The organism is Ruegeria sp. CDSA221 (assembly GCF_059611825.1).
In genome coordinates this window covers 283,322-337,706 of record NZ_JBXWPK010000002.1, presented here as the reverse complement: position 1 = coordinate 337,706, position 54,385 = coordinate 283,322, and the positions used below count along the sequence as shown (strand labels likewise).

Genomic DNA, 54,385 nt, shown 5'->3' with positions numbered 1-54,385 from the left:
CGACGAACGCGTCCCAGCAAGAGCCACCAGCCTTACTTGTCGCCGACAAGATTTTCATAACCCCAGAGCGTGTGCTGATCGCAGAAGGCAATGTCGAAGCGTTTCAGGGTGACGTCAAAATGACGGCCAGCCGGATTTTGTACGACCGCGAAAGCGGTGAGCTTACACTGGAAGGACCGATCCGGATTGATCAGGGCAATCGAACGACAGTTCTGGCGGATTCCGCAGAACTCGACCGGGGTTTGCTCAACGGCCTTTTGATCGGCGCCCGAATGGTGTTCGACCAACAGGTGCAAATTGCCTCGGTGCAGGCGACACGTGCTGGCGGCAGATACACCCAGTTCAGCAAAGTCTCGGCGACGTCTTGCCATGTCTGCACGGATGGGCGGCCACCGCTCTGGCAAATCCGTGCCCGCAAGGTGACCCATGATCAGTTGGAACGACAGCTCTATTTCGAAGGTGCGCAATTCCGGGTGCTGGATGTGCCGGTCTTCTATTTCCCTTACCTGCGTCTCCCCGATCCAACGCTGGACCGGGCGACTGGTTTTCTGGTCCCATCGGTCCGCACCACCTCGCAGTTGGGCACAGGCATAAAGGTTCCCTATTTCTTCAAGCTTGGAGATCACAAGGACCTCACGTTGACACCTTACCTTTCCGGTAAGACCAGAACTCTGGGCTATCGCTATCGTCAGGCCTTTAAGAACGGACGGATCAAAATCGAAGGCGCGCATACTCGCGATGACCTTCAACGGGACGAGGCGCGCGGATATTTCTTTACCAACGGCTGGTTTGATCTGCCGGAAGACTATCGCCTGACCTTCAACATTCGAACCACGTCCGACGATTCCTATCTGGCTGATTACGGCCTGCCCGACTTTGACCGTCTGCGCAGCGAAATTGCCCTGGAAAGGATCAAGCGCGATACCGCTTTCCGGACCAGCCTAAACCACTATAAAACCTTGCGAGATAGCGAGGATCAGGATCAGATTCCTTCTCGCATCTTCGACCTGAACTATCGCAAACGCTTCTTCCCGGCAGCTGTCGGAGGAGAGGTGCGGATGGCTTTCATCGGCCATGCCCATGAAAGAACGAGCAATGAGGACGTTATCGGGCGCGATGTTGCCCGAGCGACCTTCGATACCGAATGGCTGCGCAGCTGGATACTGGGCTGGGGGCTGCGTGCAGATGCCCAAGTAGGCGCGTCAATCGATACGTTCAATATCCGCCACGACAGCGCCTATCCCGATCAGGTGACCCGCACGACCCCGCGCGCCGCACTGACGCTGCGCCTGCCAATGACCCGCCGCGAGGCGTCGGGCGCAACCCAGTTGCTGGAACCCATCGCGCAGATCGGGTGGACGCATGTCTCCGACAATGATGTTCCTATCGACGAAAGTACGTTTCAGGAGTTTGACCAGGGTAACCTGTTATCCCTGTCCCGATTCCCTGCCGAGGACAGGCGCGAAGATGGGGTCAGCGGCGTTGTTGGGGTGAATTGGGCGCGTTATGGCTCCAGGGGCTGGCAAGCGCGTGCCACGATCGGTCAGGTCTTTCGTGCGGATGCTGATCCCGACTTTAACCTTACTTCGGGCCTTCAGGGCACATCGTCCGATGTGTTGATCGCCGGACAACTTGAAACGCCCAATGGGTGGTCTCTGGCCGGGCGAGGTTTGGTGAACGGAGATTTCAGCTTTGCCAAGGCCGAGCTGCGTGCTGCATGGCAAAAGGAAACAACGGCTCTCAGCGGAAGCTATGTCTGGCAAGAACCAGATCCCGCAGAAAATGTCGACGATGAGATTTCTGAGATCTGGTTGCGCGGGCGGTACGACATCGATCAGAACTGGCAAACCCGTGCTCAGGCGCGGTATGACCTGAGCGAATCTGAACCGATCAGATATGGGTTGGGTATCACGTACCGGAACGAGTGTGTTCAGGTTAACATGTCGGTCAGCAGGCGCTATACCTCGTCATCAAGTATTGAGCCTTCGACCGAATTCGGCTTTACCGTAGCTCTGACAGGATATTCTGTCGAAGGTGGCGGCAAACAGTACAAGAGAAGATGCAGTTGATAACAGGTTTTTCACGTTTCTTTCGTTCCAGCCATATCGGGCTGGTTGCTCCGGCACTGGTTGCAGTTTCGATTGCCATAGCACCTGTAAAGGCAGTGGCACAGAACCTGTTCTCGCCTGCCATAAAGGTCAATCAAGACATCGTGACCTGGTATGAGCTGGAACAGCGCCTGCAATTCCTCTCGATTCTGGGTGTTCCCGGCGCAACCGAGGAAGACGTGCGCAAAGCTCTGATAGACGACCGCCTGCGCAAACAGGCGATGCGCGACGCTGGAATCGTGGTCGCCCCTGAAGACGTTCAGGTTGGAATTGACCAATTTGCAGCCCGCGGTCAGCTTTCGAGCGACGAATTCCTGCAGCTTCTGGCGGATGCCGGTGTTGCCCGTGAGACGGTTCGGGATTTCATCAAGGATCAGATTTCCTGGCGTGAATTCGTCAGCGCGCGTTTTCTGTCGCAGGCGAGACCATCGGAAGACGAGATCAATCGCGCACTTGGACAATCTGGAAGTGGCGGCCTGCAAGTCCTTCTTTCGGAAATCATTATTCCTGTGAACCAACAAAACCTGCCACAGGTTCAACTGCTGGCCGAAGAGATCGCCTTGATCGAGGGCTATGATTCCTTTTCAACCGCCGCAACACAGTACTCGGCGGCCGGAACTCGCACCAATGGGGGGCGCCTTGACTGGTTGAACTTGACCGATCTGCCCCCGGCGCTGCAGCCGGTCATCATCGGGCTCAAAAATGGTGACGTCACCCAGCCCATTCCGCTGCCCAATGCCGTGGCACTGTTTCAGATGCGCGGTTTGCGTGAGACCGCTGCGAGTACGCCCACCTATTCCGAGATCGACTATGCTGTCTATTACATGCCCGGTGGTCGTAGTGCGGAAACACTGGCCGCAGCCGAAAAGCTGAAAGAAGAAATAGACACTTGCGATGATCTGTACGGTATCGTGCAAAACAAGCCAGCCGAAGTCTTAGAGCGGAATGTCAGCAAACCGTCGGAAATCCCGCGCGATATCGCGTTGGAACTGGCCAAACTGGACCTGAACGAAGTTTCAACAACGCTGACCCGCAACAACGGCCAAACACTGGCTTTTGTGATGTTGTGCACACGTACCCGCAACCTTGGCGAAGAGACAACGCGTGCAGATGTCGCCAATGCTCTGACCCAGCAAAGGCTGCAAACACTTGCAGAAAGCCTGTTGGGGCAAATGCGTGCCGACGCAACTATTGTTGAACAATGAAGCCAATCGCGCTCAGCTGCGGCGATCCGGCCGGAATTGGGCCCGAGATCGCCGCAAAAGCCTGGACCAGCCTTAGAACCACCTGCCCTTTCTTCTATATTGGCGATGCCGCGCATTTGCCGCCGGAGACACCGTCGGTACAGATCAGCGACGCCTCTCAGGCGGTCGAGATCTGTGGCTCTGCCCTGCCCGTACTGCAACTGGACTTTCCAGCCCCCAACCGGTCTGGGCACCCTAATCCAGCCAACGCCAGATCAGTTATCACTGCCATTGAAACCGGCGTAGCGCTGGTTCAGTCCGGTTCTGCATCGGCGCTATGTACCGCGCCGATCCACAAGAAAGCACTTATCGACGGAGCAGGTTTCTCATTCCCCGGCCATACGGAATTTCTGGGCGCCTTGGCTGGGTCCCAACGTGTTGTGATGATGCTGGCCAGCGACCAACTGCGCGTTGTACCAGCAACCATCCACATCCCGCTCTCACGCGTTCCTTGCGAGCTTACGCCCGAGCTTTTGCGGGAAACCATCGAAATCACAGCTCAGGGATTACAATCACAGTTCGGTATTGCCACCCCGCGGATAGCCGTCGCGGGCCTCAACCCGCATGCCGGTGAAGGCGGCAAGATGGGACAAGAAGAACTGGACTGGATTGCGCCGCTGATCGCGGAGCTGCCCCGCAAAGAGTATACCGTAACCGGCCCGCACCCCGCGGATACATTGTTCCACGCCGCAGCGCGCGCGCGCTATGACGCCGCCATCGCCATGTATCACGATCAGGCTCTGATTCCGATCAAGACGCTGGATTTCGATCGCGGTGTGAACGTTACCCTAGGCCTACCATTTATCCGAACCTCACCCGATCACGGGACTGCACTGGACATTGCGGGGCAAGGCCTTGCAAACCCCACCAGCCTGATCGAAGCGCTGAAACTTGCCCAGCAGATGGCACAAAGCTCTTGATCCTTCAGCAGGCTGAAAATATCCCGGCCAGAGGTAAAAATTCTCTGGCACTCTCCTATCAAACCGCGCCACGGTGATCGGATCATGAGCACTATCGACAACCTTCCTCCTCTGCGCGAGGTTATCGCCTCGCATCAACTCTCGGCTCGCAAGTCGCTGGGCCAGAACTTTTTGCTGGATCTGAACCTGACCGCCAAGATCGCGCGGCAGGCCGGAGATCTTGCGGAATGCGATGTTCTGGAAATCGGCCCCGGCCCCGGCGGGCTGACCCGTGGGCTACTTTCAGAAGGTGCGCGCAAGGTTGTTGCAGTTGAAAAAGACACCCGCTGTATCGCTGCCCTGAATGACATTGCCGCCGCCTATCCCGGCAAGCTTGAGGTCATCAACGGTGACGCGCTTGAGATTGATCCGCTTACGCATCTGACCCCTCCGATCCGTGTGGCGGCGAACCTGCCCTACAATGTCGGCACCGAGTTGCTGGTCCGCTGGCTGACCCCGCCGCAATGGCCTCCGTTCTGGCAAAGCCTGACCCTGATGTTTCAGCGCGAAGTGGCTGAACGGATCGTCGCCCAACCCGGCGGAAAAGCCTATGGTCGCTTAGCCATCCTTGCCCAATGGCGGGCCGACGCGCGCATCGCCATGTCACTGCCAGCCGGAGCGTTCACCCCGCCCCCCAAGGTCTCAAGCGCCGTGGTCCACCTGATCGCCCTGTCGCAACCGCGCTATCCGGCTGATCCTGCCACACTGTCCCGCGTGGTCGCCGCCGCTTTTAATCAGCGCCGCAAAATGCTGCGAGCCTCGCTAAAGGGCGTGGCCCCGGATATCGAAGACCGCCTGATCGCCGCCGGAATCAAACCCACCGAACGTGCGGAACAAGTGCCTTTAGAAGCGTTCTGCGCATTGGCCCGCGAAGTCAAAAGATCCTGAAACAAAAAAACCCTGCGGCCTAACAGACCGCAGGGTTTTTCTTTTCTATACTGGCTGATTTACTCTGCCGCTTCAGGCGTATCACCGTTGCCAGAGGGCGCGTCCTCAGTCGCAGCAGGTGCGGCTTTAGGCTTGCGCGCCCGAGGCCGACGGGCCGGTTTTTCTTTTTTCTCGGCCTCTTCAGGGCTTTTGCTTTCAGGCGTTTCTACAAGCCCGGATTCCGGAGCAGCTGCGTCAGCGGCAAACCCCATCACATCAGGTTGAGGTGCCTCAGCGGGGTCCGACTGGCGGACGGTTTCGCGTTCCTGACGCTCGGCACGCTCACGATCTCGTTCAGCCTGGCGTTCGCGATTCTGACGCTCTTGCTCCTCACGGCGTGCATCCATTTCACGCTGAGCTTCGCTAAGCAAACGCAGGTAATGTTCGGCGTGCTGCTGAAAGTTTTCGGCAGCTACACGGTCGTTAGACAACTGAGCATCGCGTGCAAGCTGATTATATTTATCAATAATCTGTTGCGGCGTGCCACGCACTTTGCCCTCTGGGCCCGAACTGTCGAAAACTCGGTTTACGACGTTGCCGCCAGAAGGACGATTGCGGTTATTCTTTGCCCGAGAGCGGGATTTGGAAGATCTCATCTACTTTAGTCAGCCTTGTCGTTCGCTGCCGTTCAGTTCGCGTCTTGCACTGCTCAAGGGCTTAGCTATGACACGATGTCGGCTTTTTTGGGCTTGGCGTCAGGGGCCCGCTGTAACAGCGTCAACCTCTCTGACTACACCTGAGTAAACACGTCCAGAGCGTGCAGACAAGAGGTTTGTCCCAATTTTTGTACCTTTTTTATATCAATCGGCGCATTTCGGCCTCAGAACGTTCCGTCATGAAGGCATTCTGGCGAAAACGACGCGGTCGCGACCATCCAGATCGGGAATGATCCGTACGTCTACCAATCCTGCTGCGTCGAACAAAGATGCGACGCTCTGCCCTTGCTCAGGTCCGATTTCGACAAGTAACCGACCATGAGGCAATAGAAAATCCGGGGCGGCGGCAGCAATCCTGCGGTAGGCCCCCAAGCCGTCACCTTCGTCTGTCAATGCCATCCGCGGCTCATGGTCCCGCACTTCAGGTGCCAGGGTGTCCATTTCCGGAAGGGAAATATAGGGCGGGTTTGAAACAATCAGGTCAAATTTAGCTTCAATGTCTCCAAACCAATCGGATTGCTTAATTTCGATCCGGTTCTGAACATCGTGTTGCACGGCATTTGCACTGGCCTGTAGGCAGGCCGCCTCACTCAGATCCACACCAATACCCGATGCACTGGTGCGTTCGGACAGCAATGTGATCAGGATGCACCCCGATCCAACCCCCAGATCGAGGACATAGTCAAAGGGTTCGCTCAGCGCGGCCTCGATCAGAACCTCTGTTTCCGGGCGTGGATCCAGCACGTCCCGGCTAACTTTGAACCGACGGCCGTAAAACTCACGTTCCCCCAACAGATGAGAAACGGGCACACGAATGACCCGAAGCGAGATCAGTTGCTCGTATCGCTCAGCAATATCCGGTAAAAGCTCTTCGGGTGTAATCAGTGTCACGCGACTTGCTTCGATCCGGGCGGCGTGGGCGAGTAGAACCCGCGCATCCCGCGCCGGATCAGCCACACCAGCCGCACGCAATCTTGCCGTAGCGGCCACCATGGCCTGAGCCGCTGTCTGGCCGCCGGTCATTGCGCCATCTCGGCCAGGAGACGCGCCTGATCATCCGCGGTCAATGCGTCGATTACCTCATCCAGATCGCCCTGCATCACCTGATCCAACTTGTACAGCGTCAGATTGATCCTGTGGTCCGTCATGCGGCCTTGCGGGAAATTATAGGTCCTGATCCGTTCCGACCGGTCGCCAGACCCGACCTGGTTCGCCCGATCTGCCGAGCGTTCGCTGTCAATCCGCTGACGCTCCTGATCATAGAGTCGAGTCTTCAGAACCTGCATCGCGATCTCGCGATTGCGGTGTTGAGATTTCTCGGAGCTGGTCACCACAAGCCCGGTGGGCAAGTGTGTAATCCGCACGGCCGAATCGGTGGTGTTCACGTGCTGCCCACCCGCACCCGAGCTGCGCATCGTGTCGATACGGATATCATTGGCGTCGATCTGAATATCGACATCCTCGGCCTCGGGCAGAACCGCCACCGTCGCCGCCGAGGTATGAATGCGCCCGCCACTTTCGGTCTCCGGCACCCGCTGCACCCGGTGAACGCCAGATTCGTATTTCAAACGGGCAAAGACGTTGTCGCCTTTGATATGGGCAACCACCTCTTTGATGCCGCCTAGATCCGACGCCTGCTCCTCGATAATCTCGAATTTCCAACCGCGCGCTTCGGAATACCGCTGATACATGCGCAGCAGGTCGCCCGCAAAAAGCGCGGCCTCATCACCGCCGGTTCCAGGACGGATTTCCAGCATGGCCGGGCGCGCATCGGCTGCATCCCTAGGCAACAAGGCCAGTTGCAGGGCGTGTTCGGCACCGGGAATTTGGGCCTGCAGGTCGGGGATTTCCTCTTCGGCCAGCTCCCTCATATCGGGATCGGCCAGCATCGCCTCGGCCTCGGCAAGGTCAGTGACCAGCTGGCGCCATGCCATGATCTGATCGACCACGGGCTTGAGGTCCGAATATTCCTTGGCCAGCACAGCAATATCGCCGCCCAAAGCACCATCTGCCATGGCTGCTTCGAGGTATTGGAATCGCTGAGTTATCTGTTCAAGGCGTTCTTCGGGGATCATCCGGGCGGTGTCTCTTAATCCGGGGCTATGGTCAAGGGCTGTCCGTATGCTAAGCTGCCCCGCATGAGACGGTTGGTTCTGGTTCTATCGCTTTTTGCGACGCCCGTGATGGCCGATGTCGTCGGTCCCGGCGGCAAGGTACAGGACTGCTATTGCACTGACAAATCCGGGTCACGCGTTGAATTGGGTGAGATGATCTGCCTGCAGGTCGACGGTCGCATTTTCACTGCACAATGTCAGATGTCACTGAACGTTCCGATGTGGCGCGAGGTACAGGAAGGATGCCTGTCCTCAGGGCTGCATCCGCGCGAGCCAGCCATCAACGCGGTTTCGGTTTACCCCAAAATCTGAGCGACCAAAGCGCAACCTGCCATAGATGCGCAGTGTATCGCCGTTCTGCTGGGCGGTTGTATAATCTGGAAAACCTATCACTTTGGTACGGGTGATATAGGTGACCATCCCGTCATCAACTGACCCGGCCAGAACCTTTGTACGCGGAGCGGACGCAGCGATTTCGTTCAACTGCGCCAACCCGTCCGGCCCCGTTTCAAGTACTCGCACGACGCCACCACGGAGGTCCCTGTTCGCGTCGCCGACGGGGGCATTGTGCCAGATCGCGGGATCAGACGGCGCAAGCCGTATATACGCCCCCACAAGGACAATCAGACCCGCAATCAGCCACAGCGTCATTTTCATCTTTTCCACTCTGTTAGATTGCGGAACCATATGCAGTTCCGCATAGCAAACAAGAGACTGCCGTGATCCCTACCGTGACGTCACGCCTGGCAATATGCACAGCAGTTCAAACAGCAGATTGGCAGCGGTCAGCGCCGTATTGCCAGAGGGATCATACGGCGGAGAAACCTCGACCAGATCACACCCAACCACATTTGTCCCGCCCAGGGCATGGATCAGTTGCAGCGCCTGCGGTGTGGTTAACCCGGCGATCTCGGGCGTGCCGGTTCCGGGGGCGAAAGACGGGTCCAGACTGTCAATGTCATAGGTGATATAGACCGGATGATCCCCGATCTCATTGCGTATCTGCGCGCCCATGACCGTCAGGTTCTGCTGCCAAAGCTCCCATGCGGGGTATTGGCGAAAGCCCCACCCTTTGGCCTCGGTAAAGTCCGATGCCGCATAGCCAGAGCCTCGGATGCCGATCTGAAAGGTTTTTTCCGGCACGATCAGCCCTTCTTCATAGGCACGCCGGAAAACGGTGCCATGGGTTTCCTTTTCGCCAAACATCTCATCATTTACATCCGCATGGGCATCCACATGGACCAGCGCCACAGGCCCGTGTTTCGCGGCTATCGCCCGAAGGATCGGCAAGGTGATCGAGTGATCGCCCCCCATCGCCACAGGTGTCACACCCTGCGCCAGAATCGCGTCATAGCTTTCCTTGATGATCCTCAGACTGTCGGACAGCGAAAAGGTGTTGATTGCCAGATCGCCGATGTCGGCGATTTGCAGGCTGTCGAAGGGGGCCGCAAAGGTGGCCATATTGTAAGGCCGCAGCATCGCACTTTCGCTGCGGATCTGTTTCGGTCCGAACCGTGTCCCCGACCGCCAAGAGGTGCCAATGTCCATCGGTATGCCTATTACGGCCACATCCAATCCGGCCAACGTATCCGCCTGCGGCAGGCGCATAAACGTGTTTGGGCCGGAAAAACGCGCCAGATCGTTACCGCTGATTGGTTGGTTGAATTGTGTCATGCCGTTATGTCTTCCGTCCTGCCCTGCTGCTAACCTGATACCGGAAAGATGGCTAACCAAAGGTTAAGGCTTCAGCTTGTTCCATCCCAGCAGGCAAATGATTTGGGTCGCCACATGTGCGCCTGCAATCGCTGTCGCACCTGAGGTGTCATAGGGCGGCGAAACCTCGACCACGTCCCCGCCTTTGATGTTAATCCCAGCAATGTCGCGCAGGATGATCTGGGCCTGAATCGAACTCAGTCCACCCCAAACCGGCGTTCCCGTGCCAGGCGCAAAGGCCGGGTCCAGACCGTCGATATCGAAGCTCAGGTAAACCGGGTTGTCACCAAGAATACCTTTGATCTTTTGCGCCACGGCGGCGGGACCGGACTCGTACACCTCCCGGGCGTCAATGATGTTGACCCCCAAAGTATCTTCGTTCGTCGTACGGATGCCCACCTGAACGGACCGAGACGGGTCGACGATCCCCGACTTCACCGCCTTGTAGAACATGGTGCCGTGGTCCACCCGATCCATATTGTCATCGGCCCAGGTATCGGTATGCGCATCGAACTGCAGCAGCGACATCGGCCCGTATTTCTCGGCATAGGCCTTGAGGATCGGAAAGCTGATATAATGGTCCCCACCCAGTGCGACCGAGGCCACATCAGCGGCCAGAATGGTCCGGATATGGTCCGTCAGCAAATCGGGAAAGGTCGGAATATTGGCATAATCAAAGGCCAGGTCACCATAATCCGCAATCGCCAACTCGCTCAGGGCTTTGAACGGCCAGCCATAAGGTTCATCCGGGGACTGCAGCGTGCTGGCTTCGCGGATGGCACGCGGGCCCAAGCGTGTACCCGGGCGGTTGGTCACCGCCTGATCAAAGGGCACGCCGGTCACAGCGATATCAATCCCGGTCAGATCCTTGGTATACAAACGACGCAGAAAAGACATCGCACCGCCGAAGGTATTCTCGTGCGAGACCCCCTTCAGTTCAGGATTGGTGAACGCCTCGTCGACGAAATTCTTTGAATCTTCCAGTGCCATGTCTTTCTCCTGTCAGCCCAAAGGCTGGGCCTTTTCGACGATCCGTGCAAAAAAAGACGCCCCAACTGGCGCGATATCGTCGTTGAAGTTGTATTTGGGATGATGCAGCCCGGCCCCCTCGCCCTGCCCCAGAAACAGGTAAGCGCCGGGGCGCGACTGCAGCATGTATGAAAAATCCTCGGCCCCCATCATCGCGTCGACATTGGTCATCACGCGATCTGCACCGGCAACATCACGCGCGATTTCTGCGGCAAAACCAGTCTTGTCGGCGTCATTGATTGTTGCAGGGTAGTTGACCTCATAGTCCAGCCGCGCTTCGACACCATAGGATTGGGCCTGTCCTTGAACGATCTGCTCCATCCGCTCCATCACCATTTTTTGCACGGTTGGATCAAAGGTGCGCACGGTGCCGTTGATATAGGCCGTATCAGGTATCACATTGTTTACTGTACCGGTATGGATTTGAGTGACCGAGACAACCAAACTATCCAATGCATAGTTGTTACGACTGACGATGGTCTGAATCGCCTGGGCGATACCGCAGGCCGCCATCACCGGATCCCGGGTTTCATGCGGCATGGCACCATGGCCACCAAGGCCCTGAATGTGAACTTCGAACGTATCAACAGCAGCCATGATCGGCCCGGGGGTTGTCTGAAAGGATCCTTCGGGAATTCCAGGCGCATTGTGCAATGCATAGATTTGGGAAATGTCGAACCGGTCCATAATCCCCTCTTCGACCATGACGCCCGCGCCACCACCCTCTTCTTCGGCCGGTTGAAAGATCAGCGCCACGCGTCCACGGAAATTCCGCGTTTCCGCCAGATAGCGCGCCGCGCCCAATAGCATTGTGGTGTGCCCGTCATGGCCGCAGGCATGCATGTTTCCGGGCTTGGTTGATTGGTACGCGACCCCTGTTTCCTCGGGGATAGGCAGAGCGTCCATATCAGCGCGCAGACCAATCGTCGGCCCCTCGCCCTGCCCGTTGATGATCGCAACGATCCCTGTGGTGGCGATGCCCTCGTGCAGCTCGTCGACACCAAACTCTCGCAGCCGGTCGGCGACAAAGGCCGCGGTTTCGTGGCATTCGAAAGCAAGCTCGGGGATCGTATGCAGATGCTGGCGCCATGCGGCCATATCGGCAGAGAAATCGGCAATTCGGTTGACGACGGGCATCTGGGGTGGACTCCTGATCGTGACTGCGGAATGGATGCATCTGACACCGGAACGAAAGGGTTCGCAATGGCCGAAAATCCTCTGATCCATGACAGCGATGCTGGCATCGAACGCTTGTTAGAGATCATGCGCCGACTGCGCGACCCTCAAACCGGCTGCCCATGGGATATCGAGCAGGATTTCGGCTCGGTCGCTCCTTACACAATCGAAGAGGCTTATGAGGTCGCTGATGCCATCGAACGTGAGGCTTATGATGAGCTGAAGGGCGAACTTGGGGATCTGCTGTTCCAGTCTGTCTTTCATGCACAAATGGCCGAAGAAGCCGGGCATTTCACCTTTCAGGACGTTGTGCGCACCATGTCGGACAAGATGGTCGCCCGGCACCCGCATGTCTTTGGCGACGAATCCCGCGACAAATCGGCAGAGCAGCAAACACTGGACTGGGAAGCCATCAAAGCAGCCGAACGTGCTGGTAAAGAACAACAAGGCGCGTTGGACGGTGTCGCCGCCAACCTGCCCGCCCTGCTGCGTGCTCTCAAATTGCAGAAACGTGCCGCCCGTGTTGGATTCGACTGGCCCGATGCCAGCCATGTGCTGGCCAAGATTACCGAAGAGGCTGCCGAGCTCGAAGAGGCACGCGACTGCATGGATGCGGATGCGTTAGAGGATGAGTTCGGCGATCTGCTATTCGTTATGGTCAATCTGGGCCGCCATCTTGGGGTCGAGCCCGAGACCGCCCTGCGTCGGACCAACGCCAAGTTCACCCGCCGGTTCGAACAGGTCGAGTCGCGCCTGGCTGCACGGGGGAAAACCCCAACGGAAAGCACGCTGGAAGAGATGGACGCGCTTTGGGACGAGGTGAAGATCGAGGAACATCGGGCCAATGGCAAACTCCCGCCGGCAAAGGCCGAGGCCGGAACGTAAAACCGCTAGACAAGCTCTCGGACACTTGCGAGTGTCCCACCTTCACGACCTCCGGAGACGATCATGCCCGCTCGCAAAATCATTATAGACACCGATCCGGGACAGGACGATGCCGTCGCCATTCTGCTGGCGCTTGCCAGCCCCGACGAAATTGAGGTTTTGGGCATTACCGCAGTCGCTGGCAACGTACCCTTAGAGCTGACAGCCAAAAACGCGCGTATTGTCTGCGAACTGGCTGGCCATACCCAGACCCCCGTCTATGCCGGATGCGACCGCCCGTTAGAGCGCCCCCTGATCACAGCAGAGCATGTCCATGGCAAAACTGGCTTGGATGGGCCGGTTCTGCCGGATCCGCAGATGCCGCTGTCCGAAGGGCATGCCGTCGATTTCATCATCGACACGTTGCGCGCGCATGAACCGGGCTCCGTTACGCTCTGTCCCCTTGGGCCATTGACCAACATCGCCACAGCGTTCCGCAAAGCGCCTGACATCGTGGACCGGGTTCAAGAGATCGTTTTGATGGGAGGGGCATATTTCGAAGTTGGAAACATCACCCCAACCGCCGAATTTAACATTTACGTCGATCCAGAAGCCGCTGATATTGTGTTCAAATCTGGACGCCCCATTGTGGTGATGTCGCTTGATGTCACGCATAAAGCTCTGGTGACCAAGACGCGCAACGATGCCTTCCGTGCAATAGGAAACAAGGCCGGTGTCGCGGTGGCCGAGATGACCGATTTCTTTGAACGGTTCGACAAGAACAAATACGGCTCGGAAGGTGCTCCGCTACACGACCCTTGCGTGACTGCCTATCTTATCAAGCCCGAACTGTTTACTGGGCGGCTGGTGAATGTCGAGGTCGAGACCCAATCAGAGCTGACCCTGGGCATGACAGTTGCCGATTGGTGGGGTGTTACCGACAGAAAACCCAACGCCCTGTTCATCGGAGAAATTGACGCTGGCGGGTTTTTTGATCTGCTCACGGATCGGCTGGCCCGACTATGAGCGCCGCACTTCGCCTTGCCCGCCCCGAGGATCTGGAACGTCTGGTTGGTTTGGTCGCCGCCTTTCACGCCGAAGAAGGCATTACCCAGGATGCCGATCAGACGCGCAATGCGCTTGCCCCTCTTCTCGAGGGAATACCTTTTGGGTGCATCTACCTGATTGGCCCCGGTCGCGCACCCTTGGGCTATGTCATCCTGACCTTTGGGTGGTCGGTTGAATTCGGCGGCATGGATGGATTCGTGGATGAGATCTATATTCGTCCCGCCGTGCGAGGGCGTGGAATTGCCTCTGAAGTCTTGCTGGATTTGCCCAAGGCGTTGGCAAACGCGGGGCTCACAGCTTTGCATCTTGAAGTCGATCGTACAAACGAGACTGCGCAGAAACTGTATCTACGTACAGGTTTCAAGCCTCGTGACCGCTATATGCTGATGAGCAAAACCCTTTGATCCATTTCTGTTTGGCTGAACAACAAGGCCACCCACGAAAGATTGAAAGACCCTACCGGGCCTCACCGCGACGGATGTAAACCGGAGCTTCAAGGTTTGCCACCGGATCGTCAGGGGACACTGCCGTACCGGTGATCGGATATGTTCCAGGCTCTGAGCAAGCAACCAGAAATACAGTGCTGAGTGCAGACGCTACCAGAAGAAGTTTCGAACCATTCATAGTGTTCCCCTTATCTGTTATTTCAATATGATACGAATGCGCACTACAGAACAAAAAGGAAAAAGTTCACACATAAGGATCGCCAGCGCAGGACCCCTATATAAGCCATTAATATATCTAGATAATACTATTCATAACCTCCCAAGTTTCTTCTGACCCAATCATGCTAAAGTGCCGGTTTGAGATTTAGACATGGGCAAAACCTACAATCCAACACAAAAAAGCCCGGCCCATTTCCACAGGCCAGGCAATCAAGATTCAGGCTTACAGGTTTCAGCGCTTGAGGATTGAGGCCCCTGCGTATTCGGCAATCTCACCCAGAGATTCTTCGATACGGATCAGTTGATTATACTTGGCTAACCGATCTGACCGCGCCAGTGATCCGGTTTTGATCTGACCGCAATTCGTGGCCACTGCCAGATCGGCAATCGTGGCATCTTCGGTCTCGCCCGAGCGGTGCGACATCACATTGGTATAGCGTGCGCGATGGGCCATATCGACGGCGCGCAGCGTCTCGGTCAGTGTTCCGATCTGGTTCACCTTGACCAGCATCGAGTTGGCACAACCGCGTTCAATCCCTTCCGCCAGTCGCGTGGGGTTGGTGACGAACAGATCGTCGCCCACCAGTTGCACCTTGTCGCCGATGGCGTCGGTCAGGGCCTTCCAGCCGTTCCAATCATCCTCAGACATACCATCTTCGATTGAGATGATCGGATAGTCGTTGACCAGCGCCGCCAGATAGTCGGCATTTTCTTCCGAGGTCAGGCTCTTGCCCTCACCGGACAGGACGTATTTGCCGTCTTTGTAATACTCGGTCGCGGCGCAATCCAAAGCCAGATGGATTTCCTCACCCGGCTTGTAGCCCGCCTTTTCGATGGATTTCAGAATGAAATCCAGTGCCTCGCGCGTGCTGGCGATGTTGGGGGCAAAGCCGCCCTCGTCGCCGACACCTGTGGCAAGACCTGCCGACGACAGCTCTTTCTTCAGAGTGTGGAACACCTCGGACCCCATGCGCACCGCGTCGCGGATATTCGCGGCCGAGGTCGGCATGATCATAAATTCCTGAATGTCGATCGGGTTATCGGCATGTTCGCCACCGTTGATGATGTTCATCATCGGCACGGGCAGGATACGGGCCGAGGTGCCGCCGACATAACGAAACAGCGGCTGTGTGGTGAAATCCGCTGCCGCCTTGGCCGTTGCCAGCGAAACGCCCAGGATGGCGTTTGCGCCCAGACGGCCTTTGTTCTCGGTGCCGTCCAGTTCGATCATAGTCTGGTCGATCGCCACCTGCTCGGTCGCGTCGAACCCAACCAGTTCTTCGGCGATCTCACCATTTACGGCGGCAACCGCTTCGAGCACGCCCTTGCCCATATAGCGCGATTTGTCACCATCACGCTTTTCGACCGCCTCATAGGCGCCGGTCGAGGCACCCGACGGGACGGCGGCACGGCCCATGGTGCCGTCTTCCAGGATCACGTCCACTTCGACGGTTGGGTTGCCCCGGCTGTCCAGAATTTCGCGTGCATGGATGTCGATGATGGTGCTCATGAGGCCCGTCCCTGTGGCTGCAATCAGTTGCCAGCCTCATATCAGTATAGGGCAAAAAGTAAACCACTCATGTTATCGCTAACACTGATCTGAGAGCCTGTTTGCGCAAACCTGCGACGATCCGTCAGGCCGCAAGAGCCAGTGACCGCGCCAGGCGTCGTTCGCGCAGGAAGGTATAGAGCCCCGACCCCAGGATCAGCGATGCACCGGCAACCGTCATCATATCCGGGCGTTCCCCGAACATCAGCATTCCGGCCGCGATAGAAAACACCAGCCGGGTGTATCGGAACGGGGTCAGGGCCGAGGCATCGCCAATCCGCATTGCACTGACAATCCCGTAATACCCCAGAACACCAAATCCAATCGCGCCCAGGAACGGCCCGAATTGCGCCTGGTTCAGTGCAACGACCGGCTGGCCGGCCATCGAGATCAGCACTAGACCGGCAAGCGTCACCGCTCCGTAAGCCTGCATCGCCACCACGGCTGAGGCCACGCGTGCGTCCAGTCTGCGTGTGATCAGATCGCGGGCGGCAATGGCCACAACGCTGGCCACCACGAACAAGGTTTCCGGCTGGAAACCGTCCAGACCGGGACGGATGATCATAAGGACACCGATGAACCCGACGCCAATCGCGCTCCACCGTCGCCAACCTACCCGCTCACCTAGAAACAGCGCGGCCCCCATGGTCACGACCAAGGGCATGGCCTGAAACACCGCCGCAACCGTCGACAAATCGACCAGAGACAGCGCGGTCACAAACGCCACGGCTCCCAGCCCTTCGCAGAGCGCGCGGATCAGGGGCAAGGTCTGCCACGCGGCGACATCAAAGATGTGCTTGCGTGTGAACAGGGCCATCGCTGCGAAAACCAAACCACAGGCAAGGCCCAGAATGACCATGATCTGTCCTGTTGGTACTGTGACCGACAGGTGTTTGATGAACATATCTTCAAGTGCAAATGCCGCCATTGCGCCGACGACCAGCAAAATGCCGTTCACGTTGTTCATAGTTTTGTCCGTAGAATATTGCGGCGCGTTCAGCCGGTCATGTCCAAGCAAAAGCCGATGCCGGGCGGTCAGGCAAGCAATATCCGCCTGGGAATCATGAATTCCCGTGCGCAGGCCGTTCGTTTTTTGTGATGGATCAGTCGTGGTCTAGCGGAACGCCATACAGTTCCAGCCGGTGCCCTTTCAGCTTGTAGCCCAGCTTAGCTGCAATCTTTTCCTGTAGCGCTTCGATCTCAGGGTCTACAAATTCGATGACTTCACCTGACTGCATGTCGATCAAGTGATCATGATGGTCCCGTTCGGCATCCTCGTACCGCGCGCGACCATCACCGAATTCCAGACGCTCCAAAATCCCGGCCTCTTCGAACAGTTTGACGGTCCGATAGACGGTGGCAATGGAAATACCAGAATCAACCTGCGAGGCGCGCGAATAGAGCTCTTCGACATCGGGATGATCATCGCTTTGTTGCAGCACCTGTGCAATCGTGCGGCGCTGTCCTGTCATACGCAGGCCTTTGGCTTCGCAACGGGCGATGATCGTGTCGGACATAGGAACCCTCGGCATATATTCGGTTCTCTGTATTAAACCGTATGCGTGATCGGCGCTACAGGGGATTTACCGGCTAAGCTACAAGCCGTAGATCGGCCCAGATTGGCAAGTGATCCGAGGCGATGTGCGCGGGTCGCACCGAATGCACGCCATGCAAAACAGCCTCAAGCCCCGCGCCGAGCGCGATCCGATCCAGCGCGCCCAGCGGCTGTGCCGCTGGAAAGCTAGGGAATGGTGGAAGAAAGTGCATATCCGGGGCCAGGTGATCCAGAACCGGCTGTCGGGACCATTCATTGAAATCCCCCGCCCAGACAGTTGGCAAATCCTCAAGATTCGCATCGCACCGTCTGAGGTGGGTGATTTGCTGACGGCGTGAGGCGGGCAAGAGCCCCAGATGCATGCCCATCACCCGAAGCGGACCGATTGGTGTGTCAAACTCGACCCTGACAGCTCCACGCGGTTCCAGCCCCGGCAATTCGTGATGCCCGGTCTGCCGGACACGGATCGCATCACCGCGCCAGATCACTGCATTCCCATGCCACCCCAAGCTGCCAGCCCCACCCAAATCAACGATCTGCCATCCCGCTTCATCCAGCATGAAATGCGGCAGGGCCGCAGGGCGCGGAGGCAATCGTTTGTCGGCCTCTTGCAAGACGACAATATCGGCCTGCAGGCTTTCGATGACCTGAAGAATCCTCTGGGGCTGTCGACGTAGATCCAGTCCGACACATTTCTGAATATTATAGCTGGCGATGCGCAGGATTGCGGTCTGAGACATGGGTTCCTGAAAGTCCGTTTGAGATCGCAGGATTGCGCTGCTCATCGTTGATTGCAAGCCGGCTTCACCAAAGCAAGCGCATGGCGAAACACCGACGTAGCCGACTGCGAATACAGGTGTGAGGAACTCATGTACCGCAGAAAGTCGCCTGAACAACCTCATCCTGTGCCGGTGGCCGTGTCATATCCAAAGCGCCGGGTTGATCCTCATAGGGCCGGGACAGCACATTGTTCAGCCGGTGGAATGGGTCAAAATCCCCCTGCACCGCCGCCTGGATCATCTGTTCGACCCGGTGGTTGCGCGGGATAAAGGCCGGATTTGCCTTGTTAATCACCTCAGCAGGGTTTTTTTCACGAGACAGCCGCGACCGCCAACCGTCTGCCCATTGATCAAAGGCCTGCGGATCGGTGAATTGATCCCGCGCCTGATCGCCGCCCAGCGCCCGGAAGGTATTGGTGAAATCCGCCTGGTTCTGCGCCATGCAATTCAGCAAGTCCGAGATCAACTCAAGATCGCCGTCTTCCTGCGTCACAAGACCGATCTTGGCCCGGAACTTTGTAAGCCAGTGCTGCTGTATCAGGTCGGGCATCGCATGGACGATCTCGGTAGCCTCAGCAACGGCGGCCTCTTTATCCTCGAACTGCTGGATCAGCGCGGTCGCCAGCTGCGCTGCATTCCAAACGGCGATTTCGGGCTGGTTGGAATAGGCATAGCGACCCATGCGGTCGATCGAGCTGTAGACGGTATTGGGATGATAGTTATCCATGAAGGCGCAAGGGCCGTAATCAATGGTTTCGCCTGAGATCGAGCAGTTGTCAGTATTCATCACCCCATGGATGAATCCCACACTCATCCATGCGGCAATCAACTGCGATTGTGCGTCGACAACAGCGCGCAAAAGACCCATCGGGCCGTCGGCCTGCGGGTAATGGCGCTGAATGGCATAATCTGTCAGCTGACGCAGGTTGTCCAACTGCCCGCGCGCGGCAAAGACCTGAAAGCTGCCGACACGCAGGTGGCTTTGCGCGACACGGGTCAGGATTGCACCGGGCATCGGGCCTTCGCGAAAAATGGCCTCGCCGGTTTCAACGGCGGCCAGCGCTCGCGTGGTCGGGATGCCCAGCGCGTGCATCGCCTCGGACACCACATACTCGCGCAGCACCGGACCCAGCCATGCACGTCCGTCACCCTGTCGGGAAAACGGCGTCGGGCCTGATCCCTTCAACTGGATATCCCGTCGAACGCCATCCGTCCCAACTGTCTCGCCCAGCAAAACCGCGCGCCCGTCCCCAAGCTGGGGGTTATAATTTCCGAACTGATGCCCTGAATAGAGCTGTGCAATCGGTTCTGCCCCCTCTGGCAGGGCGTTGCCGGAAAAGGCCTCGGCCATTTCATGCACCTCGCCGGGCGTGATTCTCAGAATCTGCGCAAGATCGGAGTTGAAAGCAATCAAGCGAGGCGCACGAACCGGCACCGGCGCTTGCCGCGCATAAAAGCTGTTTGGCAAACGGGCGTAACTGTTGTCGAAGGGGATCATCAGAGTCATGTTCCAAACATATTCCTGATCGGGACGAATACCATAGCGGATCGTCCAATCCCGTGCATAATCGCCCTGAAACGACCGAGGCCCCATGACCGCACAAGAGATCATTCAACATCTGAATCTGCAACGCCACCCCGAAGGCGGCTGGTTCCGTGAAACCTGGCGCGCTGATAACCACGGCCGCGCCACCGGGACCTGTATCTATTTTCTGCTGGCCCAGGGCGAGGCCAGCCATTGGCACCGCGTCGATGCGACCGAGATCTGGCTGTATCACGCGGGGGCGCCCTTGGTGCTGTCGCTCAGCGCAACCGAAACTGGCCCGGCGACCGACCACATGCTGACCCCGGACCTGTCGCAAGGCGCACCACAACTGATCGTGCCCAAGGATCACTGGCAGGCCGCGCGCAGCACGGGGGCCTACACGCTGGTCTCTTGCATCGTGTCCCCGGGGTTTGAGTTTGACGGGTTCGAGCTCGCCGCTCCAGGGTTCGACATCCCCCGAGGCTGACCGATGGATCACCGCGCCCTCATCGCATCACTCCCGGCCGAGGCCAAAGACCGGCTGCAGATGCGGTCTGACGCGGCGGGTCTGAGGCACTTGGTGCTGTATCTATTGGTGCTGAGCGCAACGAGTACAGGCATCGCCGTGCAAATCCCGCTCTGGCCGCTGCTTATCCCGCCGCAAGGCGTGCTGCTGGTGTTTCTGTTCACCCTCAGCCATGAATGCACCCACAAAACGCCGTTTAGGACCGGCTGGATGAATGACGCGGTTGGGCATCTTGTCTCAATCCCAATCGCCCTGCCCTTTACCTGGTTTCGATACTATCACCTTGCACATCACAAATGGACCAACCACCCGGACAAAGATCCAGAGTTGGGTGGCAAACCGCGACCCGACAGCTGGCCCAGCCTGATGATCTATCTGAGTGGTTGGCCTTACTGGTCTGGGATGACGAGCGTTCTGATCAGTAACGCAATGGGCCGGATCGAGGCGCCCTATTTGCCGCATCGCCAACATAAGGCCATGCGGATTGAGGCCCGTGTCCTGCTGGCCATTTACGCGCTTGCAGGGGCAAGCCTGCTGGTGTCTCCTTTGGTGGTCAGCTTATGGCTGTTGCCGGTCTTGGTGGCACAGCCCGTTCTTCGGCTGTACCTGCTTGCGGAACACGGCCTCTGCCCGCCGGTGGCGAATATGCTTGAAAACTCGCGCACTACGTTCACCAACCGATTGGTCCGATTTCTGGCCTGGAACATGCCCTATCACGCAGAACACCACGCCTTTCCAAACGTGCCGTTTCACCAGCTGCCAACGCTGCATGACTGGACCAAAGCACATCTGAAATCGACTTCTGAGGGGTATTCAGAATTTACGTCAGACTACGTTCGCTCGATGGAACGCTGACCATCCCGCCCCCGACCAGCGCCTTGACCCCTGTGGTGCCGGGGCAAGAGGTCGGCAGCCCGCGCGCGACACGGACAGCAAGATAGGCAAAGGCCTGTGCTTCCAGCATATCTCCATCCAGACCAACCGCTTCGACCGGCTCCACCGGACAATCCAGCGAAACGCGCAGCATCTCCATCAGGACCGGGTTATGCCGTCCCCCTCCTGTCACCAACACACGCGACGGCGGTTCCGGGCAATGCTCGATCCCTTGCGCAACTCCGGCGGCGCACATGCCGGTAAGCGTGGCAACCGCATCAGCGTCAGAGAGTTCCTGCACCAGGCGGATCATCTCGGCAAAGTCGTTCCGGTCCAGTGATTTTGGCGGCATCCTGTTAAAGAAGGGCTCTGCCAGAAACAACTCAAGCGCCCCGGTCTCGACCCTGCCACCACGTGCGACCGCGCCGTCGCGATCCATGGGCAGACCCAGACGTTCCTGCATCAGATCATCAACCGGTGCGTTGGCCGGACCGGTGTCAAAAGCCAAGAGCGCACCTGGTATTTCAGGGCCATCAAACCTGGGATCTACATAGGTCAGGTTCCCGACCCCGCCCAGGTTCAGAAAACAAAGCGGTTGGTTGGCCTCAATCCACTTGGCACAGGCAAAGTGGTAAAAGGGCGCAAGCGGAGCGCCCTCGCCCCCCATCGCCACATCATCGCTGCGGAAATCCCAAACGACGGGGACACCCAAGGCCTGCGTCAGGCCATCGCCGTCACCCACCTGCAACGTACCGCGCCCGCTTGGTTCATGCGCTAGGGTCTGACCGTGAAATCCGATCAGGTCAATCTCATCGAAGTCGGCCAGTATTTCGGCATGGGCAAGCGTGACCAATTCCGCCGCGGTATCCACATCATGGCCATGCCACTGCCCCAATGCAGCACGAAGCGTTTTCCGCTCTGCATCTGAATAGGCGCGGTATCCGGTGGGCCCAAAGCCAAGAATTCTGTAACCGTCCGTTTTGATCACCGCCGCGTCCACGCCATCCAGCGAGGTCCCCGACATTGCACCCAATGCAGTCAATACGCCTGATTTGCTAATTGCCCGACCCACGCCAGCCCTCTTTCGCCTGTTCGCGCCCGTTCTGTCGTCGCGTTGCCCACAACCTGCACGTTAACGCAAACCCAAGGCAAGCCAGATCACATAAGCCGCGTGTTTTTCTTGGATAAGGTGCCTTTTCCTTGTCATCCCCACCGCCTATACACTGCCCCGCAACATTAACCCAAAGGGCACGATATGACCTACCACCCCAAATCGGATTTCATCGCCACGATGATCGAGCGCGGCTTTCTGGCTGACTGCACCGATTATCAGGGCCTTGACGAGGCGCTGATCAGCGGGTGTCAGTCGGCGTATATCGGGTTTGATGCAACGGCAAAGTCCCTGCATGTGGGCAGCCTGATCCAGATCATGATGCTTCGCTGGTTCCAGAAAACAGGTCATAAGCCGATCACCCTGATGGGCGGCGGCACCACGAAGGTGGGCGATCCGTCCTTCCGGTCAGATGAGCGCCCCCTGCTGGGCCCGGACCAGATCAACGCCAATATCGCAGGCATCAGAAAGGTGTTTGCCGCCTATATCGACTATGATAGCGGCGCAGAAAACGCAGCACTGATGCTGAACAACGAAGAGTGGCTGGACGACCTAAATTACCTCGACTTCCTGCGCGATATCGGGCGGCATTTCTCGGTCAACCGGATGTTGGCCTTTGAATCGGTGAAATCCCGGCTGGACCGCGAGCAATCGCTATCCTTCCTCGAATTCAATTACATGATCCTGCAGGCCTATGACTTCCTTGAACTGAACCGTCGCTATGGCTGTGTCCTACAGCTTGGCGGTAGCGATCAGTGGGGCAATATCGTCAACGGTATCGACCTGACCCGTCGCGTGTTGGATAACGAGATTTATGGCCTGACCTCACCCCTGCTGACCACCAGCGATGGCAAGAAGATGGGCAAATCGCAAGACGGTGCGGTCTGGCTGAATGCCGAGATGCGCTCACCCTATGAGTTCTGGCAGTTTTGGCGCAACACAACCGACGCGGATGTTGGGCGGTTCCTTAAGCTGTACACCGAACTGCCTGTGGATGAGTGTGACCGCCTTGGCGCATTGCAGGGGTCCGAGATCAACGAGGCCAAGATCCGCCTGGCAAACGAGGTCACCTCCTTGCTGCACGGGACCGAGGCTGCGGCAAATGCCGAGGCCACCGCCCGCGAAGTGTTCGAAAAAGGTGGCGTCGGGGACGATCTGCCGACCCTGACGGTCGGCGCAGCGGACTTGCCGATATCCATCGTGCAACTGATCGTACAGTCTGGCCTGGCGAAATCTGGCAAAGAGGCCAAGCGCTTGATTGCAGAAAACGGCGCCAAACTGGACGACGCTTCTTTAACAGACGCGGGATTGATGATCGACGCAGGCGCCTTGTCCTCGCCCATCAAACTAAGCGCCGGCAAGAAACGGCACGCGCTGGTTCAGTTGGGTTAACTAAGACCTCTGAAAGAAAAACGGCCACCTAATTGGGTGGCCGTTTCTGTTTCGGTACGGACATATCTGCCAAGTGTGGGCTTATCCCTTGCCCCCTTTGCCGCCGCCATGTCCATGACCGCCGCCACCATTACCGTGGCCGCCGCCATTCCCGTGGCCGCCGCCGCCGTTACCGTGGCCTCCGCCGTGGCCGTTGTTACCTCCACCGTTTCCGGTGCCGGGGCCAGAGCCGCCGTTATTGCCCCCACCATTGCCGGGGTTTCCAGCGTTTCCATTGCCGTTGCCAGGGCCGTTACCGCCCTTACCGGGGCCGTTCCCGCCTTTACCTGGACCATTGCCCCCTTTGCCGGGGCCATTGCCATTTCCAGGTTTGCCGGGGCCATCGCCACCACCATTGCCGGGATCATCACCTGGGTTGTCGTCACCGTGATCATCCCCGCCACCGTTGCCGGGATCATCGCCAGGGTTGTCGCCACCCGGATCATCTCCGCCGCCGTTACCGGGACCGTTACCGCCTGACCCTCCGGACCCGGTTCCACCGCCGCCAACCGGCGTGAGCTGTGAACTTGGGTCCGAGCTGCGGTCTTCACCCGCATTTGCCGCGCTTACGATCGATGCTGTCGGAAAGTCGGTCAACAAGGCAGCCAACCCCGGGCATTGCGCGGATGTGTTTTGCAATGTGGTTTCGAAATCCGCACGTTTCTGCAAGCGCTCTAGAAAGCTGGGGGTTACCTGCGTGCACTCACACATGGTCGCATAATCGCCGCTGTTTGCAGCATCCCGCGCCGTTTTCCAGTTGCAGACCTCTGGTGAAGCGGCCGCACTTCCAGCCGCCATAATCCCCAGAAACGGAGCGGCAACCAAAGCGGAAAGCCCTGATTTGGTTCCAATTCGCATAGTTTGTCCTCCTCAAATGCGCCACCCAGACGCTCAATTGCGTTCAGTGTCGATTTGAGATTTCAACATTAAGAACGCCTGAAGCTGACCTGAGAAAGCCTTGAGGAAAGGCCGCCTGCCCGACGCCCCCCTATGGACACTGTCCCCTGGCTGATATTAAATGAACGTATGTTCATATCTTTTGGAAGGAGATCCAGATGCACCTGTCGACCACCGCAGCCATTGTCACCGGAGGCGCCTCGGGGCTGGGTGAGGCAACGGCCCGCTTTTTTGCAGAAAACAATGCACAGGTAACCATTCTGGATCGCGATGCCGAGCGGGGTCACCAGATCGCGGCGGAAATAGGCGGGCATTTCGCCCAGACGGATGTGACCGATGAAACATCCGTGGCCGCAGCCATCGCCCATGCCCGCGAGAAGATGGGAGCGATCAACGCAGCAGTGAATTGCGCCGGGATCGCGGTTGGCATTAAAACCGTAGGCAGGGATGGCCCGCATCCGCTTGATGCATTTCAGCGCACGATCGACATCAACCTTGTGGGTACATTCAACGTTTCACGCCTTGCAGCCGCGGAAATGGCAAAGAACGACCCGGAACCGGATGGCGCGCGCGGTGTCATCATCAATACAGCCTCAATCGCGGCCTTTGATGGGCAAAAGGGTCAGGCTGCCTATGCGGCTTCGAAAGGTGGTGTGGTAGGTATGACCCTGCCCATGGCACGGGATCTGGCCTCGTCCGGAATCCGCGTGATGACCATCGCACCCGGAATCTTTATGACTCCGATGCTGGCCGGTCTGCCCGAAGAGGTGCAGCAACAACTAGCCTCTGACGTTCCCAACCCTGTGCGCCTTGGCGACCCCCGCGAATACGGACGACTGGCCGGGTTCATCGTCGAAATGGGTTATCTGAACGGCGAGGTCATCCGTATCGACGGCGCGCTGCGAATGCGCTGAGCGTGACTGATCACCTACCGATGAAAACGGCTCGCTCAAATGAAATGTGGTCGGATAGCCGGCCACAGCGCGAAAGCTGATCTAGGCGCCCTCGGCCTTTTCCTCGAGGATCAGCCACTCTTCCTCGGCTGCGGCCAGCTTTTCCTGCCGCTCGACCAAAGCCTCGGTCGCTTTCTGAAATTTAACAGGTTCACGGCTGAAAAGCTCAGGGTCGGACATCAGCTCTTCAAGCTTTCCGATTTCCGCCTCAAGCCGCTCAATCTCGGCAGGCAATTTCTCAAGACGGTGTTTCTCTGAAAATGATAGCCCCAGTTTCGGCTGCGCCTCTTGCTTTACCTTTGACTTGGAAGCTTTTGTTTTTACTTCTTTCTTATCAGACACCTCGCCGCGCTGAGCGAGATAGTCCGACCACCCCCCGGCATAGACGGTTGCACGGCCGTTACCCTCCATCGCGATGGTCGTTGCGGCCACACGGTCCAAGAAATCGCGGTCGTGGCTGACCAGCAAAACGGTACCGTCATAATCGTCCAGCAGTTCCTGCAACAGATCCAGTGTTTCCACATCCAGATCGTTGGTCGGTTCGTCCAATACCAGCAGGTTCGACTGTTTGGCCATCAGCTTTGCCAGCAGCAAACGGGCTTTTTCCCCACCTGACAGTGACTTAACGGCTGCTCTGGCCTGCCCCTCGTCAAACAGAAACTCCTTGAGGTAGCCGACCACATGCTTGGGTTGGCCACCCACCATCACCTGATCAGCCTTGCCGGAAACACGCATCTCGGGGTCGCCAGTCAGGCTGTCCCAAAGGCTCATTTCGGGGTCGAGCTGCGCGCGGGCCTGGTCGAATACTGCAATCTCAAGATTGGTGCCCAGCGTGACCGAACCCTCATCCGGGTTCTCTTGTCCCAACAGCATTTTCAGCAATGTTGTCTTGCCGACGCCGTTTGGGCCAACAAAGGCCACGCGGTCGCCCCGCTGTACCAACAGGTCAAAGTTGCGCACGATCTGATGATCACCAAAAGACTTGGATAGGCCTTTGGCTTCAAACACTTTTCGCCCTGATTTTGGTCCAGCCTCAAGGGTCATCGCGGCCGATCCCTGACGTTTGATCTGTGCGGCTTTTTCGGACCGAAGATCCTGCAGGGCTCGGACCCGACCCTGGTTGCGCTTGCGACGGGCGCTGATGCCCTCGACGGCCCATCGCGCCTCGGACTTGATCAGACGGTTCAGCTTATGACGTTGCTGGTCCTCTTCCTCCCAGATCTTGTCGCGCCAAGCCTCGAATGCCGTAAACCCCTGCTCCTGCCGTCGGACCGCCCCACGATCGATCCACAGCGTCGCGCGGGTCAAGGCGCGCAGAAAGGCACGGTCGTGTGAGATCAGCACATAGGCCGTCCGTGTCGATCCTAGCTCACGCTCGAGCCAGGCGATGGCTTCGATATCAAGATGGTTGGTCGGCTCGTCCAGCAGCATCAAATCAGGGGCTTCGGCCATCAGCTTTGCCAGCGCAGCCCGGCGACGCTCACCACCCGAAGCCGTATCAACAGCGCGCGCCGGGTCGAATTTCAGCCCTTCGCCTGCGCGTTCGACTTTGTAAAGCTCACCCGGCTCTAACCCGCTGGAGGCATAGTCGCCCAGCGTAGAAAACCCTTCCATTCCAGGGTCTTGCTCCATGTAACCGACTGACTTACCCGGGGGAATTACAATCTCGCCCTTGTCCGGTTCTACCAAACCGGCCATCACCTTCATCAAGGTTGACTTGCCGGATCCGTTCCGCCCAACCAAAGCGACGCGGTCGCCCGGTTGAACCACCAGATCAAGATCTGAAAAAACCGGATCGCCCCCGAAAGTCAGGGAAATGCCGGACATCTGCAATAAAGGAATTCTTGCCATGCCCGCCAGCTACCCCCGCAGCGTCGAGCCGTCAACGGCGATTACCCGGCAACGGCCCGCAGCAAACGTTTACGTGCGGGCGGAATGGCGCAGATTTCGAGGCCGGTAAAGACATGCAAAGTGTTCATGTGACGGTCAACGACTGCGTGGTCACTGACCCAGCCGCCCATCATCAGGTAAGTGCGCAGCAAAGGGGGCATGCGCATCATGGCTTTTTTGGCATCCGGGCGCCGACGCAATCTCGCGGCGAACCGGAACACATCTGGGGCCTTGACCCGTGGCAACCAGCGTTTCGGGGCCAGATGGCGATGTTTCAACATCGCAAAAGCATCAAGATATTCCGCCGTTTCTGTACCCGCAAACGATGAGCAGCCAAACAGCATCTCAACATTATTCTGATCGACAAATGCAGTCATCGCCCCCCAGGCAACACGCAGAATGTCTGGGTCGTTTCGACCAGGATGCACGCAAAAGCGCCCCATCTCGACCATACGCCCCTTAAACCCTTCAAGTGCCGAGAGGTCATAGAACTGGGCGGAATAGCTTTGGCCAATCTCGGCCCCGCGCTCCATCATCAACATGCGAAAGCAGCACACGAGTTTACCGTTGGCACGCATATCCTCGACCAGAATATGCGTACAACGGCTGTCGAACTCATCCTGATCCACCTGATCAGTCCCGAAAGCCAGTGTTCGAAGACACTGCGCCGCCGCAACATCCTGCGGTGTTTGCGCCTGACGCGCACGGTACCGGCCCTTGCCGAGCAATAGTGCCATGGTCGCATCCTCCTGGGTTGCTGACCTGTTTCGTCTTGCAGGGTCAATAACACAGGATTTGTGACCGCCCTGTGAAGTTGACAAGACGTGACTATGAATTAGTTGGTCGCGCCAGGAATGTTTGCCGGGTTGAAGTTGCCGATATTGCCAAGCAGCTGCCGCAGGAACCCACGGTTCTGAACTGAGGATTCGGTAATACGACGATCCAACGTCACGACGGTTCCATCCTCAAGGCCAAAGCGTTCAATATTGCGCACAACACCCCGGTCATCGAAGCTGATCGCCACAAGCTCGCGCGAGACGATTTTCGGTCGTTTCGGACCATAATGACGAACGCGTGATGTCACATAATAAAAGCCGGAATCGCGAACAACGCCTGAAGTACTGGGCGCGCCAACGGATTCGAGTACGCTTTCACGTGTATCGACACCCACCTGAATTTCGGCCAGGTCCTCGGCTGTGGGGACATATCCGTGTTTCTTGAAGACCGGAGCACACGCACCAGCAGCGGTCAGACAGGCCGCAAATACGAGCGTTCTGGACGCTGGTTTCAACCTGCTCATAACTTTCAACATTCACACCCTCTTGCCTTGGGACCGTGCGGCCCCTATCCGATTACATCAAACCGCCACCCCGGTTCAACACACGAAAGGGCCACGTATGAGCAACCAGACATCTTTACGGGTCGCCGACCTGCCTCAGAACGCACCGACGCCCTTTGAAATTCGCCCTGACGCGCAGGAGTTGGATGTCTTAAAGAACGAGTTGAGCCTGCTTGGGCTGCGTAAGCTGAGTTTTGTCGGCGAGGTGCGTGCGCATGGAAAGCGTGATTGGGCGCTTTCAGGAAAACTGGGGGCAACCGTGATTCAACCCTGTGTCGTGACGCTGACACCGGTTACCACGCGGATCGACATTCCGGTGACCCGGATGTTTCTGTCAGATTGGACAAACCCTGACGAGGAAGAGTTCGAAATCCCGGAGGGTGACGAATCTGAACCGCTAGGGACCGAAATCGCTCTGACCGAGATCATGTCCGAAGCGCTGGCGCTTGCCCTGCCCCAGTATCCCCGGAAAGAAGGTGCCGAATTGGAACAGGCGGGCTTTACCGAACCCGGCAAACAGGCAATAACGGATGAAGATGTCAAACCCTTTGCGGGCTTGGCCGGGCTGCGCGATGCACTGAAAAAAGACGAGTGACACGGGCCTGAAATCCTGTCATAGCAGGCGCTCAGAAAAATCGCTTGAACATGCTGAGAATCGCAGTATTTTCGCGCGCTCATCGGAATTTGGGTTGGACATCGCGGGGCCCGTCCCCTAAACGCGCGTCAAACCACGAGAAAAACGAAGAATGAAACCTGGCCCGCAGCGAATCTGCCGGCCCTTAGTAGACAAAGGTTGAGACCATGGCTGTCCAACAGAACAAAGTTTCCAAGTCGCGTCGCAACAACCGCCGCGCGCACGACGCTCTGGTTGCTGCAAACCCGAACGAATGCGCCAACTGTGGTGAGCTGAAGCGCCCGCACCACGTCTGCGCGTCCTGCGGCCACTATGATGACCGCGAAGTCGTCGCTCAGGCCGACGAAATCGACCTGGACGAAGACGCGGCCTAAGCCCTAAAAGCGCAGGCCAAGCATGACAGAACAGCCCACGCACGCCGGACGGATTACCATCTCGGTTGACGCAATGGGCGGAGATTCGGGGCCCGCTGCTGTTGTGGCGGGGATCGCCAAATCGGCGGATAAGAACCCCGATATCGCGTTCATCTTGCACGGGCCTGAGGCCATGTTGCGCAAACTTGTCGCAAAACGGCGTGTCCTGAACGGGCGCGTCGTTTTTCGTGATTGTCCCGATGTGGTCACGATGGAGGACAAGCCCAGCCAGGTCGTCCGACACGGCAAGCAAACCTCGATGTGGTCCACACTGGAGTCGGTACGTCAGGGTGAAGCCCATGGCGCGGTCTCTTGTGGCAACACCGGCGCATTGATGGCCCTGTCGATGATGCGTCTACGTAAGCTGCCGGGGGTAAACCGCCCGGCAATCGCTATTTTGTGGCCCTCGCGCAATCCGCAGGGTTTCAATGTAATGCTGGACGTAGGCGCCGATGTGCGCGCGGACGCCAAGGACCTGCTGCAATATGCTTTGATGGGTGCCTCTTATGCCCGAAACGGCATGGCGTTGGAACGTCCCCGGATCGGCCTTTTGAATGTGGGCACCGAGGAACATAAAGGGCGCGCCGAGCTAAAAGAAGCGCATGGCATGATCTCGGATTTTGCGGATCAGGCCAGCTTTGACTTTGTGGGTTTTGTCGAAGGCAGCGACATCCCGGGAGACAAAGCCGATGTCATTATAACAGACGGGTTTACAGGCAACGTCGCCATCAAGACCGGAGAAGGCACAGCCAGCCTGATCGGAGATCTTCTGCGCGAGGCGTTCAAATATTCTCCGCTCTCACGACTGGCCTCGATCCTTGCAATCACATCTTTGCAGCGGTTGAAGAAACGAATTGATCCTCGGCGCGTGAATGGTGGGGTTTTCCTTGGCCTGAACGGAACCGTCGTCAAATCACATGGTGGTGCAGACTCGACCGGCGTGTCAGCCGCTGTAAAGCTGGCCTTTACCTTGGCCGAGTCCGGCTTCGCCGAAAAATTGGCAGCACGGGTTGCATCGACAGCCGAGCTTGCACAAGATGCCGCAGACACGCCGTCGAAGGCCGGTGAATAACAAAAAAGGCAGTACCCCAGCATGGCAGGCCGTTCAATTATAGTTGGTGTCGGGCACTATTTGCCAGAGCGCATCGTCCCGAATTCCGAGTTCGAAGAAACGCTCGATACGTCTGATGAGTGGATACGGACACGTTCCGGGATCGAACGCCGGCATTTTGCAGCGGAAGACGAAACCACTTCGATTATGGCCACAAAGGCTGCCAGTGCCGCACTGGCCGATGCGGGTCTGGAGGCAGATGATATTGATGCGATTATTCTTGCAACATCGACCGCTGACCTGACGTTTCCCTCTGCCGCAACAATGGTTCAATCGCAGCTTGGCATGACCAAAGGCTTCGCCTTTGACGTACAGGCGGTTTGCGCCGGATTTGTCTATGCCATGACCAATGCCAATGCGCTGATCGTATCAGGCCAGGCCAAACGCGTACTGGTCATCGGCGCCGAGACGTTCTCTCGTATCATGGACTGGACCGACCGGTCGACCTGCGTTTTGTTCGGCGACGGCGCCGGAGCGATAATCCTTGAACAGCATGAGGGCGCGGGAACCTCGGACGATCGGGGCATACTGGCAACCGACCTGAACTCGGACGGGCGCTATAAGGACCTGCTCTATGTGGATGGAGGCGTCTCGACCCAGTCCACAGGCTATCTGCGGATGAAAGGAAACCAGCTGTTTCGGCAGGCAGTTGAACGTCTGACCTCTACCGCAGAAACCTGCCTAGAGAAGGCTGGGCTAAGTCACAAAGATGTGGATTGGATCGTACCGCATCAGGCAAACATTAGAATCATCCAGGGCACAGCCAAGAAATTGGGCGTTCCTATGGAACACGTTGTCGTTACCCTGCAAGACCACGGAAATACCTCGGCTGCATCGATTCCCCTGGCAATGTCTGTTGCGAAACAGCGTGGGCAGTTCAAACAGGGTGATCTGCTGGTCACAGAGGCAATCGGAGGTGGATTGGCCTGGGGCTCAGTCCTCTTGCGGTGGTAACAAGCGCAATTCAGCTTACACACTCGCCCGCAATTCATTGATATTGACAGCGAATTTGCCCTGACCCTATGCTCTGATAGCAACAGGGGAATTGGCATGAGCGACAAAACACTGACCCGAATGGATCTGAGCGAGGCCGTATTTCGTGAAGTTGGCCTTTCACGCAATGAAAGCGCGCAACTGGTCGAGAGCGTTCTGAACCATATGTCCGACGCATTGGTGCGCGGTGAACAGGTGAAGATCTCGTCTTTTGGAACTTTCAGTGTTCGGGACAAGACAGCTCGTATCGGCCGCAATCCCAAGACAGGCGAAGAGGTTCCAATTCAGCCTCGCCGTGTTCTCACCTTCCGCCCGTCGCATCTGATGAAAGATCGCGTCGCCGCAGGGAACCGCAAATAAGATCAGGACGGCACGAATATGAGCAAGTCCCCAGACGCCTTTCGCACCATCAGTGAAGTTGCGGACTGGTTGGGTGTGCAGCCGCATGTTCTGCGATTCTGGGAAAGCCGCTTCAATCAGGTGAAACCGGTAAAACGGGCGGGCGGGCGCAGATATTACCGCCCCAACGACATGCGCCTGCTGGGCGGCATCAAGAAGCTTTTGCATGAGGATGGGATCACCATCAAAGGCGTACAGCGCATCTTGCGTGAACAGGGCGTGGCGCATGTTTCTTCAGTGTCCCAGGGCTTGGATGAAATGGCGAATCTAGAACCCGCACCCGATGCAAATGTCGTTGTGCCATTCACGGCCAAGCCAGCCCCTCCGCAAGAGCAGATACATCTGGATCTTGGCGACGCTCAAAAACCCGAACTGCAACCTGCTCCCAATTCGCCAAATGCGGAACCTCAGACGCAAACCCAGCCGTCTTATCCCGACGCCTCGCCATTGCTGGGCGGAATCGCGACATTGGCCTGGACTCGAAACTCATTCGATGACCAGTTGCTCAGCCAAATAGCGCCCATCGCGCAAGAGCTGCGCAGCGTGTTGAACCGAATAGAAAACCGATCGGCGGGATAAGAAAAAAGGCGATGATTTCCTCTTGCCCCCGCCGGGAAAGTCTTTATGAACACCTCAACGTCGGGCTATGGCGCAGCCTGGTAGCGCGTCCGTCTGGGGGACGGAAGGTCGCAGGTTCGAGTCCTGCTAGCCCGACCAAATCACACCGACGTTTATGGCACACAGGCCAGATCCCGCTCTGGCATCAGGGGGGATCGGAATGACCGGCGTATGCCCGAACCAGCAGATAGAGGCGATGATCGCTCGCGGTGAGATTACCGCAAGCCCAGAGGTCATCCCCGCCCAGATTCAACCCGCCAGCCTTGATTTGCGTTTAGGTACAGTTGCTTACCGGGTACGTGCCTCGTTTCTGGCAGGCGAAGGTCGCACCGTAGCCGAACGTTTGTCGGAGTTTGAGATGCACCGCATCGATATCTCTGAAGGTGCTGTGCTGGAAAAGGGCTGTGTCTATCTAGTGCCGTTGATGGAAGCGCTGGCCCTGCCCCAGGGGCTGAGCGCGGCCGCCAATGCAAAAAGCTCGACCGGGCGGCTGGACCTTCTGACGCGCACGATCACCGATGGCGGGACCGAGTTTGACCGGGTGCCTGCAGGCTACACCGGCCCCTTGTATGCCGAGATCTGCCCCCGCTCATTCTCGGTTCTGGTGCGTCCGGGAATGCGGCTGAACCAGATCAGGTTCCGGGAGGGACAGGCCGTGCTGAGCGATACCGATCTAAGCGCCCTGCACGCCGAATCCCCGCTGGTCGATGGCCCCGCTGTCATTCAGGACGGGCTTGGGTTCTCGGTGGACCTGCGGCTGCCCGACACTGATTTGGTCGGCTACCGCGCCAAACCTCATACCGGTGTCATTGATCTGGACCGGATCGGCGAATACGACCCGCAAGAATATTGGGAAGAAGTGCGTACCACTGATGGGCGCATCATCCTCGACCCAGGTGCGTTCTACATTCTGGTCAGCCGCGAGGCAGTGCATATCCCGCCGATGTATGCGGCTGAAATGGCCCCCTATCTGGCGATGGTCGGGGAATTCCGGGTGCATTATGCCGGATTCTTCGACCCCGGCTTTGGCCATGCGGCCGCAGGTGGCGAAGGATCACGCGGCGTGTTGGAAGTCCGCTGTCACGAGGCCCCATTTGTGCTGGAACACGGACAAGTCGTCGGACGGTTGGTGTATGAGCGGATGTCAGAGATGCCCACGCAGCTTTACGGGGCGGGCATCGCCTCGAATTACCAGGGACAGGGGCTGAAACTGTCCAAGCATTTCAAAACGGTAACCTGATCAGAACCGGATAAACCGGCGCATCTGATTGGCCACGCGTTGGGCTTGACGCATGTTCTGACGTTGGCGGTTTCCGTCCGCCTGCAACTGATCAGAGGCACCTGAGCTCTCGTGCGGCGGCTGCTCTTGCCCCGACTTCTGGCCCACGCGGCTGGCTATGTCGAACCCCTTGTCCACCCCTTTGATGACAAGCCGCCGCATGACCTGTCGCACGATCATGTCAATGATACGATTGGCATTCATTGCTCAACTCCGATTTCCAGGCTTCTAAATAGTCGATTTGTGCGGCAACAAAAGGGCCACGTGATCACTCTTCCTCGAACAGTTCGGTTTGATCTTCGTCTTCCTGCCCCTCTCCCAGTGGGATCGTTCCCGGAGGCGGTCTGTTCTCCAGCAAACCGGCAGCGCGCAATTCTTTCAACCCCGGCAAATCGCGGGCGTTCTCCAGCCCAAAGTGATCCAGAAACTGCGGAGTCACCACGAAAGTCACCGGACGGCCCGGCGTCATGCGACGACGACCCAGTCTGATCCACTCCATCTCCAACAGTTGGTCGATGGTCCCGCGCGAGACCGATACGCCGCGAATTTCTTCGATCTCGGCACGTGTACAGGGTTGGTGATATGCCACAATCGCCAGCGTTTCGATCGCGGCCCGGCTGAGCTTGCGGGTTTCAACCGTTTCTTTTTGCATCAGAAAACCCAAGTCTGGGGCAGTGCGAATGGCCCAGGATTCACCAACCTGAACCACACGAACACCACGCCCTTCATAGCGTTTCTTAAGCATTTCCACCGCCTGTGACGCGTCGCTGCCATGGGGCATTCGCACTTCAAGATCGGCAATCGTCACCGGCTCGGCACTGGCGAATAACACGGCCTCAACCATGCGTTCTTGCTCGGCCATAGGCGGGGCTTCGAACAGGGTGCCGGTACCTTCTTCCTGAGGCGCGTCAGTCACGGGATTGGGTCCTCTTGCGTAGTTGTATCGGAGCAAAAGTTTCGCTCTGCTGTATTTCCATATGCCCTTCTTTCACCAACTCAAGTGAGGCCGCAAAAGTAGCCGCCGTCGCGGACCGCCTGCGCACCGGGTCGGCATCCCAGCCCTCGGGCAGATAGGTCTCCATATCCGTCCAGGCCCCGGCAAAGCCGATCAGCGGGCGCATACGTTCCAGCGCCTGTTCCATCGTGAATACGGCGTCACGGTCCATGACAAAGGGGCGGAATTCATCACGGGTGCGAATGCGGGCATAGCCCTGCATCAGGTCCAGCAGCGTGGCGGAATAGGTCACGGTGCGGATGCGCGTAACATCCTCGCCCTGCCCACGTTTGAAGAAATCGCGCCCCAGCTGATCGCGCCCCATCAATCGGGCGGCAGCATCGCGCATGGCCTGAAGCCGCTCTAGCTGAAACGCCAGATGCGCGGCCAGTTCTTCGCCCGAGGGGCCTTCGTCATTCGGATCCGGAGGCAGCAGCAAGCGCGATTTCAGAAAGGCCAGCCATGCCGCCATCACCAGATAGTCGGCGGCCAATTCGATCCGCAGCGCCCGCGCCTTTTCCACGAAGGACAGATATTGCTGCGCCAGCGCCAGAACCGAGATTTTGCGCAGATCAACCTTTTGCGTGCGCGACAGCATCAGCAGCACATCGAGCGGGCCTTCGAACCCGTCGACATCTACGATCAATGCCTCTGCCGCAAGGCGATCCGCGACCGAGACGGGGTCTTCGCTAAAAAGATTATCCGACATACACCTGCCCGCCCATTAGGCGAGAAAGTTCGGCTTCGGCGGCTTGGATGTCAAGTTCCTGCGGGGCTTTGCGCATCGCCAACGCCCGTTCAGCGCGTTTCTGTGCCTGTTCGGACATCTTTTCGGCGGTGCTCAGCACCTTAGCACGGGCATCAAAAGAGCCGTTGCAGTACAAAACCACATCGCACCCTGCAGTTAGCGCCTGATTGGCAATCTCTTCTGGATTTCCGCTCAGGGCCTTCATCGAGATATCGTCCGTCATGATCAGCCCGCCAAACCCGATCGTTTTGCGGATCAGGCTGATCATGGTCCGAGAAATCGTAGCAGGTTGAGGGTCAATCCGGTCATAGACCAGATGCGCCGTCATCCCCATGGGCAGATCGTTCAAATCCCGAAACGGGCCGAAATCTGCTTCGGTCAGCTCCTCTTGCGTCAGATCGACATGGGGCAGGTCATGATGGCTGTCCAGCGTGGACAAACCATGACCCGGCATGTGTTTGAGCACCGGCAATACACCGCCATCCAAATGCCCCTCGGCAGCCGCACGACCGATCCGAGAAACCATTTTGGGATCAGATCCATAGCAGCGGTTTTTAAGGAACGGATGCGTCTCGTTCCGGGCCAGATCCACCATGGGGGCGCAGTTGCTGTCGATCCCAAGCTCGAACAGTTCATTCGCAATCAGGCGATAGCGCAGATACATGGCACGTTCGGCCTGCTCTCCGCTCTGGGCCACGTGATCCAACGGCGGCATCCATTCCCGTGCCAGCGGTGTGCGCAGACGTTGCACACGTCCACCCTCTTGATCAACAGTGATCGGGCAGTTACGCCCCACAGCCTCGCGGAAATCGTCGCATAGGGCGCGCACCTGATCCGCAGACTCGATATTACGGGCAAACAGAATGAACCCGAATGGGTTCATCTCTCGGAACAGTTTTTTCTCGTCAGACGTCAGGCGCAGACCTTCAGCGTCCGTAATGACTGCGCCGAAATTCACCGCGCGGCAACCGGAATGCAATCAGCGCCTTCGGCCTGCAAAGCGGCACAGAATTGGCGCGAGTCGCTCAGATCGTCAAACCCCAGAACCCGAAGACGATAGAAAGTCCGCCCACCGCTTGAGGTTTTCTGTATAACGCGCTGTTTTCCAATCATATAATCCCCGAATCGTCCATTCATGCGATCCCATTCCGAGCGCGCGACGTCCGAATTTTCATAGGCGCCAAGCTGGGCCATACGGGTGCCCTTGGTCAGAGTTTCAGGATCCACATCCAAGCCGACCGCAGCTTTGACCGCCGCGTTGATCGCGTTTTCGGTAGTGCTGTTTGACGTAATTGCGCTGCGCACACCGCCAGCGGGGCGCAGGACCGGGCGCAGCGACCGGCGCACACCAGGCAAAGCCGCCAGTTCTGGGTCCGGTTGCGATGCAGCCAGATCAGCCGGATCAATAGCAGGCTCTTCCTCGGGGATGGTCAAAGAGGCCAACTGAAAACTTTGCTCGCCAACCTGATCGGAATTTTCCGCCTCTCCCGCCAGTTCAGCAACCAGTGTATCAACCGCGCCCTGGCGCATCTGTGTGGCCGTCCGGTCAGAGACGTTTTCATCGACCACATGTACGGCAGGTGTCGGTTGCAACGGTGCCACCGGAGTATCTTCATCTGTCAGGGAAACCGGGCGCGGTGCAAGGATCAGCCGATCAGCAGGCGGCGCTGCTGTGCCCACTGCCGCAACCGTGTTCACGGCCAAACCCTGATGATCCGCAGGGGTGCCACCCGGGCTATCCGGCTGAATACGCATTGGTCCATCTAAGGCCCGAACAACCGGCACGCCACTCACATCGCGCATTACCAAATTGTAACCCCAAACACCGATGCCAGCGACCAGCGCCAATGATGCAACAGCACCCAGAGCACTAACAATACGACCCAAACCTGCGGGATGGGGCGTTTCGTCATATCCGTGCAAGTCATTAGGGAGGTCATACCCATCCTGAGGATGAGCTTGATTCGTATAATGCATCTGCTCGGGGCGCATTTGCCCCGGGTAATCGTAACTTGCCATGTCCGCCTCACCGCCCGTTTAGCGCCGAAAATAAGGCGCGCGGGTCATTTCTTGCCTACCTCGTACCGGCGGTTCGGACGGTGTTGTTCACCGCATCTCCTGCGCCGGAGTAACGCCAAGAATACCCAAGCCTGCTGAAATCACAACAGAAACAGACCGGGCCAGTGCGATTTTTGACTGGCTTGTGGCAACATCGCCATCCTGAATAAACCGCAGCTGGGTTTCATCGTTTCCCTTGTTCCAAAGCGCGTGGAAATCCCCTGCAAGTTCATACAGATAGAAGGCAACCCGGTGCGGCTCATTGGTGCGCGCGGCGATCTCAACCAGACGCGGCCATTCGGCCAGCTTCTTGGCAACAGTCAGCTCAGAGGCATGGTCGATCTTACCCAGATCGGCGCTTTTAAGCGCTGGGTCCTGCGCGTCGATCCCGGCCTCAGCTGCACGGCGCAGAACACTCATCACGCGGGCATGGGCATATTGGACGTAGAAAACGGGGTTCTCGCGGCTTTGTTCCAACACCTTGTCAAAGTCAAAATCCAGGGCAGCGTCATTCTTGCGGGTCAGCATCACGAAGCGGGTCACATCCGGGCCAACCTGATCGACCACATCACGCAATGTGACGAAGTTCCCTGCCCGCTTGGACATCTTGAACGGCTCGCCGTTCTTCCACAGTTTCACCAACTGGGTTAGCTTGATATCCAGCGGTACCTTGCCATCGGACAGAGCGGATACTGCGGCCTTCATCCGTTTGACATAGCCACCGTGGTCAGCGCCGAACACATCGATCAACGCGTCAAACCCACGGGTCACTTTGTCATAGTGATAGGCGATATCCGGGGCAAAATAGGTCCAGCTCCCGTCCGATTTCTTGACCGGGCGATCCACGTCGTCGCCATGCTCGGTCGATTTGAACAGGGTCTGCTCACGTGGTTCCCAATCTTCGGGCTTTTTGCCCTTGGGCGGTTCCAGCACGCCCTCATAGATCAGGCCCTTGTCGGTCAGGGATTGCAACGCAGCTTCAATCCGACCCGTGCCATAGAGCGACTTTTCCGAGAAGAACACATCCATCTCAACGCCCAGCGCCTTCAGGTCGGCACGGATCAGGTCCATCATCGCTTCTGTCGAAAACTCGCGCAGATCCTCCAGCCAGTCGCTTTCCGGCTTGTCGATCAGGCTGTCACCGTATTTCTCTTTCAACGCCTCGCCAATCGGGATCAGATAGTCGCCAGGATACAGGCCTTCGGCAATCTCGGGGCTCAGCCCGTTTGCCTCGCGGTACCGTTCGTAAGCCGAGCGTGCCAGCACATCGACCTGCGCACCGCCATCGTTGATATAGTATTCACGGGTCACGATATGGCCGGAATAGGCCAGCAAGCTTGCCAGCGCATCGCCAAACACCGCGCCCCGCGTATGACCCACATGCAAGGGGCCGGTCGGGTTGGCCGAGACGTATTCCACGTTCACCTTCTGCCCATGCCCCATGGTCGAGCGGCCATAATCCGTGCCCTGTTGCAGCACCGCAGCCAGAACACCCTGCCAGACTGATGGCGCCAACCGCAGGTTCAAGAACCCCGGCCCGGCAACCTCTGCACTTGTGATCCGATCATCCTCTGCCAGCTTTCCAGCCAGCGCATCGGCAATGTCGCGCGGCTTCATCTTGGCGGGCTTTGCCAGCACCATCGCCGCATTCGTTGCCATATCGCCATGCGCCGCATCACGTGGAGGCTCGACCGCCACGTTGTCAAAGCTCAACCCTTCGGGCAGCACGCCTTCGGACTGCATCTGTGCCAACGCGTCCAGCACAAGGCTGCGGATCTCGGAAAACAGGTTCATTTCGAATGTCCTTTTGCTTGCCCGGCGGTTTACCACGCAACACCGCAAGGTCAATGGAGGCATTCAATTTGCGCTTGGATAAAGACCCCTCCCCGCTAAGGTCTGTCAGATACACCTAAACGGAGAATCCCATGCGTTTTGCCCTGCCCCTTGGTCTGATCTTGTCGACCGCCCTTCCGGCTTTTGCTGAAATGCCTGCCCCGCAAGGCCATGTGCTGGTCACCCTTGGCGGCGCGGTTCGGGAAACCAACCTGCCCGCGCGCGGCGAGAATGACGGCGGCTTGCTGGGATATCTGGAGGTCACCCATGACGGGGCAGCTGGCTTTGACGCGGCATTGCTGGATAGTTTGGATCAGGTCGAGATCACAATTCCCTACGGCACAGAGGCCAACCAACGCGACATTACCTTTAGCGGCCCGCTTCTGTCTGATGTGATGGTCATGGCTGGTGCCGAAGGTAAAACGGCCAAACCAATGGCAATGGATGGGTACCAGGCAGAAATTCCCTGGCAAAGCATTTCGACCTATCAGCCCATCCTTGCGACCCACGCCGACGGCGCCCCCATGGGGATCGGAGGATATGGCCCAACGATGATCGTTTTCCCGCCAACCGACGAAGCTGAGGCAGCACAGGATCAGACGGGCCAACAAGTCTGGGCTTTGGCCTATATCGGGGTCGAGTGATCCGCCGGTATCGGGTGGCCAGTCAGTCTGGCATGATCCTGTAGCGCAAACCTGTCGGTCATCCCGGCAATATAGTCCGATACGATCCGGGCTAAGGCAGTCTCATCCTCAGCCTCTTCAATGTCCGCGTGCCAGCGCGCGGGCATCTGCTTCGGATCGCCAAGGTAGATTGGAAACAAATCCTCGACCACTTTGCTGACCTCGGCGCGCACCGTCATCACCGACGGCGCCCTGTACATCCGCGAAAACAGGAAAGCGCGAATTTCCTTCAGTTGCGCCCAAAGGCTTGTTGAGAACTGAATGACCGGATAGCCAAGATGCCGGATCTCTTCGACGCTCTGGGCACCGGACCCTGCGATCAGAGCCCGAGACGTGTCGATCACGTCCGACACCATAACCCCAAACACCCGCCGCAATGCCTCATGCCGACGGCGATAGGGGTCGAGGCCCGGGTACTTGCGATCCACCTCCGCATAACAGTCGCCCACGATCGGCAGTCGCTGAATGTCCTCGTCGCTGAACAACTCCGCCCTCAGCCCGTCCAACAGGTCATGATTGTTATAGGCGATGTCGTCAGACAAGGCCGCCACCTGCGCCTCTGCGCTTGCGTGCGTGTACAGTTCAAGATCAAACGCCGCATTGCACTCCGCCAGCGCCCAGGGCAGTGCCCCTTCCACCGGGCCGTTGTGTTTCGCAATACCTTCAAGGGTTTCCCACGTAAGGTTGCACCCATCGAACTCGGCATAATGACGCTCAAGCCGGGTCACGATCCGAATGGCCTGCGCGTTATGATCGAACCCACCATACGGCTGCATGATCTCATGCAAAGCATCCTCGCCAGTATGTCCGAACGGCGTGTGGCCAAGATCATGGGCCAGGGCAACCGCTTCAGTCAGTTCTGGATTCAAACCCAAGGCCCCGGCAATCGTCCGCGCCACTTGCGCCACCTCGATCGAATGGGTCAAACGGGTCCGATAGCTATCCCCTTCGTGCTCAACAAAAACTTGGGTCTTGTGCTTGAGCCGCCGAAAGGCGCTGGCATGAATGATCCGGTCCCGGTCGCGCTGAAAGCATGACCGGAAACTGCTCTCTTCCTCTGGCACCAACCGCCCTCTTGCGCGGTCGGGATCCGAGGCAAAACCTGCTCTGTCCAACGGTCTTGTCCTTGTCGCCTGTCCTTGGGCTTTCTATATGGTAGAGTGGTTAAGAAATAAACCTTTGGAGTTTGGCATGAATCTGCCCCCGACAGTTACAGAACGCGCCTTTGACCGCCTTGCCGAGATCGGCGCGGCCGATCAGGGTCAAGCCCTGCGTGTCGCTGTCGAAGGCGGCGGGTGTTCGGGCTTTCAGTACGAAATTGCATTGGACAAACCCAAAGACGACGATTTGGTTCTTGAGGGTAAGGGGCAGAAAGTCATTGTCGACGCAATCTCACTGCCGTTTCTTGAAAATGCGGTGATTGATTTCACGCAAGAACTGATCGGCGCACGCTTTGTTATCGAAAACCCAAACGCCACCTCCTCCTGCGGCTGCGGCACTTCGTTTTCAATGTGATCACCCGTGGGGGTTTCACCCCCACACCCCCAAGGTATTTCTAGCCAGATGAAGCAGGGATCCGCTCTCCGATTTCTAGACCGGAGAGCTTCACCTGGCGCGGTCATCGGCGCCTCCGCCTGTACCGCCAGCTGATTTTCGGAGATTCTGGTTAACGGTCCGTTTCTTCATCTGGCCAAAAATACCTCGGAGCGCGAGGCAGCGCCTCGCAAACCTGTTCTCCGCCTTGCCGTTGGGCCCGTTCTGGGCGATAGGTTGCCAAGGACTGTCGGAGGGTCGCGCATGAAAATCGCCACATTCAACATCAACGGCATCAAGGCGCGGGCCGAAGCATTGCCGCGTTGGCTGGATGATGCCCAGCCCGATGTTGTGCTGCTGCAAGAGATCAAGTCTGTCGACGATAACTTCCCCAGAGAGATCTTTGAGGCGCGCGGGTACAACGTGGAAACGCACGGTCAGAAAAGCTTTAACGGCGTTGCCATTCTGTCAAAGCTACCGCTCGAGGACGTCTCGCGGGGTTTGCCCGGTGATGATGAGGATGAACAGGCCCGCTGGATCGAGGCCACGGTCGTCGGCAAACAGGCGCTGCGTATCTGCGGGCTTTATCTGCCGAACGGCAACCCCGCCCCAGGGCCGAAATATGAGTATAAACTCGCCTGGATGGAACGGCTCTATCATCGCGCCCGCGATCTGATGAACGGTGAAGAGCCCGCGCTGATGGCAGGTGATTACAACATCATTCCCCAGGCCGAAGACGCAGCGCGTCCCGATGCCTGGCGCGAGGATGCATTGTTTCGCCCTGAAAGCCGGGCCGCATTTCGGAAAATTCTGAATCTCGGCTTCACCGAGGCCTTTCGCGCTGGCACGCAAGGTCCGGAACATTATTCATTCTGGGATTATCAAGCGGGTGCGTGGAACCGAAATGACGGGATTCGTATTGATCATTTCCTTCTGACCCCTCAGGCCGCTGACCTGTTGCGCGATTGCAAAATCGATTCCGAAATTCGGGGGCACGAAAAACCGTCAGATCATGTTCCGGTTTGGATAGATCTAGATCTGTAATCGGCTAAGCCGTGGCATCGAACTCATAGATCCAATCATATTTTCGGCCCAACCGCGATCCAACTGCCATCAACGCCAGTTGCGCCCCGACACGCATAGGGCCACGTAGATGGAAGTTGCGCGCGTTGGCTCCAGCGGCAGCGACCACCCGAGTTGCCCGCTGGCGACGGGTCGCTTCATAGGAGGCCAGTGCTTGCGAAACGCCGGATTGTTCTTCGAAAGACCGCCCCAGAGCCCAGGCATCTTCTAGTGCAAGGCAAGCACCTTGGGCCATGAAAGGCAGCGTCGGATGAGCTGCGTCGCCCAAAAGCGCCACACGCCCATTCTGCCAGCATTCAGCAACAGGGCGCAGGAACAATGCCCAGATATTCGGGTCCTGAACCTCTTGCAAAATCTCTTTGACCAAGCCGCCAAAACCTGCAAATCGCGCCTTCAGCTCTTCGGGGTCACCGCGCAGACGCCAGCCTTCTTCCTGCCAGTCAGACCTCTCTTCGATTGCCACGATGTTCATCAGGGTCTGATCGCGCAAAGGATACGTCACTACATGCCGTCCCGGCCCCATGGTTAGCACAGCGCAAGGGTTCTTGTTGCGTCGGTCCCATGGAATCGTCGCGCGCCAGGCAACCTGATGTGTGAATTTCGGTGTTTCCCTGCTAGTCAGGTCAGCACGAATTGCACTTTGGCCGCCGTCCGCGGCGACTGCACAATCAACCCGAAATCTCGCCCCCGTATCGAGGATAATTTCGGCCTCGGACGGGTGCTTTCGCACCCGTTCCACACGCGCACCAAGGTGAAACTCTACCCCTTTTTGAACCGCCGCTTTGTAGAGAAGATCAAGCAGGTCAGCGCGATGGTAATAATAGGTAGGCCCGGCAGAGGGTGGCACGATTTTGCAGACCAGCCGCCCTGCCCGGTAATCACGAAGGACCGTTCCATGGGACAAAAGCCCAGCCTCGGGCGTGTCCGCAACAACCTTCAGCGCACGCAGCACAGCCATCCCGTTGGCGCTGATCTGAAGGCCCGCGCCAACCTCGGTCAATTCTGGTGCCTGCTCAAACACGGTCACCACGGCGCCGCGCTGTCGCAGGGTCAAAGCAGCCGCGAGGCCGCCAATGCCACCTCCGACTATGCCGAATTTCGATCCGCTGATGTTCATGTCACCGGCTTAACGCAAAAACGCCGGAGCAAAAGGCCCCGGCGTCTATGTTATCAGATTTTCCCAGCGATCAATCGTCGCGGTGGACCTTTTCGCGACGCTCATGCCGTTCCTGCGCCTCAAGCGTCATGGTCGCGATTGGGCGCGCATCCAAACGTTTCAGCGAAATCGGATCACCGGTCATCTCGCAATAGCCGTACTCGCCTTCATCAATCCGGCGCATGGCAGAATCGATCTTGGCAACCAGCTTGCGCTGACGATCGCGGGTGCGCAGTTCCAGCGCGCGATCGGTTTCTTCGCTTGCGCGGTCAGCGACATCCGGAATGTTACGGGTATTGTCCTGCAGCCCTTCGATCGTATCGCGGCTGCCAGCCATTAGTTCGTTTTTCCAATCCAGCAGCTTGCGACGAAAATACTCTAGCTGCCTGTCATTCATAAATGGTTCGTCTTCAGCTGGACGGTAATCTTCAGGCAGAAAAACTTCCTGCTTCATTTTTGCTCCCTCGGTGTGGCCTGCAACGCCGGTCACTCTCTCATTACCTGACATGCGGCAATCCCCTTCTGCGGAGCGTTTATCTGACAGCGCAGTAATTGTCACTATGCAAACGTCGCCCCGGCGCCGCGCCATTGCGCTTGATCTAAATACGTCCAACCAAACAACAAAACCTTGTTTTTCTGTGAAAATTAACTGACCATTTCAGGGCAACTCCAAAAAGACGGCACCGGATGTTAGCGCACGAATCAACCAAAAGCATTGTAGTTACTCGGCAATTTCCCTTCATGCGACGCAGCGACCTAGCTTGTCAAAATTTCTGCTGCGCGGTAACCCCAAGGGCGCATTTCGCGCGACACTTGATGAGGGGCCAATGACCGCACGTTTCCAAGGAACAGCCGAATACGTCGCCACAGACGATCTGACCATTGCGGTAAATGCCGCCGTGACGCTGGAACGTCCCTTGCTGGTCAAAGGTGAGCCGGGAACTGGCAAGACCGAGTTGGCCAAGCAGGTGGCCGGAGCGTTGGGGCTGCGGATGATCGAGTGGAACGTGAAATCCACCACCCGCGCGCAGCAGGGACTGTATGAATACGATGCCGTCAGTCGTCTGCGCGACAGCCAGTTGGGTGAAGAGCGCGTGCACGACGTGTCGAACTATATCCGCAAGGGTAAATTGTGGCAGGCCTTTGAAACCGATGAAAAGGTCGTGTTGTTGATCGACGAGATCGACAAGGCCGATATCGAGTTTCCGAACGATCTGCTGCAAGAGCTCGATAAGATGGAGTTTCACGTCTACGAGACCAGCGAAACGATCCGCGCCAAGAACCGTCCGATCGTCATCATCACATCGAACAATGAAAAGGAACTGCCCGACGCCTTCCTGCGCCGGTGTTTCTTTCACTATATCCGGTTCCCTGATGAGGCCACGATGCGCCGCATCGTCGAGGTCCATCATCCCGGCATCAAAGATGCGCTTTTGACAACGGCTCTGACCCAGTTCTATGAGATTCGCGAAACTCAGGGCCTGAAGAAAAAGCCATCAACCTCAGAGGTGCTGGACTGGCTCAAGCTGCTGCTGGCCGAGGACCTGACCGCCGAAGACCTCAAGCGCGATGGCGCCAATGCCCTGCCCAAACTGCACGGTGCGCTGCTTAAGAATGAACAGGACGTGCACCTGTTCGAACGCCTGGCATTCATGGCCCGCAACAAACGCTGAGCCGGTAAACCCTCGGTGATCGCCGCTTGCCTTAGCAAGTCTCGGATGCAAGCATTGGTCTCAGGTTGCCCGGCTTGTCCGGGCAATTTACCATCAGACCCAACGGGACTCAGCAATGCCAGAAACAGTAACAATTCGAGCCTTGCATCCGACTGATCGCGAGGACTGGGCGGATATGTGGCGGGACTATCTGGCGTTTTATGAAACGACGGTTCCGGATTCCGTCTATGACAGCACTTTCTCGCGACTGCTGGGCGATGATCCGAACGATTTTTCTTGTTTCGTCGCGCAGGCCGACGGAGGGCTTGTGGGTTTGACCCACTTTCTGTTCCACCGCCATGCCTGGAAGGAAGAAAGCGTGTGCTACTTGCAGGACCTATTCGCCCGCCCCGAGGCGCGCGGCATGGGGGTCGGTCGCGCTTTGATTCAGGCCGTTTACGAAGAAGCGGACCGGCAAGGTGCTCCGTCTGTCTATTGGCTGACTCAGGATTTCAACCATACCGCGCGAAAGCTCTATGACAGGATCGGCAAACAGACACCTTTCATCAAGTATCAGCGCCCATGACGCGATGGGTCGCAATCTTGATCAGTTTTGTCCTGACCGCATGTGCCACGATTGAGCCTGCCGAAAGCCCACCCGAGATTGTGGACGTCGAACCACCCCTGCCCCCTGCCAAGTCCTTTACGCGTGCATATCCCTCGCCTCCGGCGCGGTCGAATGAGAACATGGCAGCGGATTTCATCTCTCTGCATTTCGCACTGGAAGGGGGTACGGAACTGCCTGTTTTTACGCGGTTCGAAACCCCGATCACGGTGCGGTTGACCGGGGCTGCGACGCCCTCGCTTCAAAAGGATCTGGGCCGCCTGCTGACCCGTCTGCGCACCGAGGCCGGGATAGACATCAAACAGATCAAGGACGGTCAGGCCAACATCACGATCGCGGCGGTCAGTCAAAAAGAGATTCAGGCCATCCTGCCTCAGGCTGCATGTTTCGTGGTACCCAATGCCTCAAGCCTTGAGGAGTACCGCCGGGATCGGTTCAAACAGAAAAGCAGCTGGACCAAACTGAGCAGCCGTCAGCGACTGGGCATCTTCATTCCCGCCGATGCAAGTCCGCAGGAAAAACGTGACTGCCTGCACGAAGAGATCGCACAGGCGCTTGGCCCGCTGAATGACCTGTATCGCCTTCCTGACTCGGTATTCAACGATGACAATATCCACACGGTCCTGACCGGGTTCGACATGTTGATCCTGAAGGCCGCATATTCATCCCAACTGCACAGCGGTATGACACGTGAACAGGTCGAAACGGCCATACCCGAAATTCTCTCGCGTCTGAATCCGCGCGGTGATGCGGTGCCGGTACAGCCCATGTCGGAAACTCCACGAGCCTGGATTTCAGCAATTCAGAAATCCTTGCAATCCAATCGCAGCCAGCAATCGCGCATGAGGCAGGCCCGCAAGGCAGCCCGAATTGGCAAGGAACAAGGTTGGACCGATCACCGGCGCGCTTACCCTCATTACCTGATGGGCCGAATGGAACAGTTCGATGATCCGCATGAAGCATTGCGCCAATATGATATTGCCCTGCAGTTTCTGCGCGCTACACCGGGCACCGAATTGCATCAATCCTACATCACGACCCAACTGGGCGCCTTTGCGCTTTCGCAGGGCAATGGGCCAGAGTTCCTGCCCGAAATCGACGACGCTATTAACGTGATGACACGGGCCGAGAACGCCTCGCAGCTTGCAACGTTGTTGTTGCTGAAAGCCGAGGTCCTGAATGAAATAGGCCGTTCCGCAGAGGCACGTTCCGTCAGGCTGGACAGTCTGAGATGGGCACGATACGGCTTTGGCTCGGATGTAGTGGCCCGGTCGCTTATGCAGGACGTCGCAGAAGGACCAGTCAATTAACGGGGGCGATTAACGCATGATAGTGGTTCTGGGACTGGCGGTGCTGGGTGCGCTCCTTGGGGCGCTGACCGCGCGCAAACGCAACGGCAGCGGCGCCGATATCGCGCAATATGCAGCCGGATATGGAATCGCCTTTGCGCTGGTCGGGCTTATCCTGTCCTTGGTTCTGGTTCGCTTTGTGGTGTAGCCCATGTTTGTTCCCTTTTTCGAAAACCTTCGCAAAGCCGGTATCCCCGTATCCCTGCGGGAATATCTGACCTTTCTGGAGGGTATGAAAAAGGGGCTGGCAACCTATGATGTCGAGGCGTTCTATTACCTCGCCCGCGTGTCGATGGTGAAGGACGAACGCAATATCGACAAGTTCGACCGCGCTTTTGCCGCCAGCTTTGAAGGGCTGGAACAGATCGGGTTCGAACAGGTCCTCGAAGCTGTCGACATCCCTGCCGAATGGCTGGCGAAGATGGCGGAAAAGCACCTCAGCGAAGAGGAAAAAGCCGAGATCGAGTCCCTTGGCGGGTTTGACAAGCTGATGGAGACGCTGAAAGAGCGGCTCAAGGATCAACAAGGCCGCCATCAAGGTGGCAACAAGTGGATCGGTACGGCTGGAACGTCGCCCTTCGGAGCCTACGGGTACAACCCGGAAGGTGTGCGGATCGGCCAGAAGGAAAGCCGCCATCAGCGTGCGGTCAAGGTTTGGGACAAGCGCGAATTCAAGAACCTGGACGACACGGTCGAGCTGGGCACGCGCAACATCAAGGTCGCGCTAAAGCGACTGCGCCGCTGGGCCCGCGAGGGTGCGGCGGAAGAGCTTGATCTGGACGGCACCATCCGCGCAACAGCTGAGCATGGATATCTAGACGTCAAAACCCGGCCCGAACGGCACAATGCCGTCAAGGTTCTGTTGTTTCTGGACGTCGGAGGCTCAATGGACCCACATATCAAAGTGGTGGAAGAGCTGTTCTCGGCCGCAAGAACCGAATTCAAGCATCTGGAATATTACTACTTCCACAACTGCCTGTACGAAGGTGTCTGGCGTGACAACATCCGCCGCTGGGACCAGCAGACGCCGACCCATGAGGTGTTGCGCACCTATGGTCCCGATTACAAATGCATCTTCGTCGGTGACGCCTCGATGAGCCCTTATGAGGTCGCCTATCCCGGCGGTGCCAATGAACATTGGAACCAGGAGGCTGGCCAGATCTGGCTGCAGCGGGCACGCGACCAATGGGCATCGAACCTGTGGATTAACCCAGTGCCTGAGAAGTATTGGGAATATACCCACTCAATCGAAATGATCCGCGAGATTTTTCAGGATCGGATGGTGCCGATGACTCTGGCCGGGCTGGAAAAAGGAATGCGCGAGCTGACGCGATAACGCCAGCCCGCGGATCAGGTTCTGCCAAGGCCGGGATTACCCGGCGATGGCCTGAATGCCCAGAAACAGAACACCCGACAACACAGCCGCCGCGGGCACGGTAATAATCCAGGCTGCTATGATCGTCATAAAGTGCGAGCGGCGCACCAGCTTGCGCCGGCGGCGTTCTTCCGGTGCCAGAACCGTCCGCTCAGGCACTGTAATGCGGGCTTTACGCAGCCGTCTTTCAGCATCCCATTCCCGGAAGAAGCCGACACCAAAGACGGCACCCACTGCAATATGGGTCGAGCTTACGGGAAGACCCAGCCAACTGGCCACGATAACGGTGATGGCTGCGGACAGCGCAACGCAATAGGCACGCATCGGGTTAAGTTTGGTTATTTGGCTGCCAACCATTCGGATCAGTTTTGGCCCAAACAGGAACAGGCCAAACGAAATGCCAAAGGCGCCGATGATCATGACCCAATAGGGAATACTGATCGCCTGGGTGAAATCACCCGAGGCAGAGGCTTGCACGATGGCTGCCAAAGGCCCAACGGCATTGGCCACATCATTGGCCCCATGTGCAAAGCTCAGCAATGCGGCGGATACGATCAGAGGGATGCCGAACAATACTTTGAGGGATTTATTGCGGTTCTCCAGACCTTCGGATTGACGCCGAATAACCGGAATCATCACGGCCCAGACCAGCCCACCACAGGCGGCCCCGATCAACAAAGCCGTGCCGAGGTCGATCTTGACGATCTTCTTGAGCCCCTTCAGCGCCAGATAGCTGGCAAAAGCCGCCGCCATGATACCAACCAGCATCGGCACCCATTTCCGGGCCGCTGCGATCTTGTCGTCCTGATAGATAATCCGGGACTTGATGAACCAGAGAAATCCTGCGGCGACCAGACCGCCAAGCATAGGCGAGATAACCCAGCTGGCCGCGATCTTGCTCATCGTCCCCCAGCTCACTGCGCCAAAACCGGCTGCGGCGATCCCCGCCCCCATGACGCCTCCGACAACCGAGTGGGTCGTGGACACAGGCGCTCCGACCCAGGTCGCCAGGTTGACCCAAAGCGCTGAAGACAACAAAGCCGCCATCATCGCCCAGATGAATACAGTCTGCGTTCCCATGCTTTCAGGAGCGATAATGCCCTTGGCGATCGTGGAAACAACGTCACCTCCAGCGATCAGCGCGCCGGCACTTTCGAATATGGCAGCAATCGCGATGGCGCCCCCCATGGTCAACGCATTGGCCCCGACCGCCGGTCCCATATTGTTGGCAACATCATTGGCCCCGATATTCAGCGCCATATAAGCCCCAAACATTGCCGCAAGCACTACGATCAGCGTGTTGTTGCCTTGTCCGAACAGGAAGGCTGCCACAAGACCTGCGACAACGATAAAAGAAAGCGCGATGCCAGACCCGACAAATGGGCGACCCACCTGGGAGGTTGCCACTTCTAGCCGAGAAAAGCGTCTAAGGTCGCGGTCAAGCGTTTCCAGGTGACGGGCTTCGTGGTCATTGTTGGACATTGTGTATTCTCCGACGAGTTCCCGTGCGGATAAGGCGGCAGGCGGCGTTTTTCAACAGTTAGAATCCGAAAGAACCCAGTTTCCACTGCGTCATGGCAGCTAGGAGACCTTTCAGGCCCACGGAAACGCTGATGCCTTGCCCTTGTGTCTGCTTATCCCCATATCAGAACCATGCTCCGAATTACTCCGATTCTTCTGGCGGTTCTGTATGCCGTGGTGATGTACCGGATCTCGGTCTGGCGCACCCATCGCGAGCTTGACCTGAAATCGACCGAACTGGCCGATCCCGCCCTCAAGCGTATGACTGACCGGCTGGCGGCGGCGCTGGGGATCGAGAGGGTTCCGGTCTATATATATGAAATCGACCCGGTGAACGGGCTTGCGGCTCCGGATGGACGAATATTCATCACACGCGGGTTTTATCGCAAGTTCCTCAATGGCGAGGTTTCCGCCGAAGAGATGGCGAGCGTCATCGCACATGAACTGGGGCATGTGGCCTTGGGTCATGCACGGCGACGGATGATTGATTTTTCTGGACAGAATGCGTTGCGGACAGCCTTGATGCTGCTTCTGAGCCGGTTCGTCCCATTCATCGGTGCGATGATTGCAAACGCGCTGACTGCGCTTTTGGCGTCGCGCCTGTCACGTGGGGATGAATATGAAGCAGATGAATATGCCGCCGCCCTGCTAACCAAAGCCGGGATCGGCATCGGCCCGCAAAAGTCTCTGTTTCACAAGCTTGAGGATTTGACGCAGCAACGTGCAGGCGTTGTACCCGCCTGGTTGATGAGCCATCCCAAAACGGATGAGCGGATTGCGGCGCTGGAAGTGCTTGAGCAGCGTTGGGCGCGTGGCTGAGGCTCGGCGGCGAGAGGCCAGCCTCTCGCGCTCTCCGAGGTAATTTTAGCCAGATGAAGCAGGGATCCCACTTAGCTGGCGAGCGCTTTGCCCAGACGCGGCAGGCGGGCTTTTTTCATCAATCCACGCAAAGTCCATGTATCGCCTGACAGACGGTTTGCTTCGGCCAGTACCTGCTGTGCAAGCTGGTCCAGCCCTTGCGGGTCGTTATACCAGAAACCATACAGCAGACTGTCAGGGTCACGCCGCTCAAGCCCTTCTTCTGCAAGAATATTTCTGGGGAAATCCTTGGCGTTGACCGTGACGATGATATCCGCTGACGCGGCTACTGCAGTGGCCAAAACGTGGATATCTGCCGCGTCCGGCAGCCAGAGCCGAGCCTGCAGACCATCATTGGCTGGGCGTTCTGCCTTGGGCCATTTGACCTGCGTCAGGGCAATCTCGGCACGGGCCTGCGCCTCGCCCTCGGGGCCCAGCTTGCGTGCGGCGCGGGCCCATTCCTCGAGGATGCGCGCCGACCATATAGGGGTGAAATGACCTAGTCGGGCGGTGCCCAACAGCATCTCACGCATCACCGTTGGATAGATGACGCAGGTATCGAGTACAGCCTTCATAATCGGTAGAACACGGCCTTGAGGTAACCGCTTTCAGCCAGCTGCGGCAGTTGCGGGTGATCGGGCCCGGCAAAGCCCGTATGGATCAGTTGGGCTGAGCGCCCGGCGCGCCCGATACCACGGGATGAGGCGTCGCGGAAGCGGCCCAGATCAGCAGCGTGCGAGCAAGAGCATAAGCCCAGATATCCGCCCGGCTTGACCAATGTGGCGGCCAATCGCGCAATGCGTTCATAGGCCCGCAGCCCTGCATCCAGCGCCTGCCTTGATGGTGCAAAGGCGGGAGGATCACAGATAACGACGTCAAATTTAGCGCCTTCGTCGTTCAACTGAGCCAACACATCAAAGGCATCGCCTTGGCGCGTGTCGAATTGATCGGCAAAGCCAGAAGCCTCGGCCCCTTTTGCGGCCAACTCCAATGCCGCGGCCGACCCATCGACCGACAGCGCCTGTCCGGCGCCACCCGCCAGCATTGCCAACCCGAAGCCTCCGACATGGCTGAAGACATCCAGTACCTGTGCCTTGGGTTGAACCAGCTGCGCAGCAAAGGCGTGATTGGGGCGTTGGTCATAGAACAGGCCGGTTTTCTGACCGCCCGCCAAATCCGCCATATAGGTTGCACCGTTCATCAACACGGGCAAAGGCGCATCTGGGACAGTGCCGCGCAAGGTCAGGTTGACATCATCCAACCCTTCCAGCCCGCGTGTCCGGCCCGAGGCGTTTTTCAGCACGGTCGTCACGCCGGTCACAGCGACCAGCGCGTCGGTCAACATGTCGAGATACGCCTCGGCCCAGGCGGCGTTTGGCTGGATCACACAGGCCTCACCGAACCGGTCGATGATGACACCCGGAAAGCCATCCGCCTCGGCATGGATCAGGCGGTAAAAGGGCGAGTCAAACAGGCGTTCGCGCATATCAAGCGCGCGGCGCAGACGGGTTTCGAACCAATCAGCCGTCAGCTCGGCGTCAGGATCGCGGTCCAGAACACGGCACATGATTTTCGATTCAGGATTGACCGCCACCAACGCGATCGGCGCGCGATTTTCATCCTCGAGCAAGGCCAGCGCGCCAGCAGGGATTTTGCGCGTGCGACGGTCGGTGACAATGTCATTGGCATAGACCCACGGGAAGCCATGGCGCAGGCCGCGCGCATTGGCTTTGGGTTTCAGGCGGATACGGGGACGGACTGCAGTTTGGGTCATGGCGACCTCATAGTCGCGAACACGCCGAGGGGAAAGCCCTAGCGGTTGCGAGACCGCCAACCACCGCGCCGTTTCGGCGCCTGAGTAGATTGCAACCCTTCGGTCAGCACCTGTGTCATTGGGTGATCGACCTCATCTTTGGCATAGATGGCGTGCAGGTCAGACAGGGCTTGCCTCTGATCACGCCCCTCCGGAAGGCTTAACGCCCAGTCCAGAAAGATACTGCGACATTCGGGCAATGTGATGCCATCGATGCGATAGGCCTCGCGGATCAGGCCTTTGTGATCGTTCGGATCGTCATTGCGCGGCATCTTTATCCTCCTGAATCACGCGGCCGATAATTTCGGCGGCGATATCGTAGCTTTCCTGCAACGCGGCCTGCAACTGTTCTACCTGCTCATACCCGGTGGCCCGACACAGGAAGGCGGAACCCCCCTCTCCGATTTTATCGGCCTCGATAACCTTACCTGACAACAGCCGAGCTGCGCATTGCACTGACCAGCATAGATCGTAGCAATCCTTCAACGTTTGCGCCTGAGCGACATCCAAAAGCGCGGCTGCGACTGCACCGTCCAACCCGGCATGTACTTCGCGCTTTGCAACACCGGACAGTAAAGCGCCTGTTTCGGCCATCAGCTCTATGTCCATCATGCGCCCGGCCCCATTCTTGGCATCCCAAATACCGGCAGGGGTTTTCGCGGCTGCCAGACGCGCACGCATTTCGGCAACTTCGCGCAAAACCTGC

60 protein-coding genes and 1 tRNA gene (2 of these 61 cut by a window edge) are annotated in these 54,385 nt (G+C 57.8%); 29 read left to right on the top strand and 32 right to left on the bottom strand.

Features of this window, described 5'->3' with window-relative positions; genetic code table 11:
* From AC2FJ5_RS04075 to rsmA, 4 genes are all read left to right on the top strand, one after another.
* Nucleotides 1-2,069: the 3' portion of an LPS-assembly protein LptD gene (locus AC2FJ5_RS04075; protein WP_496792537.1), read on the top strand. It extends 94 nt beyond the left edge of the window; only the last 2,069 of its 2,163 coding nucleotides appear in the window; its start codon lies off the left edge, out of view; its stop codon occupies nt 2,067-2,069.
* Complete coding sequence (locus AC2FJ5_RS04070) at nt 2,060-3,313, top strand: peptidylprolyl isomerase (protein ID WP_496792535.1); 1,254 nt, start codon at nt 2,060-2,062, stop codon at nt 3,311-3,313. The genes AC2FJ5_RS04075 and AC2FJ5_RS04070 overlap by 10 nt, the downstream gene beginning before the upstream one ends.
* Entirely contained in the window at nt 3,310-4,272 is a 963-nt protein-coding gene (pdxA, locus tag AC2FJ5_RS04065; RefSeq protein WP_496792534.1) for a 4-hydroxythreonine-4-phosphate dehydrogenase PdxA, read from the top strand. Before AC2FJ5_RS04070 ends, pdxA begins: the two co-directional genes overlap by 4 nt.
* Before the next feature lie 84 nt (nt 4,273-4,356).
* Nucleotides 4,357-5,199, top strand: coding sequence for a 16S rRNA (adenine(1518)-N(6)/adenine(1519)-N(6))-dimethyltransferase RsmA (gene rsmA, locus AC2FJ5_RS04060; protein ID WP_496792533.1), 843 nt, complete (start codon nt 4,357-4,359; stop codon nt 5,197-5,199).
* A gap of 59 nt (nt 5,200-5,258) precedes the next feature.
* Here the strand turns inward: rsmA and AC2FJ5_RS04055 are convergent, their stop codons facing one another.
* The 3 genes from AC2FJ5_RS04055 to prfA all read right to left on the bottom strand — a co-directional run bounded on the left by AC2FJ5_RS04055 (nt 5,259) and on the right by prfA (nt 7,969).
* Entirely contained in the window at nt 5,259-5,834 is a 576-nt protein-coding gene (locus tag AC2FJ5_RS04055) for a DUF4167 domain-containing protein (protein ID WP_496691122.1), read from the bottom strand.
* A 237-nt stretch (nt 5,835-6,071) separates the two neighbouring features.
* A complete protein-coding gene (gene prmC / locus AC2FJ5_RS04050) occupies nt 6,072-6,917 on the bottom strand; it encodes a peptide chain release factor N(5)-glutamine methyltransferase (RefSeq protein ID WP_496792532.1) in 846 nt (281 codons plus the stop codon).
* Nucleotides 6,914-7,969 carry a peptide chain release factor 1 gene (gene prfA / locus AC2FJ5_RS04045; RefSeq protein ID WP_281971980.1) on the bottom strand — a complete coding sequence of 352 codons (1,056 nt, stop codon included), beginning with the start codon at nt 7,967-7,969 and terminating at the stop codon, nt 6,914-6,916. Before prfA ends, prmC begins: the two co-directional genes overlap by 4 nt.
* Nucleotides 7,970-8,032: 63 nt before the next feature.
* Between prfA and AC2FJ5_RS04040 the strand changes: the two genes are divergently transcribed.
* Nucleotides 8,033-8,320: a hypothetical protein gene (locus tag AC2FJ5_RS04040; RefSeq protein ID WP_142633397.1), complete on the top strand. Its 288-nt coding sequence runs from the start codon at nt 8,033-8,035 to the stop codon at nt 8,318-8,320.
* Here AC2FJ5_RS04040 and AC2FJ5_RS04035 read toward each other — a convergent pair.
* The 4 genes from AC2FJ5_RS04035 to AC2FJ5_RS04020 form a co-directional block, all read right to left on the bottom strand.
* On the bottom strand, nt 8,261-8,665 hold the full coding sequence (locus AC2FJ5_RS04035) for a DUF1499 domain-containing protein (RefSeq protein WP_496792641.1): 405 nt from the start codon (nt 8,663-8,665) through the stop codon (nt 8,261-8,263). The genes AC2FJ5_RS04040 and AC2FJ5_RS04035 overlap by 60 nt on opposite strands.
* A gap of 69 nt (nt 8,666-8,734) precedes the next feature.
* Complete coding sequence (gene speB, locus AC2FJ5_RS04030; RefSeq protein ID WP_496688319.1) at nt 8,735-9,682, bottom strand: agmatinase; 948 nt, start codon at nt 9,680-9,682, stop codon at nt 8,735-8,737.
* Nucleotides 9,683-9,745: 63 nt separating this feature from the next.
* Nucleotides 9,746-10,711: an agmatinase gene (speB, locus tag AC2FJ5_RS04025; protein WP_496792530.1), complete on the bottom strand. Its 966-nt coding sequence runs from the start codon at nt 10,709-10,711 to the stop codon at nt 9,746-9,748.
* Between the two features lie 12 nt (nt 10,712-10,723).
* Nucleotides 10,724-11,887 (bottom strand): M20 aminoacylase family protein, encoded by a 1,164-nt coding sequence (locus AC2FJ5_RS04020; RefSeq protein WP_496792529.1) that lies wholly within the window; start codon nt 11,885-11,887, stop codon nt 10,724-10,726.
* 66 nt (nt 11,888-11,953) lie between these two features.
* On the opposite strand from AC2FJ5_RS04020, the gene mazG reads away from it, so the two are divergent.
* The 3 genes from mazG to AC2FJ5_RS04005 all read left to right on the top strand — a co-directional run bounded on the left by mazG (nt 11,954) and on the right by AC2FJ5_RS04005 (nt 14,262).
* A complete protein-coding gene (gene mazG / locus AC2FJ5_RS04015) occupies nt 11,954-12,811 on the top strand; it encodes a nucleoside triphosphate pyrophosphohydrolase (protein ID WP_496792527.1) in 858 nt (285 codons plus the stop codon).
* A 63-nt stretch (nt 12,812-12,874) separates the two neighbouring features.
* A complete protein-coding gene (locus tag AC2FJ5_RS04010; RefSeq protein WP_496792526.1) occupies nt 12,875-13,816 on the top strand; it encodes a nucleoside hydrolase in 942 nt (313 codons plus the stop codon).
* Nucleotides 13,813-14,262: a GNAT family N-acetyltransferase gene (locus AC2FJ5_RS04005; protein WP_496691118.1), complete on the top strand. Its 450-nt coding sequence runs from the start codon at nt 13,813-13,815 to the stop codon at nt 14,260-14,262. Before AC2FJ5_RS04010 ends, AC2FJ5_RS04005 begins: the two co-directional genes overlap by 4 nt.
* A gap of 52 nt (nt 14,263-14,314) precedes the next feature.
* Here AC2FJ5_RS04005 and AC2FJ5_RS04000 read toward each other — a convergent pair whose 3' ends face one another.
* The 6 genes from AC2FJ5_RS04000 to AC2FJ5_RS03975 form a co-directional block, all read right to left on the bottom strand.
* Complete coding sequence (locus AC2FJ5_RS04000) at nt 14,315-14,482, bottom strand: hypothetical protein (protein ID WP_185956604.1); 168 nt, start codon at nt 14,480-14,482, stop codon at nt 14,315-14,317.
* 273 nt (nt 14,483-14,755) lie between these two features.
* Nucleotides 14,756-16,033, bottom strand: a complete 1,278-nt coding sequence (gene eno, locus AC2FJ5_RS03995) for a phosphopyruvate hydratase (RefSeq protein ID WP_496749618.1) — start codon at nt 16,031-16,033, stop codon at nt 14,756-14,758.
* A 124-nt stretch (nt 16,034-16,157) separates the two neighbouring features.
* Complete coding sequence (locus AC2FJ5_RS03990) at nt 16,158-17,039, bottom strand: DMT family transporter (protein ID WP_496792525.1); 882 nt, start codon at nt 17,037-17,039, stop codon at nt 16,158-16,160.
* A 136-nt stretch (nt 17,040-17,175) separates the two neighbouring features.
* The gene (locus AC2FJ5_RS03985; protein WP_142633379.1) at nt 17,176-17,589 is read right to left on the bottom strand and encodes a Fur family transcriptional regulator; all 414 of its coding nucleotides are present in this window, start codon (nt 17,587-17,589) and stop codon (nt 17,176-17,178) included.
* Nucleotides 17,590-17,662: 73 nt separating this feature from the next.
* The gene (locus AC2FJ5_RS03980; RefSeq protein ID WP_142635102.1) at nt 17,663-18,367 is read right to left on the bottom strand and encodes an endonuclease/exonuclease/phosphatase family protein; all 705 of its coding nucleotides are present in this window, start codon (nt 18,365-18,367) and stop codon (nt 17,663-17,665) included.
* A 127-nt stretch (nt 18,368-18,494) separates the two neighbouring features.
* The gene (locus tag AC2FJ5_RS03975; RefSeq protein WP_496792640.1) at nt 18,495-19,913 is read right to left on the bottom strand and encodes a protein adenylyltransferase SelO; all 1,419 of its coding nucleotides are present in this window, start codon (nt 19,911-19,913) and stop codon (nt 18,495-18,497) included.
* A gap of 85 nt (nt 19,914-19,998) precedes the next feature.
* On the opposite strand from AC2FJ5_RS03975, the gene AC2FJ5_RS03970 reads away from it, so the two are divergent.
* Both AC2FJ5_RS03970 and AC2FJ5_RS03965 read left to right on the top strand, forming a co-directional pair.
* Nucleotides 19,999-20,418 (top strand): cupin domain-containing protein, encoded by a 420-nt coding sequence (locus AC2FJ5_RS03970; RefSeq protein ID WP_281971975.1) that lies wholly within the window; start codon nt 19,999-20,001, stop codon nt 20,416-20,418.
* Nucleotides 20,419-20,421: 3 nt separating this feature from the next.
* Nucleotides 20,422-21,312 carry a fatty acid desaturase gene (locus AC2FJ5_RS03965; RefSeq protein WP_496792523.1) on the top strand — a complete coding sequence of 297 codons (891 nt, stop codon included), beginning with the start codon at nt 20,422-20,424 and terminating at the stop codon, nt 21,310-21,312.
* Here AC2FJ5_RS03965 and AC2FJ5_RS03960 read toward each other — a convergent pair.
* Nucleotides 21,278-22,402, bottom strand: a complete 1,125-nt coding sequence (locus AC2FJ5_RS03960) for an anhydro-N-acetylmuramic acid kinase (protein WP_496708535.1) — start codon at nt 22,400-22,402, stop codon at nt 21,278-21,280. The two genes, AC2FJ5_RS03965 and AC2FJ5_RS03960, sit on opposite strands and share 35 nt — an antisense overlap.
* Nucleotides 22,403-22,585: 183 nt before the next feature.
* Between AC2FJ5_RS03960 and tyrS the strand changes: the two genes are divergently transcribed.
* Nucleotides 22,586-23,833 carry a tyrosine--tRNA ligase gene (tyrS, locus tag AC2FJ5_RS03955; RefSeq protein ID WP_496792522.1) on the top strand — a complete coding sequence of 416 codons (1,248 nt, stop codon included), beginning with the start codon at nt 22,586-22,588 and terminating at the stop codon, nt 23,831-23,833.
* Nucleotides 23,834-23,914: 81 nt separating this feature from the next.
* On the opposite strand, the gene AC2FJ5_RS03950 is transcribed toward tyrS, so the two are convergent.
* Entirely contained in the window at nt 23,915-24,730 is an 816-nt protein-coding gene (locus AC2FJ5_RS03950) for a hypothetical protein (protein ID WP_496792520.1), read from the bottom strand.
* Nucleotides 24,731-24,927: 197 nt separating this feature from the next.
* Here AC2FJ5_RS03950 and AC2FJ5_RS03945 point away from each other — a divergent pair, with 197 nt between their 5' ends.
* The gene (locus AC2FJ5_RS03945) at nt 24,928-25,683 is read left to right on the top strand and encodes a 3-hydroxyacyl-CoA dehydrogenase (RefSeq protein ID WP_496792519.1); all 756 of its coding nucleotides are present in this window, start codon (nt 24,928-24,930) and stop codon (nt 25,681-25,683) included.
* Nucleotides 25,684-25,764: 81 nt separating this feature from the next.
* On the opposite strand, the gene AC2FJ5_RS03940 is transcribed toward AC2FJ5_RS03945, so the two are convergent.
* From AC2FJ5_RS03940 to AC2FJ5_RS03930, 3 genes are all read right to left on the bottom strand, one after another.
* Nucleotides 25,765-27,573 (bottom strand): ABC-F family ATP-binding cassette domain-containing protein, encoded by a 1,809-nt coding sequence (locus AC2FJ5_RS03940; RefSeq protein WP_496792518.1) that lies wholly within the window; start codon nt 27,571-27,573, stop codon nt 25,765-25,767.
* Between the two features lie 41 nt (nt 27,574-27,614).
* A complete protein-coding gene (locus AC2FJ5_RS03935) occupies nt 27,615-28,349 on the bottom strand; it encodes a GNAT family N-acetyltransferase (RefSeq protein ID WP_282021894.1) in 735 nt (244 codons plus the stop codon).
* A 98-nt stretch (nt 28,350-28,447) separates the two neighbouring features.
* A complete protein-coding gene (locus tag AC2FJ5_RS03930) occupies nt 28,448-28,924 on the bottom strand; it encodes an outer membrane protein assembly factor BamE (protein WP_271947471.1) in 477 nt (158 codons plus the stop codon).
* 85 nt (nt 28,925-29,009) lie between these two features.
* On the opposite strand from AC2FJ5_RS03930, the gene AC2FJ5_RS03925 reads away from it, so the two are divergent.
* The 8 genes from AC2FJ5_RS03925 to AC2FJ5_RS03890 all read left to right on the top strand — a co-directional run bounded on the left by AC2FJ5_RS03925 (nt 29,010) and on the right by AC2FJ5_RS03890 (nt 34,359).
* Nucleotides 29,010-29,546, top strand: coding sequence for a YceD family protein (locus tag AC2FJ5_RS03925; protein WP_496792516.1), 537 nt, complete (start codon nt 29,010-29,012; stop codon nt 29,544-29,546).
* A gap of 206 nt (nt 29,547-29,752) precedes the next feature.
* Complete coding sequence (gene rpmF / locus AC2FJ5_RS03920; RefSeq protein WP_037316137.1) at nt 29,753-29,959, top strand: 50S ribosomal protein L32; 207 nt, start codon at nt 29,753-29,755, stop codon at nt 29,957-29,959.
* A 22-nt stretch (nt 29,960-29,981) separates the two neighbouring features.
* Nucleotides 29,982-31,070, top strand: coding sequence for a phosphate acyltransferase PlsX (gene plsX, locus AC2FJ5_RS03915; RefSeq protein WP_142633356.1), 1,089 nt, complete (start codon nt 29,982-29,984; stop codon nt 31,068-31,070).
* Nucleotides 31,071-31,091: 21 nt separating this feature from the next.
* Nucleotides 31,092-32,063 carry a beta-ketoacyl-ACP synthase III gene (locus tag AC2FJ5_RS03910; protein WP_271947477.1) on the top strand — a complete coding sequence of 324 codons (972 nt, stop codon included), beginning with the start codon at nt 31,092-31,094 and terminating at the stop codon, nt 32,061-32,063.
* 96 nt (nt 32,064-32,159) lie between these two features.
* The gene (ihfA, locus tag AC2FJ5_RS03905; protein WP_037316145.1) at nt 32,160-32,462 is read left to right on the top strand and encodes an integration host factor subunit alpha; all 303 of its coding nucleotides are present in this window, start codon (nt 32,160-32,162) and stop codon (nt 32,460-32,462) included.
* Between the two features lie 18 nt (nt 32,463-32,480).
* On the top strand, nt 32,481-33,080 hold the full coding sequence (locus AC2FJ5_RS03900; RefSeq protein ID WP_281971965.1) for a MerR family transcriptional regulator: 600 nt from the start codon (nt 32,481-32,483) through the stop codon (nt 33,078-33,080).
* A 61-nt stretch (nt 33,081-33,141) separates the two neighbouring features.
* Nucleotides 33,142-33,218: transfer RNA gene (locus AC2FJ5_RS03895), tRNA-Pro, on the top strand.
* 61 nt (nt 33,219-33,279) lie between these two features.
* On the top strand, nt 33,280-34,359 hold the full coding sequence (locus AC2FJ5_RS03890; protein ID WP_496792515.1) for a 2'-deoxycytidine 5'-triphosphate deaminase: 1,080 nt from the start codon (nt 33,280-33,282) through the stop codon (nt 34,357-34,359).
* On the opposite strand, the gene AC2FJ5_RS03885 is transcribed toward AC2FJ5_RS03890, so the two are convergent.
* From AC2FJ5_RS03885 to argS, 6 genes are all read right to left on the bottom strand, one after another.
* Entirely contained in the window at nt 34,360-34,602 is a 243-nt protein-coding gene (locus tag AC2FJ5_RS03885; protein WP_496700497.1) for a hypothetical protein, read from the bottom strand. It lies immediately after the preceding gene.
* A 64-nt stretch (nt 34,603-34,666) separates the two neighbouring features.
* Entirely contained in the window at nt 34,667-35,314 is a 648-nt protein-coding gene (gene scpB / locus AC2FJ5_RS03880; protein WP_281994496.1) for an SMC-Scp complex subunit ScpB, read from the bottom strand.
* The gene (locus AC2FJ5_RS03875; RefSeq protein ID WP_142633343.1) at nt 35,307-36,101 is read right to left on the bottom strand and encodes a segregation and condensation protein A; all 795 of its coding nucleotides are present in this window, start codon (nt 36,099-36,101) and stop codon (nt 35,307-35,309) included. Before AC2FJ5_RS03875 ends, scpB begins: the two co-directional genes overlap by 8 nt.
* Nucleotides 36,091-37,098 (bottom strand): beta-N-acetylhexosaminidase, encoded by a 1,008-nt coding sequence (gene nagZ, locus AC2FJ5_RS03870; protein WP_496792513.1) that lies wholly within the window; start codon nt 37,096-37,098, stop codon nt 36,091-36,093. Before nagZ ends, AC2FJ5_RS03875 begins: the two co-directional genes overlap by 11 nt.
* Complete coding sequence (locus AC2FJ5_RS03865) at nt 37,095-38,159, bottom strand: SPOR domain-containing protein (RefSeq protein WP_496792512.1); 1,065 nt, start codon at nt 38,157-38,159, stop codon at nt 37,095-37,097. Before AC2FJ5_RS03865 ends, nagZ begins: the two co-directional genes overlap by 4 nt.
* Nucleotides 38,160-38,246: 87 nt before the next feature.
* Nucleotides 38,247-39,992 carry an arginine--tRNA ligase gene (gene argS / locus AC2FJ5_RS03860; protein ID WP_496700500.1) on the bottom strand — a complete coding sequence of 582 codons (1,746 nt, stop codon included), beginning with the start codon at nt 39,990-39,992 and terminating at the stop codon, nt 38,247-38,249.
* A 131-nt stretch (nt 39,993-40,123) separates the two neighbouring features.
* On the opposite strand from argS, the gene AC2FJ5_RS03855 reads away from it, so the two are divergent.
* Nucleotides 40,124-40,675 (top strand): putative pterin-binding protein, encoded by a 552-nt coding sequence (locus AC2FJ5_RS03855; RefSeq protein ID WP_496792511.1) that lies wholly within the window; start codon nt 40,124-40,126, stop codon nt 40,673-40,675.
* Here AC2FJ5_RS03855 and AC2FJ5_RS03850 read toward each other — a convergent pair.
* Nucleotides 40,657-41,829, bottom strand: coding sequence for a deoxyguanosinetriphosphate triphosphohydrolase (locus AC2FJ5_RS03850; RefSeq protein WP_496792510.1), 1,173 nt, complete (start codon nt 41,827-41,829; stop codon nt 40,657-40,659). The two genes, AC2FJ5_RS03855 and AC2FJ5_RS03850, sit on opposite strands and share 19 nt — an antisense overlap.
* Before the next feature lie 76 nt (nt 41,830-41,905).
* Between AC2FJ5_RS03850 and AC2FJ5_RS03845 the strand changes: the two genes are divergently transcribed.
* Nucleotides 41,906-42,229 (top strand): HesB/IscA family protein, encoded by a 324-nt coding sequence (locus AC2FJ5_RS03845; protein WP_142633331.1) that lies wholly within the window; start codon nt 41,906-41,908, stop codon nt 42,227-42,229.
* A 282-nt stretch (nt 42,230-42,511) separates the two neighbouring features.
* On the top strand, nt 42,512-43,291 hold the full coding sequence (xth, locus tag AC2FJ5_RS03840; protein ID WP_496691102.1) for an exodeoxyribonuclease III: 780 nt from the start codon (nt 42,512-42,514) through the stop codon (nt 43,289-43,291).
* 4 nt (nt 43,292-43,295) lie between these two features.
* On the opposite strand, the gene AC2FJ5_RS03835 is transcribed toward xth, so the two are convergent.
* On the bottom strand, nt 43,296-44,447 hold the full coding sequence (locus AC2FJ5_RS03835) for an FAD-dependent monooxygenase (protein ID WP_496708541.1): 1,152 nt from the start codon (nt 44,445-44,447) through the stop codon (nt 43,296-43,298).
* 70 nt (nt 44,448-44,517) lie between these two features.
* Complete coding sequence (gene dksA, locus AC2FJ5_RS03830; protein WP_142633326.1) at nt 44,518-44,940, bottom strand: RNA polymerase-binding protein DksA; 423 nt, start codon at nt 44,938-44,940, stop codon at nt 44,518-44,520.
* Between the two features lie 373 nt (nt 44,941-45,313).
* Between dksA and AC2FJ5_RS03825 the strand changes: the two genes are divergently transcribed.
* From AC2FJ5_RS03825 to AC2FJ5_RS03805, 5 genes are all read left to right on the top strand, one after another.
* On the top strand, nt 45,314-46,159 hold the full coding sequence (locus AC2FJ5_RS03825; protein ID WP_271948074.1) for an AAA family ATPase: 846 nt from the start codon (nt 45,314-45,316) through the stop codon (nt 46,157-46,159).
* A 115-nt stretch (nt 46,160-46,274) separates the two neighbouring features.
* Nucleotides 46,275-46,724 carry a GNAT family N-acetyltransferase gene (locus AC2FJ5_RS03820; RefSeq protein WP_271947502.1) on the top strand — a complete coding sequence of 150 codons (450 nt, stop codon included), beginning with the start codon at nt 46,275-46,277 and terminating at the stop codon, nt 46,722-46,724.
* Nucleotides 46,721-48,073, top strand: coding sequence for a DUF2927 domain-containing protein (locus AC2FJ5_RS03815; protein ID WP_496792508.1), 1,353 nt, complete (start codon nt 46,721-46,723; stop codon nt 48,071-48,073). Before AC2FJ5_RS03820 ends, AC2FJ5_RS03815 begins: the two co-directional genes overlap by 4 nt.
* 16 nt (nt 48,074-48,089) lie before the next feature.
* On the top strand, nt 48,090-48,260 hold the full coding sequence (locus tag AC2FJ5_RS03810) for a hypothetical protein (protein WP_185956603.1): 171 nt from the start codon (nt 48,090-48,092) through the stop codon (nt 48,258-48,260).
* Between the two features lie 3 nt (nt 48,261-48,263).
* The gene (locus tag AC2FJ5_RS03805) at nt 48,264-49,448 is read left to right on the top strand and encodes a vWA domain-containing protein (protein WP_496792507.1); all 1,185 of its coding nucleotides are present in this window, start codon (nt 48,264-48,266) and stop codon (nt 49,446-49,448) included.
* Nucleotides 49,449-49,484: 36 nt separating this feature from the next.
* Here the strand turns inward: AC2FJ5_RS03805 and AC2FJ5_RS03800 are convergent, their stop codons facing one another.
* Nucleotides 49,485-50,969: an inorganic phosphate transporter gene (locus tag AC2FJ5_RS03800; protein ID WP_496691098.1), complete on the bottom strand. Its 1,485-nt coding sequence runs from the start codon at nt 50,967-50,969 to the stop codon at nt 49,485-49,487.
* A gap of 171 nt (nt 50,970-51,140) precedes the next feature.
* On the opposite strand from AC2FJ5_RS03800, the gene AC2FJ5_RS03795 reads away from it, so the two are divergent.
* Nucleotides 51,141-51,827 (top strand): M48 family metallopeptidase, encoded by a 687-nt coding sequence (locus AC2FJ5_RS03795; RefSeq protein ID WP_496695738.1) that lies wholly within the window; start codon nt 51,141-51,143, stop codon nt 51,825-51,827.
* Nucleotides 51,828-51,898: 71 nt separating this feature from the next.
* Here the strand turns inward: AC2FJ5_RS03795 and AC2FJ5_RS03790 are convergent, their stop codons facing one another.
* The 4 genes in view from AC2FJ5_RS03790 to AC2FJ5_RS03775 are tightly spaced (at most 38 nt apart) and all read right to left on the bottom strand, a layout consistent with a single transcriptional unit that may run on beyond the window.
* Nucleotides 51,899-52,441, bottom strand: coding sequence for an RSP_2648 family PIN domain-containing protein (locus AC2FJ5_RS03790; RefSeq protein ID WP_496700506.1), 543 nt, complete (start codon nt 52,439-52,441; stop codon nt 51,899-51,901).
* Nucleotides 52,438-53,640, bottom strand: a complete 1,203-nt coding sequence (locus AC2FJ5_RS03785; RefSeq protein ID WP_496792505.1) for an RSP_2647 family RNA methyltransferase — start codon at nt 53,638-53,640, stop codon at nt 52,438-52,440. Before AC2FJ5_RS03785 ends, AC2FJ5_RS03790 begins: the two co-directional genes overlap by 4 nt.
* A gap of 38 nt (nt 53,641-53,678) precedes the next feature.
* Entirely contained in the window at nt 53,679-53,951 is a 273-nt protein-coding gene (locus tag AC2FJ5_RS03780) for a hypothetical protein (RefSeq protein ID WP_496792504.1), read from the bottom strand.
* Nucleotides 53,938-54,385, bottom strand: partial view of a [protein-PII] uridylyltransferase family protein gene (locus AC2FJ5_RS03775; RefSeq protein ID WP_496792503.1) — the 3' end only. 2,342 nt of this gene lie beyond the right edge of the window; the window shows 448 of its 2,790 coding nt (coding positions 2,343-2,790); its start codon lies beyond the right edge, outside the window — the gene reads right to left on this strand; the stop codon is at nt 53,938-53,940. Before AC2FJ5_RS03775 ends, AC2FJ5_RS03780 begins: the two co-directional genes overlap by 14 nt.

What these genes read in the sequence shown, in the direction of transcription:
- AC2FJ5_RS04070 (WP_496792535.1), top strand. Translation starts at nt 2,060, where the DNA reads ATGCAGTTGATAACAGGTTTTTCACGTTTCTTTCGTTCCAGCCATATC.
- pdxA (WP_496792534.1), top strand. Translation starts at nt 3,310, where the DNA reads ATGAAGCCAATCGCGCTCAGCTGCGGCGATCCGGCCGGAATTGGGCCC.
- rsmA (WP_496792533.1), top strand. Translation starts at nt 4,357, where the DNA reads ATGAGCACTATCGACAACCTTCCTCCTCTGCGCGAGGTTATCGCCTCG.
- AC2FJ5_RS04055 (WP_496691122.1), bottom strand. Translation starts at nt 5,834, where the DNA reads ATGAGATCTTCCAAATCCCGCTCTCGGGCAAAGAATAACCGCAATCGT.
- prmC (WP_496792532.1), bottom strand. Translation starts at nt 6,917, where the DNA reads ATGACCGGCGGCCAGACAGCGGCTCAGGCCATGGTGGCCGCTACGGCA.
- prfA (WP_281971980.1), bottom strand. Translation starts at nt 7,969, where the DNA reads ATGATCCCCGAAGAACGCCTTGAACAGATAACTCAGCGATTCCAATAC.
- AC2FJ5_RS04040 (WP_142633397.1), top strand. Translation starts at nt 8,033, where the DNA reads ATGAGACGGTTGGTTCTGGTTCTATCGCTTTTTGCGACGCCCGTGATG.
- AC2FJ5_RS04035 (WP_496792641.1), bottom strand. Translation starts at nt 8,665, where the DNA reads ATGAAAATGACGCTGTGGCTGATTGCGGGTCTGATTGTCCTTGTGGGG.
- speB (WP_496688319.1), bottom strand. Translation starts at nt 9,682, where the DNA reads ATGACACAATTCAACCAACCAATCAGCGGTAACGATCTGGCGCGTTTT.
- speB (WP_496792530.1), bottom strand. Translation starts at nt 10,711, where the DNA reads ATGGCACTGGAAGATTCAAAGAATTTCGTCGACGAGGCGTTCACCAAT.
- AC2FJ5_RS04020 (WP_496792529.1), bottom strand. Translation starts at nt 11,887, where the DNA reads ATGCCCGTCGTCAACCGAATTGCCGATTTCTCTGCCGATATGGCCGCA.
- mazG (WP_496792527.1), top strand. Translation starts at nt 11,954, where the DNA reads ATGGCCGAAAATCCTCTGATCCATGACAGCGATGCTGGCATCGAACGC.
- AC2FJ5_RS04010 (WP_496792526.1), top strand. Translation starts at nt 12,875, where the DNA reads ATGCCCGCTCGCAAAATCATTATAGACACCGATCCGGGACAGGACGAT.
- AC2FJ5_RS04005 (WP_496691118.1), top strand. Translation starts at nt 13,813, where the DNA reads ATGAGCGCCGCACTTCGCCTTGCCCGCCCCGAGGATCTGGAACGTCTG.
- AC2FJ5_RS04000 (WP_185956604.1), bottom strand. Translation starts at nt 14,482, where the DNA reads ATGAATGGTTCGAAACTTCTTCTGGTAGCGTCTGCACTCAGCACTGTA.
- eno (WP_496749618.1), bottom strand. Translation starts at nt 16,033, where the DNA reads ATGAGCACCATCATCGACATCCATGCACGCGAAATTCTGGACAGCCGG.
- AC2FJ5_RS03990 (WP_496792525.1), bottom strand. Translation starts at nt 17,039, where the DNA reads ATGAACAACGTGAACGGCATTTTGCTGGTCGTCGGCGCAATGGCGGCA.
- AC2FJ5_RS03985 (WP_142633379.1), bottom strand. Translation starts at nt 17,589, where the DNA reads ATGTCCGACACGATCATCGCCCGTTGCGAAGCCAAAGGCCTGCGTATG.
- AC2FJ5_RS03980 (WP_142635102.1), bottom strand. Translation starts at nt 18,367, where the DNA reads ATGTCTCAGACCGCAATCCTGCGCATCGCCAGCTATAATATTCAGAAA.
- AC2FJ5_RS03975 (WP_496792640.1), bottom strand. Translation starts at nt 19,913, where the DNA reads ATGACTCTGATGATCCCCTTCGACAACAGTTACGCCCGTTTGCCAAAC.
- AC2FJ5_RS03970 (WP_281971975.1), top strand. Translation starts at nt 19,999, where the DNA reads ATGACCGCACAAGAGATCATTCAACATCTGAATCTGCAACGCCACCCC.
- AC2FJ5_RS03965 (WP_496792523.1), top strand. Translation starts at nt 20,422, where the DNA reads ATGGATCACCGCGCCCTCATCGCATCACTCCCGGCCGAGGCCAAAGAC.
- tyrS (WP_496792522.1), top strand. Translation starts at nt 22,586, where the DNA reads ATGACCTACCACCCCAAATCGGATTTCATCGCCACGATGATCGAGCGC.
- AC2FJ5_RS03950 (WP_496792520.1), bottom strand. Translation starts at nt 24,730, where the DNA reads ATGCGAATTGGAACCAAATCAGGGCTTTCCGCTTTGGTTGCCGCTCCG.
- AC2FJ5_RS03945 (WP_496792519.1), top strand. Translation starts at nt 24,928, where the DNA reads ATGCACCTGTCGACCACCGCAGCCATTGTCACCGGAGGCGCCTCGGGG.
- AC2FJ5_RS03940 (WP_496792518.1), bottom strand. Translation starts at nt 27,573, where the DNA reads ATGGCAAGAATTCCTTTATTGCAGATGTCCGGCATTTCCCTGACTTTC.
- AC2FJ5_RS03935 (WP_282021894.1), bottom strand. Translation starts at nt 28,349, where the DNA reads ATGGCACTATTGCTCGGCAAGGGCCGGTACCGTGCGCGTCAGGCGCAA.
- AC2FJ5_RS03930 (WP_271947471.1), bottom strand. Translation starts at nt 28,924, where the DNA reads ATGTTGAAAGTTATGAGCAGGTTGAAACCAGCGTCCAGAACGCTCGTA.
- AC2FJ5_RS03925 (WP_496792516.1), top strand. Translation starts at nt 29,010, where the DNA reads ATGAGCAACCAGACATCTTTACGGGTCGCCGACCTGCCTCAGAACGCA.
- rpmF (WP_037316137.1), top strand. Translation starts at nt 29,753, where the DNA reads ATGGCTGTCCAACAGAACAAAGTTTCCAAGTCGCGTCGCAACAACCGC.
- plsX (WP_142633356.1), top strand. Translation starts at nt 29,982, where the DNA reads ATGACAGAACAGCCCACGCACGCCGGACGGATTACCATCTCGGTTGAC.
- AC2FJ5_RS03910 (WP_271947477.1), top strand. Translation starts at nt 31,092, where the DNA reads ATGGCAGGCCGTTCAATTATAGTTGGTGTCGGGCACTATTTGCCAGAG.
- ihfA (WP_037316145.1), top strand. Translation starts at nt 32,160, where the DNA reads ATGAGCGACAAAACACTGACCCGAATGGATCTGAGCGAGGCCGTATTT.
- AC2FJ5_RS03900 (WP_281971965.1), top strand. Translation starts at nt 32,481, where the DNA reads ATGAGCAAGTCCCCAGACGCCTTTCGCACCATCAGTGAAGTTGCGGAC.
- AC2FJ5_RS03890 (WP_496792515.1), top strand. Translation starts at nt 33,280, where the DNA reads ATGACCGGCGTATGCCCGAACCAGCAGATAGAGGCGATGATCGCTCGC.
- AC2FJ5_RS03885 (WP_496700497.1), bottom strand. Translation starts at nt 34,602, where the DNA reads ATGAATGCCAATCGTATCATTGACATGATCGTGCGACAGGTCATGCGG.
- AC2FJ5_RS03875 (WP_142633343.1), bottom strand. Translation starts at nt 36,101, where the DNA reads ATGTCGGATAATCTTTTTAGCGAAGACCCCGTCTCGGTCGCGGATCGC.
- AC2FJ5_RS03865 (WP_496792512.1), bottom strand. Translation starts at nt 38,159, where the DNA reads ATGGCAAGTTACGATTACCCGGGGCAAATGCGCCCCGAGCAGATGCAT.
- argS (WP_496700500.1), bottom strand. Translation starts at nt 39,992, where the DNA reads ATGAACCTGTTTTCCGAGATCCGCAGCCTTGTGCTGGACGCGTTGGCA.
- AC2FJ5_RS03855 (WP_496792511.1), top strand. Translation starts at nt 40,124, where the DNA reads ATGCGTTTTGCCCTGCCCCTTGGTCTGATCTTGTCGACCGCCCTTCCG.
- AC2FJ5_RS03845 (WP_142633331.1), top strand. Translation starts at nt 41,906, where the DNA reads ATGAATCTGCCCCCGACAGTTACAGAACGCGCCTTTGACCGCCTTGCC.
- xth (WP_496691102.1), top strand. Translation starts at nt 42,512, where the DNA reads ATGAAAATCGCCACATTCAACATCAACGGCATCAAGGCGCGGGCCGAA.
- AC2FJ5_RS03835 (WP_496708541.1), bottom strand. Translation starts at nt 44,447, where the DNA reads ATGAACATCAGCGGATCGAAATTCGGCATAGTCGGAGGTGGCATTGGC.
- dksA (WP_142633326.1), bottom strand. Translation starts at nt 44,940, where the DNA reads ATGAAGCAGGAAGTTTTTCTGCCTGAAGATTACCGTCCAGCTGAAGAC.
- AC2FJ5_RS03825 (WP_271948074.1), top strand. Translation starts at nt 45,314, where the DNA reads ATGACCGCACGTTTCCAAGGAACAGCCGAATACGTCGCCACAGACGAT.
- AC2FJ5_RS03820 (WP_271947502.1), top strand. Translation starts at nt 46,275, where the DNA reads ATGCCAGAAACAGTAACAATTCGAGCCTTGCATCCGACTGATCGCGAG.
- AC2FJ5_RS03815 (WP_496792508.1), top strand. Translation starts at nt 46,721, where the DNA reads ATGACGCGATGGGTCGCAATCTTGATCAGTTTTGTCCTGACCGCATGT.
- AC2FJ5_RS03810 (WP_185956603.1), top strand. Translation starts at nt 48,090, where the DNA reads ATGATAGTGGTTCTGGGACTGGCGGTGCTGGGTGCGCTCCTTGGGGCG.
- AC2FJ5_RS03805 (WP_496792507.1), top strand. Translation starts at nt 48,264, where the DNA reads ATGTTTGTTCCCTTTTTCGAAAACCTTCGCAAAGCCGGTATCCCCGTA.
- AC2FJ5_RS03800 (WP_496691098.1), bottom strand. Translation starts at nt 50,969, where the DNA reads ATGTCCAACAATGACCACGAAGCCCGTCACCTGGAAACGCTTGACCGC.
- AC2FJ5_RS03795 (WP_496695738.1), top strand. Translation starts at nt 51,141, where the DNA reads ATGCTCCGAATTACTCCGATTCTTCTGGCGGTTCTGTATGCCGTGGTG.
- AC2FJ5_RS03790 (WP_496700506.1), bottom strand. Translation starts at nt 52,441, where the DNA reads ATGAAGGCTGTACTCGATACCTGCGTCATCTATCCAACGGTGATGCGT.
- AC2FJ5_RS03785 (WP_496792505.1), bottom strand. Translation starts at nt 53,640, where the DNA reads ATGACCCAAACTGCAGTCCGTCCCCGTATCCGCCTGAAACCCAAAGCC.
- AC2FJ5_RS03780 (WP_496792504.1), bottom strand. Translation starts at nt 53,951, where the DNA reads ATGCCGCGCAATGACGATCCGAACGATCACAAAGGCCTGATCCGCGAG.